Consider the following 55,429-nt stretch of genomic DNA (forward strand, 5'->3'; position numbering starts at 1 on the left):
GGGCGCCCTGCAAACCCGCGCTTTCCCCTGCCTGCCCGGCTTTTATGCCACGCCCGTCGCGGCAGCGCCTGCCACGGCTTGCCCCCCTTCCGGCCCTCGCTTATGCAGGGTCCAACCCAGGACGGAAGGCGAATTCATGCGTATTCTCATTACCAATGACGACGGGATCAACGCACCGGGTCTGAAGACGCTCCACGCCATTGCCGAGACCCTCGCGGGCCCCTCGGGCGAGGTCTGGACCGTCGCCCCCGCCTTCGAGCAATCGGGCGTGGGCCACATGATTTCCTACACCCGCCCGATGATCGTCTCGAAGATGGGCGAGCGCCGCTTCGCCGTGGAGGGCGCCCCCGCAGACTGTGTCCTCGCCGGGCTGCACGACGTGCTCAACGGCCAGCACGTGGACCTGATCCTCTCGGGGGTGAACTACGGCAACAACTCGGCCGAGAACGCGCTCTATTCCGGCACCCTCGGCGGCGCCATCGAGGGCGCGCTGCAGGGCATCCCCGCCATGGCGCTGTCGCAGTTCCTCGGGCCGGACAACTTCAACATCGACGATCCCTTCGAAGCCGCCGCCCAGCATGGCGCCGACGTGGTCCGCAAGGTGCTGGAGCACGGCCCCGCGGATGACGGTGACTACCGCCTGTTCTACAACATCAACTTCCCGCCCGTGCCCGGGGCCTCGGTCAAGGGCGTGCGCGCCTCGGCGCAGGGCTTCCGGCGCTACACCAAGTTCGGGATCGAACCCCATCTGTCGCCCTCGGGCCGCCGGTTCCTCTGGGTCAAGGGCGGCCAGCAGGGCGAGAAGACCGCGCCCGGCACGGATGCCCATGACAACCTCGAGGGCTATGTCTCGGTCACGCCGATGCGGGCGGACTTCACCGCCCATGACATGCTCGCCCCGCTGAAGGCCATCGAATGACCGACGCAACCGCCGAGCGGAAGATGCAGTTTCTCTTCGCCCTGCGCTCGCGCGGGGTCACCGACAAGCGCGTGCTCAACGCCATGGAAAAGATCGACCGCGGGGCCTTCATCCGCGGCATCTTCGCCGAGCGCGCCTACGAAGACACGCCGCTGCCGATCGCCTGCGGCCAGACCATCAGCCAGCCCTCCGTGGTGGGGCTGATGACCCAGGCGCTGGAGGTCCATCCCCGGGACAAGGTGCTGGAGGTCGGCACCGGCTCGGGCTATCAGGCGGCGATCCTCAGCCAACTGGCGCGCCGGGTCTATACCGCGGACCGTCACCCGCGGCTGGTGCGCGAGGCGCAGGGCGTCTTCGACGCGCTCTCGATCGCCAATATCACGACCTTCACCGCCGACGGCTCGCACGGGCTGCCGGACCATGCGCCCTTCGACCGCATAATCGTGACCGCCGCGGCGGAGGATCCGCCAGGGCCGCTCTTGGCCCAGCTCAAGATCGGCGGTATCATGGTGCTGCCCGTGGGCCAGTCGGACACGGTGCAAAGCCTGATCCGCGTGCGCCGCACCGAGACCGGGCTGGAATACGACGAGCTGCGCTCGGTCCGTTTCGTGCCCCTTCTCGAGGGGCTTGGCCGGGACTGAGACCGCCGGACAGGCGGCAGGGTGCGGTGAACGACGGCCGGGACAGCCCGAGGGCGCGCTCACGACGCCGCCCGGGGGCCCTCACCGGCCCGAGAGGCAGAGGCGCATCGCGCCACGGACAGGAGCAGACCCGGCCCGCGCAAGGGCCGGTATCCCCCGCAGAGCGGGGGTGGCGAGGGATCGAACATGACCATGATTGCAGGGCGTCCGAGCCCCAAGACACGGCGCCACGGCGCCCTCATGCTGGCGGGCGCGGCCCTGGCCCTGATGGCCGGCTGCACCGAGCCGCTGGACTTCGACATGCGCGGCCACCTCGGGGCCTTCAACACCTCGGAGGCGGCGCGCAACGCGACCATGTCGCGCCCGCGGCCCGACAACCGCGGGATCATCTCCTACCCGAATTACCAGGTTGCCGTCGCCCGCGACGGCGATACGGTGGCCAAGATCGCGGCCCGCGTCGGCACCTCCGGTGAGGCCCTGGCACGCTACAACGGGCTGCAGACCGGCGACACGCTGCGCGACGGCGAGATCATCGCCCTGCCGAGCCGCGTCGCCGAACCCTCGCCCGCCACCGGTGCCGTGGGCACCGGGCCGATCCGGCCGGCCTCCACGGTCGACGTGGCCTCCGTCGCGGGCCGCGCCCTCGACGAGGCGAGCGCCAGCGACGTCCAGACCTCCACCCTCGCCCCCGCCCCCACGGCAGCCCCGGCGCCGAGCGCCTCGGCCTCGCGCACCCCGGCCGCCCAGACCGGCGAGGAGCCGATCCGCCACAAGGTGCAGCGCGGCGAGACCGCCTTCACCGTCTCCCGTCTCTACAAGGTCTCGGTCCGCTCGCTGGCCGAATGGAACGGGCTCGACGAGAACTTCACGATCCGCGAGGGCCAGTACCTGCTGATCCCCCCGGTCGGCGCCCAGACTGCCCCGGTCAGCGCGGTACAGACCGAGGCCCCCGGCGTCGGTTCGCCCACGCCGGTGCCGCCGAGCTCGGCCGAACCGCTTCCGGCGGAAAAGACGGTGCCGCAAGCCGAGGCCCGCGCCCAGGCCAACCAGGTCGCCGCCGCGCCCGACCTCTCGGGCGGGCAAAGCGTCACCACGCCCCGTGCAGGGTCCGAGATGGTCTACCCGGTGAAGGGCAGCATCATCCGCACCTACACCAAGGGCAAGACCGACGGGATCGATATCGCCGCCCAGCCGGGCAGCACCGTCGTGGCCGCCAAGACGGGCTCGGTTGCGGCGATCACCTCGGACAGCGACAATGTCCACGTGATCGTGCTGCGCCACGCCGACGGGTTGCTGACGATCTATTCCAACGTGACCGGCATCGCGGTCAAGGAAGGCCAGCAGGTCTCCCAGGGCGCCAAGATCGCAGAGATCCGCCCTGGCGCTTCGCCCTACGTGCACTTCGAAGTCCGCCGCGGGATGAACAGCACCGACCCGATGCCCTTCCTGGAATGAGCGCCCTGCGGGCGCATACGATGCTTGGCCGGGCCTCCGGCCCGGCGCTGCCGGCCCTGACGGGCCGGGCCTCCGGCGGGGATATTTGAAAGCGAAAGATGTAAGGGGTTTCTTAACCCCGATCCGTCAGGCTCATCCCGCGGTACAGGCGGGGACGCCGATGACCGTAGCGAGAGATGCGCCCCTGTCGGAAACGGCAGGGGCGTTGAATTTTGGCAGGTCCATCTTTCGCTTGGAAATATCCCCGCCGGAGGCTTGAAATCCTTGCCCCGCGCCCGCCTCAGGCGGCTCAGCCTGCGGTTTTCAGCGCGACGCCATGCCGACCGGCGAGGTCGAGGAAGAACTGCCAGGCGACGCGGCCCGAGCGGGCGCCGCGGGTGGCCTGCCATTCGATCGCCTCGGCACGCAGCTTGTCGCGATCGACCGAGAGGCCGTGGGCCGCGCAGTAGCCGTCGATCATGGCGAGGTAATCGTCCTGGTTGCAGGGGTGGAACCCCAGCCAGAGGCCGAAGCGGTCGGAGAGGGAGACCTTCTCCTCCACGGCTTCCGCCGGGTTGATCGCCGAGGAGCGCTCGTTCTCGATCATGTCGCGCGGCATCAGGTGGCGGCGGTTCGAGGTCGCGTAGAAGAGCACGTTGTCGGGCCGGCCCGCGATGCCCCCGTCGAGGACGGCCTTGAGCGACTTGTAGTGCTGGTCGTCGTGGCTGAAGGAAAGGTCGTCGCAGAAGAGCAGGAAACGCTCCTCTGCCCCGCCGAGGATCGACATCAGGCGGCTGACCGTTGGCAGGTCTTCACGTTGGAGTTCGACCACCTTGAGGGCGTGGCCCTGGCGCAGCACCTCGGCGTGGACGGCCTTCACGAGGCTCGACTTGCCCATGCCACGCGCGCCCCAGAGGAGCGCGTTGTTGGCCGGCAGGCCACGGGCGAATTGCAGCGTATTGGCCAGCAGGATGTCGCGGGAGCGGTCGATGCCCACCAGCAGGCCGAGATCGACCCGGCTGACCCGCCCCACCGGGGCGAGGCGTTCCGGGGCGACCTGCCAGACGAAGGCGTCGGCCGCGGCGAAATCCGGGGCCTCCAGCGGCGCGGGCGCCATCCGCTCCAGCGCCGCCGCGATCCGGTCGAGGGGATCAGTCATCCTTCGGCTTCCCGGTCGTTTCCGCGTCGTCCTCGGGGTCATCGAACTCGCCCATCAGCGGGTCTTCGTCCGCGTCTTCCTCGTCATCGAGGAGGCCCTCTTCGCGCAGGCGCTCGAGGCGTTTCCGCTCGACCCGACGCACGAGGATGATGGAGATCTCGTAGAGCCCGTAGACCACAGTGAAGAGGATCACCTGGGTGATGATGTCGGGCGGGGTCACCAGGGCGGCCAGCACGAGGATCGCCACCACGGCGTATTTCCGCACCGAGCCGAGGCCCTCGGCGGAGACCAGGCCCGCCTTGCCCATGAGCGTCAGCAGTACGGGCAACTGGAAGCAGAGGCCGAAGGCGACGATGAACTTGATCGTCAGCGAGAGGTATTCCTGCGCCGAGCCCTGGAAGGCGATGCCGGCCACGCCCCGCTCAACCTCGCCATCGCCCAGCACGGTGCCGGGCTGCTGGAAGCCGAGGAAGAAGTCGAAGGCCATCGGCGTGACCACGTAGAAGGCGAAGGCCGCGCCGAGGAAGAACATCACCGGGGAGGCCACGAGGAACGGCAGGAAGGCGTTCTTCTCGGTCTTGTAGAGGCCCGGCGCCACGAAACGCCACATCTGAAGCGCGATATACGGGAAGGACAGGCAGAGCCCGCCGAGCAGCGAGATCGAGATCGCCACGAAGAAGCCTTCCTGAAGCTTGATCAGGATCAGGCCGCAGTCCCCGGTCTGGCCGCGTTCCGCCAGTGCCGAGCAGAGCGGCTGCGTCAGGAAGTTGAAGATCGGGTTCCAGACGGTGAAGCAGATCACCATGGCGACGATGAAGGCCACGACCGAATGGATGAGCCGCGTGCGCAGTTCCGCCAGGTGTTCGATCAGAGGGGCGGAGCTGTCGTCGATCTCGTCGGTTGGGCTCATGCGTCACCGGTCTTGGAGGAAGTCTCGGAGTTCGGCGCGGGCGCGGCCGGATCGGGCTTGGGGGCCGTAGCGGCGGCGGGCGCAGGATCCGGCTGGGGCTGCGCCGCGGCGGCGGCTTCCTCGGCCTTGCGCTGCGTCGCGCGTTCGGCGGCGGCGTTGCGGATTTTCTCCGCGGCCTCGGCCCGCTCCTTCGAGAGGTTTTCAGTATTGCTGCCGGCGGCCTTGTTCGCGGGTTTCTTCGCGGATTTCGGCGTCAGGTCCGCTGCGTCGCGCAGCTTGTCGAGGCCGAATTGTTTTGGATTCGCAGCATCACGGAGCGTCTTGGTGACGTCATCCACACCGGATTCCTTGGCCGCGTCCTCCATGGCGCGCGTGAACTCGCGCGCCATGCCACGGGCCTTGCCGACGAATTGGCCGACGTTCCGGAACAGGACCGGCAGGTCCTTGGGTCCGACGACGATCAACGCCACGATGCCGATGAGCAGCAGCTCGGACCAGCCCATATCGAACATGGCGGGTTACGCCTTGTCCTTGGTCGTTTCCGGGGTCTTCTCGGGGCTGTGCTCCGGCGTCACGTCGCGGGCGCCTTCGGCACTGGCGTCTTCGATTTCCTTCGTGCCGTCGCTCACGCCCTTCTTGAAGGCGGTGATGCCCTTGCCGACCTCGCCCATCAGGCCCGAGATCTTGCCGCGGCCGAAAAGCACCAGCACGACAACGGCGATCAGCAGAAGACCGGGCAGACCGATATTGTTCAGCATGACTTTGCTCTCCCATTTGGGGCCAACCGCGGTCGGCCCGGACTGTCCCCGGTATCTAATGGTTCGACGGAGGGGATGAAAGGTTGAAAGCGACGGGGTCACGGGCTTTTTTGCCGCGCCGCGCTATATCTGTCCGGTTCGAGCCCTGTCGCCGGGGTGCCGTCCCGTGTCCGTCTAAGCGCGTCGGGCCGGGAAGACGAAGCAGCGATCGCGCCGGATCGTGAGCCAGAGCGGCTTGCCGGGCCGTGGCAGGAAGACATTCGGCACCGTCGCCTTGAGGATCGAGCCGTCGTGATCCATGCGAAATTCCACGAGGCTCTCGTTGCCCATGAAACGGGCACGTTCCACCACGCCGCGCGCGGGCGTGCCGTCCTGGGGCGTCGGCAGCGGGCCCTGGCCGTTGCGATCGAAGTCGATCTTGAGGTGCTGGGGGCGGATCACGATCTCCACCTCCTGCCCGTCCGGCACGCCGGGCGCGAGGAACTGGCCGAAGGGCGTATCGGTCAGGGCGCCCTGCACCCTGCCCCGGATCACGTTGATATCGCTGAAGAAGGCCACGGCCTGCCGGTCGGCGGGGGCGTTGTAGATATGGTAGGGAGAGCCGCGCTGCACCACCTTGCCATCGCGCATCAGGGCGATCTCGTCGGCCATGCGCATGGCCTCTTCCGGCTCGTGGGTGACGAGGAGGACGGCGGCATCCTCTTCCTTCAGAACGGCCAGCGTCTCGTCCCGGATGTCGTCGCGCAGGCGGTTGTCGAGGCCCGAGAAGGGCTCGTCCATCAGCATGATGCGGGGCTTGGGCGCCAGGGCGCGGGCCAGGGCCACGCGCTGCTGTTCCCCACCCGACAGGTTGTGCGGCCAGGCGTCGAGGAAGCGGTGCAGATCGACCCGTTTCAGCATCTCCTCGACCCGGGCGCGTTTCTCGTCGCGGGAGCCGGAGAGGCCGAAGGCCACGTTGTCGGCCACGGAAAGATGCGGGAAGAGCGCGAAGTCCTGGAACATCAGCCCGATGGAGCGGCGCTCGGGCGGGATGCGGAACTGGGTGTCGCAGATCAGCTTGCCATCGACCCAGATCGAGCCCTCATCCTGCATCTCGACGCCCGCGATCATGCGCAGCGTGGTGGACTTGCCGCAGCCCGAGGGACCGAGCAGGCAGGTCACCTGCCCCGGCATCACGCTGAGCGACACGTCATCCACCACCGCACGCCCGTCAAAGCGGCGGATCAGGTTGCGAATCTCTAGTCTGGGTATCGTCTCCACCCTGCCCCCGCTGGCTGCGATCTTCGGCGCCTCTGGCGTGCCGAGTGATTTTGTCAGGTTCCGACCGCTCTAGCAGGCGGATCGGGGGGTGTCCACGGCCCGGCGCAGGGGCGGTGGCTGAGACTGAGACAAAGGCCGGGGGGCGCCGGGGGGACGGCTTGGGCAAGCCTGAGGGGCATCGCTTGGATCAGCAGCGGGATCGGCGCCTGTTGCAAACTGCAAAGGGGTGCTTTGCAAAGTCTTCGTCGCGGGCAGACCAAGGACTGGCGGCGACCGGGGGCGTACCGAGTTTGCAAACAGGTAGTTTGCAATTTGCAGAACGCGTGACGAGCGCGATACCGCGCAAGACTTTGGCAGGGCGTCGCGTCGAGCGCACGGAGGGCGGCGAAAGAGCGGACAGCGGACAGCGGACAGCGGACAGCGGACAGCGGACAGCGGACAGCGTACAGCGGACAGCGGACAGCGGACAGCGGACAGCGGACAGCGGACAGCGGACAGCGGACAGCGGACAGCGGACAGCGGAAAACCAGTGGTGTGGCCCGCCCCGCAAGGCAAGACGGGCCGCACGCGGATGCGGCGGCCCGACTATGCAAGGACGCAACCTGTGCAACGCTGCGATCCCGGATCGGCTGCGCGGCCCCGGGACAGCGCCCGGAGCCGCAGGCCGGCTTACATGGTGGTGTTGCCCACGCCGCCATCCAGCAGGATGTTCTGGCCGATCATGAAGCCCACGTACTGCGAGCACATGAAGGCGCAGGTGGCGCCGAACTCTTCCGCGGTGCCGATGCGACCGGTGGGATTGGCCGCGTTGCGCTTGGCGATGACCTCCTCGTAGGGGATCCCCTCCTTGGCCGAGGTGCCCTTGGCGAGCGACACGGCGCGGTCAGTCTCATGCAGACCGGGCAGCAGGTTGTTCATCACCACGCCCGAGCTGGCCACCTGCCGCGAGGTGCCGGCGACATAGCCGGTCAGACCCGCGCGGGCAGAGTTCGACAGGCCGAGGATGCCGATGGGCGATTTCACCGATTGCGAGGTGATGTTCACCACCCGGCCCCAGCCGCGCTCCATCATGCCGGGAACCAGCGCCTTGATCAGCGCGATCGGGGTCAGCATGTTGCTGTCGAGCGCCTTGATGAAATCCTCGCGCTCCCAGTCCTGCCACATGCCCGGGGGCGGGCCGCCTGCGTTGTTGACGAGGATGTCGATCTGGCCGCAGGCCTCGAGCACCTTGGCCCGGCCCTCTTCGCTGGTAATATCGGCCGCCACGGCCGTCACCTCGACGCCGGTCGCTTCGCGGATTTCGGCCGCGGTGGCCTCCAGCGCCTCGGCGCCGCGGGCGTTGATGACGAGGTTCACACCTGCCTCGGCCAACTTCATCGCGCAGCCCTTGCCCAAGCCCTTGGACGATGCGCACACAAGCGCGCGCTTGCCTTTGATCCCGAGATCCATTTACCTCTCCCTTCGGGTTTCGATGTATGCTCTTCGGGTCAACGCACTGGGTTGAAGCAACAATGACGGCAAATCATCAGGTATTTGCCTGCATCCAGCCACAATCCAGCCCTAGGCTCGCGGAGCGGTGCCCCGGAGATCCGGGACGCCCAAGACCCGAGCCTGCTGACCGGAAGTCCGAGATGATTACTGCCATTGCCAAGCCCGCAACGTCCATCCCCGTTTTTCCCGACCATGCCCTGAGCGTGGTCTCGGGCGCGAACGAGGGCGACGCGCTGTCCTTCGCCGAGGAGCTGCAGCCGGGCGATATCTATGCCCATGACGGCGCGGGCCCGGCCCGGCTCGCCTTTGCCACCGCCGAGGATGGCAGCCTGTCGGTGGCGCGCGACAGCGTGGTGGGCGTGCCCGGCCACGCGCTGCACCTCGACTGCTGTGCCACGTTCATGGACGACGACGGGCTGCCGGTGGAGGTGCTGGTGCTGGTCGAGGTGGACGACGCGGGCCATGTGGAGGCCGTCCATGCCCTGCCGCTCGCCCCGCTGGAGGAAAAGCGCGAGTACCAGCTGGTGGGCGCGGATCGCGACGGGGCCGCGCGCCGCTTCGCCGAGGTCGCCTGCGTCGCCTTCACCCGCGGCACGCGGATCACGCTGGCCACCGGGGCGCAATGCGCGATCGAGGACCTGACGGTCGGCGACCGGGTGCTGACCCGGGACGCCGGCGCACAGGAGGTGCGCTGGATCGGCCAGTCCACCGTGCGCGCCGTGGGCGAGTTCGCCCCGATCCTGATCACCGCGGGCACGCTGAACAACGAGAACGACCTGCTGGTGAGCCCGGATCACCGGCTCTTCATCTACCAGCGCTCCGACACGCTCGGCGCCGGGCGCTCCGAACTGCTGGTGAAGGCGCGCCACCTCGTGAACGGGCAGTCGGTGGTAAGCCGCCCCGGCGGTTTCGTGGAATATTTCCAGCTGCTCTTCGACCGGCACCAGATCATTTACGCGGAAGGCATCGCGGCGGAGACGCTGCTGGTGGACAGCCGCACGCGGCCCGCCCTGCCCGAGGGCCTCGACCCCACGCTGGCGGCGCGGCTCAAGCGCCATGGCGACGGGCTGCACGACCTGGAGGTGGGCGAGGCCCTGCTCGACCGGCCAGATGCGGCGGCCCTGCTGCGGGCGGCCTCGCGCGGGTGAGGCCGCGGGAGTTCTGAACCGGAACCAGGTCTGATCCAGCGGCCCGGCTGCGCCGGACGCGATGCTGGCTGCCCGGCCCGGCCGGTCAGCGGGCGCCTGACGGTGTCAGGCGCCGGGGCTCTGCCGTGGCGCGAAGGCTTGCGGGGCGGCCGGGGGCGCTGCCCCCGTCGCGTGCCGCGACTCCCCCGGAGTATTTGGGGAAAGATGAAGGCGCTTGGCCGGGGCGGACGTGGTGTGGCAGGCGGTTGGTCGGGCCTTGGTGTGCTGCCGTGAGCGGTGGCCTTCTGTCGATCGCCGTGCAGGTGGAAAGTTCCCGGCGTCCCGGCGCTGCCGCTTGCGCGGTTTTGCGGGCGGAGATATACGCGCGCCATGCTGGATACCGCCCATAACCGCCCCGCCCTGCCGCCCGAGATTGCGCGTCGTCGCACATTCGCGATCATCTCGCACCCGGATGCGGGCAAGACGACCCTGACCGAAAAGTTCCTGCTCTTCGGCGGGGCCATCCAGATGGCCGGCCAGGTCCGCGCCAAGGGCGAAGCGCGCCGCACGCGCTCGGACTTCATGCAGATGGAGAAGGACCGCGGGATCTCGGTGTCGGCCTCGGCCATGTCCTTCGATTTCAAGCACTTCCGCTTCAACCTCGTGGACACCCCCGGCCACTCGGACTTCTCCGAGGACACCTATCGCACGCTGACCGCCGTGGATGCGGCCGTGATGGTGATCGACGGGGCCAAGGGCGTGGAAAGCCAGACCCGCAAGCTCTTCGAGGTCTGCCGCCTGCGCGACCTGCCGATCCTGACCTTCTGCAACAAGATGGACCGCGAGAGCCGGGACGTCTTCGAGATCATCGACGAGATCCAGGAAAACCTCGCCATCGACGTGACCCCGGCCTCCTGGCCGATCGGCGTCGGCCGCGATTTCCTAGGCTGCTACGACATGCTGAACGACCGGCTGGAGCTGATGGACCGCGCCGACCGGAACAAGGTCGCCGAGAGTGTCAACATCCAGGGTCTCGACGATCCGAAAATGGAAGAGCATATCCCGCCCACCCTCCTGGCGCAGCTGCGCGAAGAGGTGGAGATGGCGCGCGAACTGCTGCCCGCGCTGAACCCGCAGGCGGTGCTGGAGGGGCATATGACCCCGATCTGGTTCGGCTCCGCGATCAACTCCTTCGGCGTGAAGGAACTGATGGAGGGCATCGGCGCCTACGGGCCCGAGCCGCAGGTCCAGAGCGCGCACCCGCGCCAGATCGCGCCGGACGAGGACAAGGTCGCTGGTTTCGTCTTCAAGGTGCAGGCCAACATGGACCCCAAGCACCGCGACCGGGTGGCCTTCGTCCGCCTCGCCTCGGGGCATTTCCAGCGCGGCATGAAGCTGACCCATGTGCGCAGCAAGAAGCCGATGGCCATCTCGAACCCCGTGCTCTTCCTCGCCTCCGACCGGGAACTGGCGGAAGAGGCCTGGGCCGGGGATATCATCGGCATTCCGAACCACGGCCAGCTGCGCATCGGTGACACGCTGACCGAGGGCGAGGCGCTGAAGGTGACCGGCATCCCGAGCTTCGCGCCGGAACTGCTGCAATCGGTGCGCCCGGGCGACCCGATGAAAGCCAAGCACCTCGAGAAGGCGCTGATGCAATTCGCCGAGGAAGGCGCGGCCAAGGTCTTCAAGCCCGCCATCGGCTCGGGCTTCATCGTCGGCGTCGTCGGCCAGTTGCAGTTCGAGGTCCTGGGCAGCCGGATCGAGTTGGAATACGGCCTGCCCGTGCGCTTCTCGAGCTCGCAGTTCACCTCGGCTCGCTGGGTCCACGGCCCCAAGGCGGAGGTGGAGACGTTCGTGAACACGAACAAGCAGCACATCGCCCACGACCATGACGGCGACGTGGTCTACCTGACCCGCCTGCAGTGGGACATCGACCGTGTCGAGCGCGACTACCCCGAGATCACGCTGAGCGCGACGAAGGAAATGATGGTGTGACACTGCAGAACCGCGTGCAACCCACGGGCGAGGTCCTGGCCATCCCGGCCCGGGGCACGCTCATGGGGAACCGCGGTATCCTGCATGATGATCACCAGAGGCTTGGGGTGGCGCGGTGGCGCCATCCGCACTGGATTTGCTGCGAACTCACGTTTCGCGGACGGCATCGGAAGGTGATGTCGCCCCGCGCCTACACGGAGCTCTTCTTCCTCGACGAGGTCACCGCCATGGCCGCCGGGCACAGGGTCTGTGCCGAATGCCGGCGGGTGGACTACGATGCCTTCCGCGCGGCCTGGGGCCGGGCCTTCGGTGCGCAGGTGAAAGCCGGCGAGATGGACCGCGTGCTTCACGCCGCCCGGGTGACGCGCGGACGGCAGCAGGTCCGCCATGAGGCGCCGGCGGACGGATTGCCAGCGGGCACCATGGTCTTCAGCGAGGGACGCACCCACGCGATCCGGGACGGCGCACTTCTGAAATATACACCAGAGGGTTACACGAGGAAGCTCACCCTGCCCCATGGCCCCGTGACCGTGCTCACGCCCGCGCCGCTGGTCGCGGTTCTCGCGGCGGGCTACCGGCCACGGTGGCACGAGAGCGCCACCCCGCGGGCCGACTGACCGCCCCGGCCGGATAAATCTTGCGTCGTCCCATCCGGCAGCGCATCTTCGCCCCATGACGAGCGAGCAGCGCACGACCTATGGCGGCTTCGGCCGGGTCCTGACCCGGATGGAGAGCCGTTCCGATCCCTTCCGCTATGGCGCGGGCGAGGCCCTGCCGCCCGGCGACATGGACCTGAGGCCGCTGTTGACGGAGGTCATCGGCGCGACCCCTGCCGCGCTTGCAGAGTCTAGATCAAGTTTTGCCTACAAGTGCCGGGAACTCATGGAGGAATTTCGCGGGGAGCCCGTGCTTCTCTGGCTCCACGGCCTGCTGATCGCGAACCTCCGGCGGCGCGGGCAGCCGGAACAGGCCGCCCCCTTGTTCCAACGTCTCTGGGCCGAGCATGGCGCCTTCCTGATCGACCATCTGAACAGCCGCTGGCTGGTCTCGGCCGTGACGACCTTCGGGGATCACGGCGCGACCGAGGTGCAGCGCCGGGTCGGCCTCTCGATGAACGTGCTCTTCAACACGATGAAGCTCTACGAGGCCGAGCGGCTGCATTCCGGTCGCACACCGGAGCAGCCGTTCGACCATCCCCACGAACGCCATCGCCTGCCGCTGGACATGGACGATTTCTCGCTCCGGTCCGGCGGGCTCGACGTGAACATGCTGGGGCGTCTCTGGGTCGAGGCGGAGGGTGATGCGGTGATCGCCCCGCTGGCCCATCACCTGCTGACGCTGCTCGACCGGGATGCGGGCGGGGTCTTCCGCCGGCTGCAACTCATGCGCGAGGCGAAGGGGGAGCCGGAGCCAGGAGAGGAGCGCCTGCCCCTGCCCGCAGACGCGCCGCGCGCGGACCCGCAGTTCACCTTGGCAAAGCCGAAGCTGGGCCATGTGGTGCCGGTCCCGCGCGAGGCCTCGGGCCGTCGCCGCTGGGGCGTGGTGGCGACCGTGAAGGCCCCCTTGGCGCAGATCGCCCGGTTTGCCGCCTGGCACCTGCGCACGGGCGCGGAGCGGGTGACGCTTTACCTCGACGCGCCGGAGGTGGCACAGGTGGCCTGGCTCTCTGCCCGTCCCGGGGTCGAGGTCGTGCCCTGCGATGCGGCCTACTGGGAGGGCCACGGGAAGCGGCCCAAGGCGCATCAACAGCGGCAGATGCGCAACGCCACCCATTGCTACGAAGGCACCGACCTCGACTGGCTCGCGCATATCGACGTGGACGAATTTCTGCTTGCACCAGAACCGCTTGGCGACATTCTTTCACGTATCCCCTCCGACATCGCGCTTGCCCGGCTGGCCCCGGTGGAACAGTTGGCAGGCACTGACGCGGAGGCCCTTTTCAAGACCACCGCACGCCGCGCCGGGCATGGCTCCGCGATGCTGGAGGAGGTGTATCCGACCTTCGGCATGCACCTGCGCGGCGGCTTCATCAGCCACCTGGAGGGCAAGGTCATCGCCCGCACCGGCCTGCCGCGTTGCCGTCTTGGCATCCATGCGCTGCTGTGGAAGCGGCAGGCGGCGGAGAATGCCGCTGAGCTGACCCTCTGCCACCTCGCCCATGCCCATGCGCCCGATTGGGGGAGCTTCGTGCGGCACCTCGATTTCCGGCTCGACCGGGGGTCTTATCGCAAGCAGGAAGACGCGCGGTTCCGTCTCAACGAATTGTTCAGCTATCTGCGCAAGAGTGAGGGCGAGGACGGGTTGCGGCTCTTCTTCGAGGAGGTCTGCACCGCCACCCCCGATCTTGTCGCCCGGTTGGAGGCGCGCGACATGCTGGTGCGATGGACGCTGGATCTGGATGCGGCGGTGGAAGAGGTCTTCGGCGGCCTGCCGGACGATATCCATGAGGGCAGCGCATGAGCGAGGGAGCGACCGGCACCATGGGCCGTCCTCTTAGCCGGGCGCAGGGACTGCCGGATACGCCTCCGGATATTGCGCCGGACGCAGAGGCCGGGAGGCTGAGCACCGCCGCCCCGCACGAGATCACGTGGGGTCTCGTCGCCACCGTCAAGGCGCCGCCCCCCAAGGTGCTGGACTTTGCCGCCTGGCATCTGGAGATGGGCGCCCACCGGCTCTGGCTCTACCTCGACGATCCGGAGGACCCGGTCTTCGAGGTGCTCAAAGCGCATCCCCGCATCCGGCCGACGCTCTGCGATCGCCGGCACTGGAAACGCCTTGGCCGGCGGCCGGAGAAGCACCAGCCGCGCCAGACACTGAACGCCACGCAGGCCTACGGCAAGGCGGATGTCGACTGGCTGGCCCATATCGACGTGGATGAATTCCTCATCGCGCCACAGCCCATGGCCCTGCTGCTCGCCGCCCTGCCCGACAGCTGCCACGCCGCCCGCATCCGCCCCATCGAGGCGCTTGCCCCCGGCGCGGATACGCCGGAGGGCACCGTCCGCTTCAAGGCCTGCGCACTGGACCGCAGCACCCGGCTGGCGCAATCGACGGAGATCTACCCGACCTTCGGCCGATGGCTGAACGGCGGCTTCCTGAGCCATGTGGCCGGCAAGCTCTTCGCCCGCCCGGGCCTGCCAAGGGCCGAGTTCCGCATCCACAACCTCAAGACGCCCGAAGGCGACAACCCCGGGCAGCAGGAAGTCACGCAGGTCGAACTGGCGCATTTCCACGCGCCGAACCTGGACGCCTGGCGCGCCGCCTATCGCTTCCGTCTCGAACAGGGGTCCTACCGGGCCGAGCTGAAACCGGCGCGCGCACGGGACAAGGGCGGGCTCTCGCTGCATGAGCTCTTCACCCTGATCGAAGCCGAAGAGGGCGAAGACGGGCTGCAACGCTTCTTTGCCGAGGTCGGTCAGGACAGCCCGGAGCTGCGCGGGAAACTGGCCGCCCATGGCCTGCTGAGGGAGCTCTCCCTCCCCCTCGACCGGCTGCGCGAAAAGCACTTCCCCGGGGCCCTCACGGGCAATGACGCGGCGAAACAAGCGTAATCATGCGATTTTATTGACGAAAACACAAAAATGCGTTATCTGCCCGGCGGGGGTACTTCATGCGGCGTTCAGCCGGGCCATCCGGGCTTCCCCCCTTGACAGACGCTGCGGGCCAGATGTGTCCGCAAACCACGGATACAAATGACAAAGTTCGCTGATCTGAACCTGGACCCCAAGGTCCTCAAAGCCATTGACGAAGCAGGCTACGAGTCGCCCACGCCGATTCAGGCGGGCGCGATTCCTCCCGCGCTGGAGGGCAAGGACGTCCTCGGCATCGCCCAGACGGGCACCGGCAAGACCGCCTCCTTCACCCTGCCGATGATCACCATGCTGGCCAAGGGCCGCGCCCGGGCACGGATGCCGCGCTCGCTGGTGCTGGCGCCGACGCGCGAACTGGCCGCCCAGGTGGCCGAGAACTTCGACACCTACACCAAGCACCTGAAGCTGACGAAGGCCCTGCTGATCGGCGGCGTCTCCTTCAAAGAGCAGGAACAGCTGATCGACCGCGGTGTCGACGTGCTGATCGCGACCCCCGGCCGCCTGCTCGACCATTTCGAGCGTGGCAAGCTGCTGCTGACCGGCGTGCAGATCATGGTGGTGGACGAGGCCGACCGGATGCTCGACATGGGCTTCATCCCGGACATCGAGCGGATCTTCTCGCTCACGCCCTTCACCCGTCAGACGCTCTTCTTCTCGGCCACGATGGCGCCGGAGATCGAGCGGATCACCAACACCTTCCTGTCGAACCCGACCCGGATCGAAGTGGCCCGTCAGGCCACCACGTCGGAGAACATCGAACAGGGCGTGGTCATGTTCAAGGGCTCGCGCAAGGACCGCGAAGCCTCCGAGAAACGCCGCCTGCTGCGCGATCTGATCGCCGCCGAAGGCGAGGCGCTGACCAACGCGATCATCTTCTGCAACCGCAAGACGGATGTGGATATCACCGCGAAATCGCTCAAGAAATACGGCATGGACGCGGCGCCGATCCACGGTGACCTCGACCAGTCGCAGCGTATGCGCACGCTGGATGGCTTCCGCGAAGGCACGCTGAAGCTGCTGGTGGCCTCCGATGTCGCCGCGCGCGGCCTCGACGTGCCCTCGGTCAGCCACGTGTTCAACTTCGACGTGCCCAGCCACGCCGAGGATTACGTGCACCGCATCGGCCGTACCGGCCGTGCCGGGCGCAAGGGCAAGGCCGTGATGATCTGCGTGCCGCGCGACGAGAAGAACCTCGCCGACATCGAGTCGCTGGTGGAAAAGACCATCCCGCGCATCGACGCGCCGGGCCGTCCCGCCATGGCCGAGACCGCGGAGGCCGAGGGCGCCGACGCCCCCGAGGCCAAGGACACCAAGCCGCGCCGCACCCGCACCCGGGGCCCGCGCAAGACCGAAGCCAAGTCGGACACAAAGCCGGAGGTCAAGCCCGAGGCGCAGGCGGAAGCTCCAGTCCAGGCCGCGCCCGAAGTGCAGGCCGAGGCCACCGCGCCCGAGAAGGCGCCTGAACGGGCGCCCGAGAAGTCCGATCGCAGCGGGTCTTCCCGCTCCTCCTCCCGTGGCCGTGGCCGCCGGGATGACCGCGACGACAAGAAGGTCGTCGGCATGGGCGATCACCTGCCCAGCTTCATCGCGCTGAGCTTCGAGGAACGCCGCGCCTCCTGAGGCGCATCACGGCCCGGCCCCGGTGCGTCCGGGGCCCCGGCCCTCCTTAAATCCTTTCTTCATGACCCTGCCCTAGCCTGACTCCGTCGACAGACGGGAGCGGGATCATGACGCGTGGCATTGAAGGGGACCCCATCGCGATCGCACGATCGGCGCAGAGGCCGGTCGCCGCGCCCTCCGAGAGACGGCGCCATGAACGCCTGCGCCTGCATCGGCTCTGTACGCTCATCACCCGCGATGCCCGCCTTCAGGGCTGGATCGAGGATGTCTCCCTTGGCGGGCTCCGGGTCCAGTTGCCCCTGCCGGTGGAGAGCTATCGCCTGGCCCCCGTGACGGGGGTCGACATCCCGGACCTGGGCCCGCTCACCGGCCCCGGCGCCTCCGATCCTTTCTATCCGCCCTCGGCGCACGCAGGATCGCAGACGCCCCAGGCCTGGGTCGCGGTAGAGCGGCGCTGGTCCAGCGGTCCCCAGATCGGCCTCCGCTTCACCACGCCGCACCGCGCGCGACCGGTGGCCGAGGCGCTGATCGCCCTGGCCGAGCGCGGTGGACCAATCCAGCGCTGACACCCAGGTCAGCGACAGGTCACATCCACCTTCTGCTGGGTCGGGATGAAATCCGGCAGGTAGAAGCGCAGTTCCGTCTCCTCCGTCGGCCAGATATCGAACTGCACCTCGCGGCTCTGTGTGTCCACACCACGGGTGCTGCGCAGCGCGCCGGTGACCGTGACATAGCGCGCAAGCCCCGTCCGCTCGACCCGGACCGTGACACTGTAGCCATTCCGCATGACGCCTTCGGCAAGGAACATCTGCTGGCGCGTGGTAATGTCGAGGATGCGACATCCCCCCCCGCGACCACAGGCTCCTGCCAGCGGAACAGGCCCAAGGCGGCAAGCGCCAGCACGACCAGGCCCGAAGCGCGCAGCACGATCCGCCGATAGCGTCCCGGCGCGGCCTCTCCGCAGAGCGGACAACTCCGGTCGTCATCCGGAATGACCGCATCGCAGCGCCGACAACGGACAACGGCCATGATGCCTCCTCCCGCCGCTCCCCGAGGGCGGCATGGCAAGGCTAGCGTGAAAGAATGAGGAGAGGGTTACCCGCTTCCCAGCCCTGCCGCGGATGAACGATTGCAGGGGCTGAAAACCACCATGATACGCGCCGCCCTGACGCGGCGCCGGCCGCCGCCGGGGCGCTGAAAGGTGCCTTGCCCCCTCGAGGCGACGCGGAGAGGAGGTCGCGCAGAGAGCGACCAGAGAGACCACCAAAAGAAAAGGCCGGGCCCTGCGGCCCAGCCCTTCCGCACTGACCTTCGGCCCTGCCTCAGCTGAGGCGGCTGATCACGATGGTGACCTCGGGCTTCTTGCCGATCTCGGACTGGGCCGACTGCCGCACGGTGCGGCGCAGCAGCTCGGTCAGCTTGTCGTCGTCGGTCAGGGTCTTGTCCCCCGCGCGGCCGAGCGCCTGGCTCAGGTCCTCTTCCAGCACGTCCACCAGCGGCGCATTGTTGCGGCCCATCTCGGCCAGCCCCATCACGTCGCACCACGGATCGCCGAGCGGCTCGTCCGCCTCGTCGAGGATCACCGTCACGGTCACATGGCCGTTCAGCGCCATGCGGATACGGTCACGGACGATGCCGTCCAGCGCACCGATCTGCACCGACCCGTCGAGGTAGGTGCGCCCGGTCTCGATGTATTCCGCCACGGTGGGCTGGTTGCCGGTCAGGTCGATCATCGTCCCGTTCACCGCGAGAACACCGAGGCGGCCATGCTCCTCCGCGAGCTTCGTGTGCGCGCGCAGGTGGCGGTGCTCGCCATGCATCGGCACGACGATCTGCGGGTTGGTGATCTGGTGCATCCGCTCCAGGTCGGGCCGGTTGGCGTGACCGGAGACGTGGTAGAGCCCGCCGCTGTCATCGACGACCTCGACGCCCATCTCGGAGAAGGAGTTCATGATCCGGATCACGTCCTTCTCGTTCCCCGGAATGGTCTTGGAGGAGAAGAGGAAGGTATCGCCTTCCTTCAGCGTCAGGCCCAGGTACTTGCCGCGGCTCAGCTGCGCCGTGGCCGCGCGGCGTTCCCCCTGCGAGCCGGTGACGATCAGCATCAGGTTCTCGCGCGGGATGTTCAGCGCCTCCTCGGCCGAAACGACCGTGGGGAAATCGGAGAGCACGCCGGTGGTCAGCGCGGTCTCGATCATGCGACGCATGGCGCGGCCCAGCAGGCAGACCGAGCGGCCCGCCCGGTCGGCGGCCTGCGCCAGCGTCTTCACCCGCGCCACGTTGGAGGCGAAGGTCGTCGCCACCACGAGGGCCGGTGCGCCGGCGATCAGCTTCTCGATGTCCGGACCCAGCGTGGCCTCGGACCGGCCCGGGTTGGGCGAGAAGACGTTGGTGCTGTCGCAGACCAGCGCCTTGACCCCGGGCTTGGAGACTTCGGCCCAGAGGTCCGGATCGAAGGGCTCACCCACCAGCGGCGTGCTGTCGAGCTTGAAGTCGCCGGTGTGCAGGACCCGGCCCGCGGGCGTGTCGATCACGAGCGCCGAGCTTTCGGGGATCGAGTGCGACATCGGCAGGAAGGACACCTCGAAGGGCCCCGCCTGCACGGTCTCCGGGAAGGGAGAGCAGGTGCGCACGACGTTCTCCGGCAGGCCGTACTCGGCCAGCTTGGCCCGCGCGATGGCGGCAGTGAAGGGCCGGGCATAGACCGGCGCGCCGAGGGACTCGTAGAGATGTCCCACCCCGCCCACGTGGTCCTCGTGGGCGTGCGTGATGAAGATGGCGTCCAGCCGGTCCTTGCGATCCTTCAGCCAGGTGATGTCGGCCATGATCAGATCGACCCCGGGCGCCGTATCCATGTCCGGGAAGGCCACGCCCAGATCGACGAGGATCAGACGTTCCTCGCCGGGCTTGCCATAGCCGTAGACATAGGTATTCATCCCGATCTCACCCGCGCCACCGAGGGGGAGGTAGATCAATCTGTCGGTGCTCATACGTTGTCCTGTGCTTTGTTGAATTCGAAAATTATGCGTAACCCGTGCAGGGTCAGAAATTCATCGAACGTGTTGAACAGCGTATCGCCCTGCGCGAAGAGCGGTGCAAGCCCTCCGGTCGAAATGATTTTCATCGGACGGCCATATTCGTCCTTAATTCGCTCGCAAATCCCCCGGACAAGGCCCACGTAGCCCCAGAAAACCCCCGACTGGATGCAGGCGACCGTATTGGTGCCGATCACGCGCTCCGGCCGGGTCACGTCGACGTGAGGCAGCGCGGCCGCGCCCTGGTGCAGCGCCTCGAGGCTGAGGTTCACGCCCGGCGCGATGACGCCCCCCACGTAGGCGCCGTCCTCCGCCACCACGTCGAAGTTGGTGGCGGTGCCGAAATCCACCACGACGACATCGCCGCCGTAGCGGTCAAAGGCCCCCACGGCGTTGGCCAGACGGTCCGGGCCGGGGCGCGTGCCCTCGTCCACGCGGGGCGCGACGGGCAGCAGGCATTCCGGCTTGCCCACCACCAGCGGGCGGCAGTTGAAATAGCGGTCGGCGAGGACGCGCAGGTTGAACACCACCCGCGGCACGGTCGAGGAGATGATCACCGCGTCGATGTCCATCGCGACGCCGTGGTGCTGCAAGAGCGACGCGAGCCAGACGTAATACTGGTCCGCGGTCCGGCGGGGATCGGTCGAGGCCCGGAAGGTGCAGAGGAACTCTGTCCCGTTCCAGACCGAGAAAACGATGTTCGTGTTGCCGCAGTCGATGGCCAGAAGCATGGCCCCTCCTCCTATCAGCGTGGGTCAGAAATAGATCTCGGCGGCGGCAATGGCCTGCCGCCCGGCAGCGGTCTGAAGGATCAGGTGCCCGCTGTCGTCGATGGTTTCGAAAATGCCGGTCTCCTGCCGGTTGCCCATGCGCGCGGTGATCTCGCAGCCGAGCCGCGTGGCGCGGGCCAGCCACGCCTGCCGCAGGGGGGCAAAGCCATAGGCGGCGAACTGCGCCTCGTAGCCGGCAAAGGCCGCGGCGAGCGGGGTCAGGAAGTCCTCGGGGCTGACGGCCACGGCGGTTTCCCCGGCCAGCGAGACCGGGCGCAGCGCGCCCTCCTCCACCGCGCGCCCGTCCGGCGCCATGGCGAGGTTCACGCCGATGCCGATAGCGAGGCCGGTGGGCCGCCCCTTCTGCTGGAGCGTCTCCAGCAGGATGCCCGCCAGCTTGCCGCCATTCAGCAGCACGTCGTTGGGCCATTTCAATGCGAAGGGATCGGTGCGTCCGGTCACAGCGTGCAGCGCGTCATAGAGCGCGAGCGCGGCGGTGAAACTGCGCAGCGCGGCGCGATCCGGCGGTCCGGGATCGGGCAGCACGAGGGTGGCGGCAAGGTTGCCGACCGGATGCTGCCACGCGCGGCCGCGGCGGCCACGGGCCTTGGTCTGGTTGAGGGCAAGGATCCAGCAGGGGCCGGTCAGACCGGCAAAGCGCCGAGCGGCCTCGTCGAGGGTGCTGTCGGTCTCGGCCACCACCACGCGCTCGGTGGATGCGGGCCAGCCCGCTGGGGCTGGCCCGAAGGTCACGTCAGTTGACAATCGCTGCTGCGGCGACCGCCGCTGCGCTGTCGACACCGAAGAGGTTCACGACACCCAGCACCATGATCGCGGCCGTGACGGCCAGTGCCGTGGCGAGGACGGGCGAACGGCCGGCTTCGAGCGGGGCCGCTTCTTCCTTGCCGAAGTACATGAAGTACACGATGCGCAGGTAGTAGAAGGCACCGATCACCGAGGCGATCACGCCGGACAGCGCCAGCCAGACCAGCCCGCCCTCGTAGGCGGCGGTCAGCACGTAGAGCTTGCCGAAGAAGCCGATCATCGGCGGCACACCGGCCAGCGAGAAGAGCAGCAGCAGCAGCGCAAGCGCACGGCCCGGATAGGTCGAGGCGAAGACGTTCAGCGAGGTGATGTCGGTCACCGGCTGGCCGTCACGCTCCATCGAGAGGATGAAGGCGAAGACGCCGATGTTCATGGTGACGTAGATCGCCATGTAGATCAGCATCGCCTGCACACCCAGCAGCGTGCCGGAGGCGAGGCCCATCAGCGCGAAGCCCATGTGGGTGATCGACGAATAGGCCATCAGGCGCTTGATGTTGGTCTGGCCGATCGCGGCGATGGAGCCCAGGAACATCGACAGGAGCGAGAGCAGCGCCAGGATCTGTTGCCAGTCGCCGATGACACCGCCGAAGCCCGAGTGCAGCAGCCGGGCCAGCATGGCCATGGCCGCGATCTTGGGCGCGGTGGCAAAGAAGGCCGTGATCGGGGTCGGCGCGCCTTCGTAGACGTCGGGCGTCCACATGTGGAACGGCACGGCGGAAACCTTGAAGGCCAGGCCCGAGATCATCAGCACGAGGCCGATCAGCAGGCCGAGCGGCGCATGGCCGTCGCCCACGGCGGCGATCACGCCCGAGAAGAGCGTCGTGCCGGCGAAACCGTAGGTCAGCGAGGCACCGTAGAGCAGCAGGCCCGACGACAGCGCGCCAAGCACGAAGTACTTGAGGCCCGCCTCGGTGGACTTCGCGCTGTCACGGCGCAGCGAGGCCACGACGTAGAGCGCCAGCGACTGCAGTTCGAGGCCCATGTAGAGCACGATCAGGTCGCCTGCGGAGACCATGACCATCATGCCGACCACCGCCAGGGTGACGAGGATCGGATATTCGAACCGCAGGATCTGGCGGCGCAGCATGTACTCCTGCCCCATCGCCAGAACGGCGGCGGCAGAGAGCAGGATCGCAACCTTGGTGAAGGTCGAGAAGGCGTCGGACCGGAAGGAACCGCCGAAGGCCTCGACAGCGTCGCCGCGGCCCCAGATCATGAGGGCCACCAGCACCATCACCGCCACGGTCACCCATGTCAGGGGGCCGGACAGCTTGTCCTTGCCGGTATAGGCCACCACCACGAGCGCGAGCATCGCGTAGAGTGCCAGCACGATCTCCGGCAGGATGACGTTCAGATCAGCCTGAAGCATTGTTGTGTGACCTCCAGATCAGTGCGATGCGGCCGTCGAGACGGCAGCGGCGGCGCCGCGGCCCGCTTCCACGAGGGCGGCATGGTGATTTTCAACCAGCACCTCGACGGTCGGGCCGACGATGTCGGTGATGAAGCTCGGGTAGACGCCGAACAGAAGGGTCAGGGCGATCAGCGGCGCGAAGATCCACTTCTCGCGCGTCTCGAGGTCCTGGATGGTTTTCAGGCTTTCCTTGATCAGGTCGCCCATGACCACCCGACGGAACAGGAACAGCGCATAGGCCGCCGAGAGGATGACACCGGTCGCGGCGAAGGTCGCGATCCACGTGTTCACCTGGAAGACGCCCATGAGGGTCAGGAATTCACCGATGAAGCCCGAGGTGCCCGGCAGGCCCACGTTCGCCATGGTGAAGAACATGAAGACGAGCGCATAGGCCGGCATCCGGTTCACGAGGCCACCATAGGCGGAGATCTCGCGGGTGTGCATCCGGTCGTAGATCACGCCGACCACGAGAAAGAGACCGGCCGAGATGAACCCGTGCGAGATCATCTGGAACATGGCCCCGTCGATCCCCTGCTGGTTCGCGGCGAAGATACCCATGGTGACGTAGCCCATGTGGGCGACCGAGGAATAGGCGATCAGCTTCTTCATGTCCGTCTGCACGAAGGCGACGAGCGAGGTGTAGACGATCGCGATGACCGAGAGCCAGAGCACGAAGGGCGTCAGAACGTCGGCCCCCACGGGGAACATCGGGAAGGAGAAGCGTAGGAAGCCGTAGCCGCCCATCTTCAGCAGGATCGCCGCAAGGTCGACCGAGCCTGCGGTCGGCGCCTGCACGTGCGCATCCGGCAGCCAGGTGTGCACTGGCCACATCGGGGTCTTCACCGCGAAGCTGATGAAGAAGCCAAGGAACAGCAGGGTCTGGAAGCCGCCCGGGATGGTCCAGCCGAAGAGCTCGATCGGATCGGACGAGAAGTCGTAGGCCAGCAGCGCCTGGATGTCGGTGGTGTGGGCGTGGTGGTAGATGGCGACCATGGAGATCAGCATCATCACCGAGCCGAGGAAGGTGTAGAGGAAGAACTTGAAGGCCGCGTAGATCCGGTTCGGACCGCCCCAGATGCCGATGATCAGGAACATCGGGATCAGGCCCGCCTCGAAGAAGACGTAGAACAGGATCATGTCCAGCGCCATGAACACGCCCAGCATGAGCGTTTCGAGCAGCAGGAAGGCGATCATGTATTCCTTCACGCGCTTCGTGACTTTCCACGAGCAGGCGATGGTGATCGGCATCATCAGCGTGGTCAGCATCACGAAGAAGATCGAGATACCGTCGACGCCCATCTTGTAGCGCAGGCCGAGGAGCCACTCGCGGTCCTCGATCATCTGCAGACCGGGGTTCGACGGGTCGAAGCCGAAGAGGATGAAGAGCGACACGAGGAAGGTCAGCGAGGTGGCGATCAGGGCCACCCATCGCGCGTTGCGCTGTGCCGCCTTGTCCTCACCCCGCAGGAACACCGCCAGGATCACCGCCGCAATGGTCGGCATGAAAGTGACGATGGAGAGAAGGTTGTTCATTATTCTGCCCCTGCGTTCAGCTCAGCGTCATCCATGTGATCAGGAGAATGATCCCGATCACCATGGCGAAGGCGTAGGTGAAGATGTACCCGCTCTGCGCCCGGCCAGCGAGCCGGGTGAAGTAGGGGATGAGGCCCATGGCGATGCCATTGATCGACCCGTCGATCGCCTGCCCGTCGCCACGCTTCCAGAAGAAGGTGCCGATCGCGCCGGCGGAGCGGACGAAGAGGAAGTCGTAGGCCTCGTCGAAGTACCACTTGTTCAGCAGGAACAGGTAGAGCGGGCGGAAGGTCTCGGCCGTGCGCTTGGGCAGGTCCTTGGACTGGATGTAGAAGATCCAGGCCGTGACGAAGCCGATCAGCATGGCGACGAAGGGGCTCACCTTGACCCAGACCGGGGCATGGTGCGCATCGTCCATCACGGTGTTCTCCGCGCCGAGGTAGATCGCGCCGATCTCGCCCAGGCCGGCGGTTTCGCCGTGACCTTCAGGTGCAGCCTGCGTCTCCGCCGCTGCGGTTTCGGTGGTACCATGGCTCTCCGTGGTGGTGGTGCCATGGGCCTCGGCCGTCGCGCCGTGGTCGCCCTCGGCGGCTTCCGCGTGGTGCGGCATGCCGAAGAAGGAGGAGACCTTGTCGTGGTCGCCGAAGAAGCTGTTGTACCAGACCATCCCCGAGAAGACCGCGCCGAGCGCCAGCACGCCGAGCGGGATCAGCATGACCTTCGGGCTCTCATGGGCGTGGTCGTGGGTGTGCTTGTCGCCCCGCGCCTCGCCGTAGAAGGTCAGGAAGATCAGCCGCCAGGAGTAGAAGGAGGTAAAGAGCGCCGCGATGACCAGCATCCAGAAGGCGTAGCCGCCCGCGGTGCCTGCCCATGCGCTCTCGATGATCGCATCCTTCGACAGGAAGCCGGCAAAGCCGATGTGGGTCAGCGGGATGCCGACGCCGGTGATGGCCAGCGTGCCGATCATCATCGCCCAGAAGGTATAGGGGATCTTCTTCCGCAGGCCGCCGTAGTTCCGCATGTCCTGCTCATGGTGCATCGCGTGGATGACCGAGCCGGCGCCGAGGAAGAGCATGGCCTTGAAGAAGGCGTGCGTCAGCAGGTGGAACATGGCCGGGCCATAGGCGCCCACGCCTGCCGCCACGAACATGTAGCCGAGCTGCGAACAGGTCGAATAGGCGATGACGCGCTTGATGTCGTTCTGCACCAGGCCGACGGTCGCGGCGAAGAATGCCGTGGTCGCGCCGAGGAAGGTGATGAAGGCGGTGGCGTCGGGGGCGAATTCCATCAGCGGCGACATGCGGCAGACGAGGAAGACACCCGCGGTGACCATCGTGGCCGCGTGGATCAGCGCCGACACCGGGGTCGGGCCTTCCATCGCGTCCGGCAGCCAGGTGTGCAGCAGCAGCTGCGCCGACTTGCCCATGGCGCCCACGAAGAGCAGGAAGGCCAGCAGGTTCGCCGCGTTCCATTCGGTCCACAGGAAGCTGAGCTGGGTTTCGGCGATCATCGGCACGCTGTCGAAGATCACGTCGAAATCGACCGAGTCCGTCAGGAAGTAGAGACCGAGGATGCCGAGCAGGAAGCCGAAGTCCCCCACCCGGTTGACCACGAAGGCCTTCATGGCCGCGGCGCCGGCCGAGGGCTTCTTGTAGTAGAAGCCGATCAGAAGGTAGGAGGCCAGACCCACGCCTTCCCAGCCGAAGAACATCTGGACCAGGTTGTCCGAGGTCACCAGCATCAGCATCGCGAAGGTGAAGAAGGAGAGGTAGGCGAAGAAGCGCGCCTTGTAGTGCTCGCCTTCCTTGAAGTTCTCGTCATGCGCCATGTAGCCGAAGCTGTAGAGGTGCACGAGCGCCGAGACCGAGGTGATCACGATCAGCATGATCGCCGTCAGCCGGTCGAGGCGGATGCCCCACTCGGTCGAGAGCGAGCCGCTCTCGATCCAGCGGAAGATCGTGACATGCTCGGCATGACCGTCGAAGCCGAGGAAGGTCACCCAGCTGAGGAAGCAGGCGAGGAACAGCAGCCCGGTGGTGACCCACTGGGCGCCGCGCTCGCTGATCACGCGCCAGCCGAACCCAGCGATCAGCGCGCCGACCAGCGGGGCGAAGAGAATGATCGATACCATGGGATCAGCCTTTCATCACGTTGACGTCTTCCACGGCGATGGTGCCGCGGTTGCGGAAGAAGCAGACCAGGATGGCAAGGCCGATGGCGGCCTCGGCCGCAGCGACGGTCAGCACCAGCAGCGTGAAGACCTGCCCCGCGAGATCGCCGAGGAAGGAGGAGAAGGCGACGAAGTTGATGTTCACCGCCAGCAGGATCAGCTCGATCGACATCAGCAGGATGATGACGTTCTTCCGGTTCAGGAAGATGCCGAAGATCCCGATGACGAACAGCACGGACGCCACCGTCAGGTAATGTTCCAGTCCGATCGTCATGCGTCCACTCCTCTTCGCTTGCGGCTCTGGCCGAGCCCCACCACGACGGGGACGATCAGGCCCCCGCAAAAGATGGCTATCCAGCTGGCTATGCTCATCGCTGTCCCTTTTTCCCCCTGTCTGTCGCGGGGGTCCTAACCTTGTCTTCAGGTGCGCGCCCGGGGCGCGCGCCGTCTACCTATCTCCGTCCCGGCGGTGCGGGACCCGCCCCTCAGGGCCGGCAGTGGCTCAGAGCCCCTGCCCCGGTTTCACGTCCTTCAGCTCCATCGCCTTGGCCGGGTCGCGCCACATCTGCTGCAGGACATCCTGCCGCTTGACGTTGGTGCGGTGGCGCAGGGTCAGGACGATGGCGCCGATCATGGCGACCAGCAGGACCAGACCCGCAAGCTGGAACACGAGGAAGTAATCGTCGTAGATCAGCAGGCCGAGCGCCCGGGTGTTGTCCACGCCCTCGGGCGTGACGGCGACCCGCGCGGCCTCGGCCGTGGCGGAGGCTTCCCAGACGCCGAAGGCCATGCCGAGCTGCATCAGCAGCACGAGGCCGATCAGAAGCGCCAGCGGCATGTAGCGCGCCATCTCTGCCTTCAGTTCGGCAAAGTCGACGTCGAGCATCATGACCACGAAGAGGAAGAGCACCGCGACCGCGCCCACGTAGACGATGACCAGAAGCATGGCCACGAATTCCGCCCCCAACAGGACGAAGAGCCCCGCCGCCGAGAGGAAGGCCAGGATCAGCCACAGCACCGAGTGCACGGGGTTGCGGGCAAGGACCGTGAAGAGCCCGCCCACGATCACCGAGATCGCGAAGAGATAGAAGGCCAGCGCCGCGAAGGTCATGTCTCGTCATCCTCTTGTTCGTCCATGACCTCCTTGGCGAGCTGCGCGGCCCGGGTCATGGCGGGTATGCCTGCGAACATCGACATCTGGGCGATGGCCTCGGCAATCTCCTGTTTCGTGGCCCCTGCTTCCAGCAGGTGCCTTACCGTGACGCGCAGTTGCGTATCTGCCTGCGCGCCTTGCATTGTCAGTCCTGCGAGGGTCAGGAACAGCCGTGTCTTGCTGTCCAGACCCTCCTTGTTGAAGGCCTTCCCGAAGGCGACCTCCATCCATTCCTTGGGCATCGTGGGCCAGAGCGCCTCGAACCCTTTCGGGGTGAAGCTTTCCAGCGCAGGGTTCATGGATTTCACCATCTCCTGCGCCTGCTGGATCATCTGTTCGAACGGGTTCTTGCTGTCAGCCATGCGCCCCTCCGGATGCCATATGCCCAAGTGAATGGTTCATCTGTAAGGCGCGTCCAGCTCGAGGTTCCGCGCGATCTCGGCTTCCCAGCGGGCGCCGTTGTCGAGGAGCTTTTCCTTGTCGTAGAACAGCTCTTCGCGGGTCTCGGTGGCGAACTCGAAGTTCGGGCCCTCGACGATGGCGTCCACCGGGCAGGCTTCCTGGCAGAAGCCGCAGTAGATGCATTTCGTCATGTCGATGTCGTAGCGCGTGGTCCGGCGGGAGCCGTCCTCACGCGGTTCCGCGTCGATGGTGATCGCCTGCGCCGGGCAGATCGCCTCGCAGAGCTTGCAGGCGATGCAGCGCTCTTCCCCGTTGGGGTAGCGGCGCAGGGCGTGCTCGCCGCGGAAACGCGGCGAGAGCGGGCCCTTCTCGTGCGGGTAGTTCACCGTGGCCTTGGGGGCCACCAGGTATTTGAACCCCAGCTTGAAGCCTTTGTAGACGTCTTGCAGCAGGAAGTATTTCGCGGCCCGGCCGTAGTCGATGTTCGCCATGGATCAGCCTCCAATCGCCCAGCGGGCATAGGCACCGCCGAAGAGTTCGAATTTCGCAAGGAATGCCACCAGCACGACCCAGATCAGGGACATGGGCAGGAAGACCTTCCAGCCGATCCGCATCAGCTGGTCGTAGCGGTAGCGCGGGGTAATCGCCTTCACCATCGCGAAGAGGAAGAAGACCAGAAGCATCTTGCCGACCATCCAGAGCACGCCATCGGGCAGGCCAGGGATCGGGGACAGCCAGCCGCCGAGGAAGAGCAGCGAGACCAGCGCGCACATCAGCACGATCGCCACGTACTCGCCGATCATGAACAGCAGGAACGGGGTCGAGCTGTATTCCACCTGATAGCCGGCCACGAGTTCGGATTCCGCTTCCGGAAGGTCGAACGGCGGGCGGTTCGTCTCGGCCAGGGCCGAGATGAAGAACAGGAAGACCATCGGGAAGTGCGGCAGCCAGTACCAGGAGAAGAGCCCGTACTTGCCATCCTGCGCCGCGACGATGTCACCGAAGTTCATCGAGCCGGTCGAGATGATCACGCCGATGATGATCAGCCCCAGCGAGACCTCGTAGGAGATCATCTGCGCCGCCGAGCGGAGCGAGCCGAGGAAGGGATATTTCGAGTTCGAGGCCCAGCCCCCCATGATCACGCCGTAAACCTCGAGAGAGGAGACCGCGAAGACATAGAGGATGGCCACGTTGATGTCCGAGAGCACCCAGCCGTCGTTGAAGGGGATCACCGCCCAGGCGATCATGGCCAGCACGAAGCTGAGCATGGGCGCCAGCAGGAAGACGAACTTGTCAGCCCCTGCGGGGATCACCACTTCCTTGGTGATGTACTTCAGGAAGTCCGCAAAGCTCTGCATCAGGCCAAAGACGCCGACCACGTTGGGCCCGCGGCGCAGCTGGACGGCTGCCCAGATCTTGCGGTCCGCGTAAAGCAGGAAGGCCAGAGCAACCAGCAGCGGCAGGACGATCAGAAGCACCTGTCCGATGATGAGGAGCGCAATGCCAAGCGGGTGGGATTGAAAGAAGTCTGCCATAGGTCCTCACACCATCGGTATTCCGTTTTCCGCGCAGCTGGCGGCGACGACTTCGGCGTCGATTGTACTCAGGCCGCGGGGCAGGCTCGCCGAGATGGTATAAACCGCATCCGCCTGCCAGAGACCAGTGTTTTCGGCCACATTCGTCCGCACGTGACGTGCGAAACCGTAGCCCCGGATCAGCGCGTATTGCGCTGCCGCGCATTCGGCGTAGCGCGACACGTCGGTCTCGCTGCGCGCGCCGCGCATTTTCACGTGGAAGGAGACGAGGTCCCCGTCCAGAAGCCGGGTCTCGATCCCCTCGTAGGAGGCCGAGACCGCCGGCGTGGCGGCACGCGCCACCTCCGCGCCCGTGTCGGGCGCGGTGCAGGCAGCCAGCGCTGCCGTGGATATCAGGGCTGCGCGCAGCACCCTTATTCCGCCGCCATCGGCGATGCGGCGCGCGCCGCGGCCTGCGCCGCAAGCTCGCCCATCACCTGGCTGGCACGCGCGATGGGGTTCGTCAGGTAGAAGTCCCCCAGCACGTTCTTGAAGGTCGCATCGCCCAGGCTGTCGATCTCGACCGCGGTCCAGTCGTTTTCCGGCAAGGTGTCGATCGCGGCGAGGTGCGGCACCTCGGCCACCAGCGCCTGGCGCAGCTGCGCGAGGCTGTCGAAGGGCAGCTTGGCCCCGGCCTCGGCAGAGAGCGCCCGCAGGATGGCCCAGTTCTCCTTCGCCTCGCCGGGGGCGAAACCGGCGCGCAGCGCCAGCTGCGGACGGCCCTCGGTGTTGACGAAGAGACCGTTCTCCTCCGTGTAGGCTGCCCCCGGCAGGATCACGTCGGCACGGTGTGCGCCGCGGTCCCCGTGGGAGCCCTGGTAGATCACGAACGCCCCTTCGCCGATCTCAACCTCGTCCGCGCCAAGGTTGTAGATCACCTCTGCGCCGTCCAGCGCGGCGGTCAGCCCGCCTTCGGTCACGGCGCCGATGTCCATCGCGCCTACGCGGCTGGCCGCAGTGTGCAGGATCATCAGCTTGGAATTCGACTTCTCCGCCAGCTTCATGGCATGGGCCAGCACCGCGAGGCCATCGGCCTCGCGCAGGGCGCCCTGCCCCACGATGACGATGGAGTTCTTGTCCTTGGTCTCGCCGATCTCTTTCGAAGACAGGCTTTCCAGCGCGGCGCGGTCGGTGCCGACGTGGGTATAATCGTAGGTCAGGTCCGCGGCTTCGCCGACGAGGCCGATGGTGGCGCCGTTCAGCCAGGCCTTGCGGATGCGGGCGTTCAGCACCGGGGCCTCGACCCGCGGGTTGGTCCCGATCAGCTGGATCATCTCGGCGCTGTCGATGTCCTCGATGCTCGCGGTGCCGACATAGCCGGAGCGGTTGCCCGCCGGCAGGCGGGCGCCATCGGTGCGGCATTCGACGGACCCACCGAGCCCCTCGACGAGCTGCTTGAGCGCGAAGGCCGCTTCGACCGGCGCAAGGTCACCGACGAGGCCGAGGACCTTCTTGCCCTTCATGGCGGTGGCGGCGGCCGAGAGCGCCTCGCCCCAGGTGGCGGGCTTCAGCTTGCCGTCGACGCGGACATAGGGGCGATCCAGACGCTGGCGGCGCAGGCCGTCCCAGACGAAGCGGGTCTTGTCCGAGATCCACTCCTCGTTCACGCCGTCATGGTTGCGCGGCAGGATGCGCATGACTTCGCGGCCCTTGGTATCGACCCGGATGTTCGAGCCGAGCGCGTCCATGACGTCGATCGTCTCGGTCTTGGTCAGTTCCCAGGGGCGGGCGGTGAAGGCGTAGGGCTTCGACACGAGCGCGCCCACCGGGCAGAGGTCGATGATGTTGCCCTGCAGGTTCGAATCCAGCGTCTCGTTCAGGTAGGAGGTGATCTCCGCATCCTCGCCACGGCCGGTCTGGCCCATGGTGTGCAGGCCCGCGACCTCGGTCGTGAAACGCACGCAGCGGGTGCAGGAGATGCAGCGCGTCATGTGGGTCTCGACCAGCGGGCCGAGGTTCAGGTCATCGGAGGCGCGCTTGGGCTCGCGGTAACGCGAGAAGTCCACGCCATAGGCCATCGCCTGGTCCTGCAGGTCGCATTCGCCGCCCTGGTCGCAGATCGGGCAGTCGAGCGGGTGGTTGATGAGCAGGAACTCCATCACCCCCTCGCGGGCCTTCTTCACCATGGGCGAGTTGGTCTTGACCACCGGCGGCTGGCCTTCCGGCCCGGGGCGCAGGTCACGCACCTGCATCGCGCAGGAGGCGGCGGGCTTGGGCGGGCCGCCGACGACCTCCACAAGGCACATCCGGCAGTTGCCCGCGATCGACAGCCGTTCGTGGTAGCAGAAACGCGGCACCTCGATCCCGGCCTGCTCGCAGGCCTGGATGAGCGTCAGACGCGGATCGACCTCGATTTCCTGGTCGTCGATGATGATCTTGCGAAGGTCAGACATGGTGGCTCACTTTGCTTTCAGAAGGACGCCGATCTGGCTGTTCCGGGCGATTTCCTGCTCACCCAGAGTGCACAGATCCGCCGTGACGGCGGGGTCCAATCCACGAGATTTCATGTAGTTTTCGCCGAGGGCGCGGATCCGGTCCTCTTCCTCGTCGCTCTTGATGTAGGCCTTGATCTCGGCATCGGAGTAGCCGAGCTCGCGGGCCTGCGAGCGCAGGTCGTAGAGGAAGGCGAGACCCTTGAGCGTGCGGGCGTCGATGGTCGGGCAATTGTCGCTGATCTCGATCGCGATACCGACCCAGAGCATGTTCTTGTCGATCTTCTCGACCGTGCGCAGCGGCGGCAGATCTGCCGCGGCGGCTGTGGCCGTCAGCGCGGCAAGACCCAGAACGGCGGGGCGGATCAGGTTGGTCAGGCGCATGTCTTAACTCCCTTCATGCAGCACGACGGGGCCGCGAAACGGCAGCCCCCATCCGTGCAACAGATGGGGCGGTGGGCGTCTGCTATCCAATAGCAGCGCGCTTTCGCCCGGGATATGCGACGGAACCCGCTCATCAGCCGAGCGTCCCCCGGTGCGGATATGCCATGTTCATTGCCATCCGACGCAGGTCCCGCTGAGGATCAGGTCATCGCCCGGCTGCAGCTGCGCCGTCTCGGGGCCCGCCTGCCAGGTCTTGTCGGAATTGCCGAACTGGCGGATGCAGTACCGGGTGGCCTCCCACTCGCCCGCTTCGCGCGCGCCGGCAAGGTTCTGCGACGCCTTCGACACCACGGCGGTGAACACCGCCGGGTCTTCGTCCGCGGGCGTGACCTTGGCCGGGTAGAAATTGCCCTGGAAATAGGTGCGGTTGCTGTTCGACATGAACTTGGACGAACGGTTGCCGCAGCCTGCAAGCAGGGCCAGCAGCGCAACGCCGATCAGGGTGGCAAGGGTGAACTTCATGGTACCTTTCCGCACGGCCTCGCCCCGGCCCACGCGCAGCGCCGGCCCCGAGGGGCCGCCGTGCAGATGGGTATCGGCGAGCGGTTGCGACATCCTTATTCCGCCGCCATAACGGTGGCGCCACGCCCGGTGCGCTTGGCCTTGATCCGGTCCTCGATCTCGTCGCGGAAGTGACGGATCAGGCCCTGGATCGGCCAGGCGGCCGCGTCGCCGAGGGCGCAGATGGTGTGGCCCTCGACCTGCTTGGTGACCGAGAGCAGCATGTCGATTTCCTCGACCTCCGCCTCGCCGGTGACCAGGCGGTCCATGACGCGCATCATCCAGCCGGTGCCTTCCCGGCAGGGCGTGCACTGGCCGCAGCTCTCGTGCTTGAAGAACTTCGACAGGCGCCAGACGGCCTTCACCACGTCGACCGAGTTGTCCATGACGATCATGCAGCCGGTCCCGAAGGAGGACTGGTTCTGCCGCATCCAGTCGAAGTCGAAGATCGCGTCTTCCAGCTTCTCCTTGGGCAGCACCGGGCAGGAGGCCCCACCGGGGATGATGGCCTTGAGGTTGTCCCAGCCGCCGCGGATGCCGCCGCCGTGCTTCTCGATGATCTCGCGGACGGAGAGCGACATCTCCTCCTCGAAGACGCAGGGCGTGTTCACGTGGCCGGTCAGCGCCATCAGCTTGGTGCCGGCGTTGTTCGGACGTCCGAAGGAGCTGAACCATTCCGGGCCGCGGCGCAGGATGGTCGGCACGACGGAGATGGATTCGACGTTGTTCACCGTGGTCGGGCAGCCATAGAGGCCGGCACCGGCGGGGAACGGCGGCTTCATCCGGGGCATGCCCTTCTTGCCTTCGAGGCTCTCGATCAGGGCGGTTTCCTCGCCGCAGATGTAGGCCCCTGCCCCGTGGTGCAGGTAGACGTCGAAGGAGTAGCCGGACTTGCAGGCATCCTTGCCGAGGAAGCCCGCGTCATAGGCCTCGTCGATGGCGGCCTGCAGGGCCTCCTTCTCGCGGATGTATTCGCCGCGGATATAGATGTAGGCCGCAACGGCGTTCATCGCGAAACCGGCGATCAGCGCACCTTCGACCAGCGTGTGCGGGTCGTGGCGCATGATCTCGCGGTCCTTGCAGGTCGCGGGTTCGGATTCGTCGGCGTTGATCACCAGGTAGGCCGGGCGACCGTCGCTTTCCTTGGGCATGAAGGACCACTTCAGCCCGGTCGGGAAGCCTGCGCCCCCGCGGCCGCGCAGGCCGGAGTCCTTGACCTGCTGGATGATCCAGTCGCGGCCATTGCCAAGGATCTTGGCGGTGCCGTCCCAGTGGCCACGCGCCTGAGCGCCCTTCAGGCTGCGATCGTGCATCCCGTAGAGGTTCGTGAAAATCCGGTCCTGATCCTTCAGCATCAAGCGTCCCCTAGTTGTCGCGGCGCGCGCGCCAGATTTGCATGGCGACCACGATCGCCCAAATGAGCGCGGCGATCGCCGCAAAGTCGAACAGGAAGGCATAGCGCCCCGGCAGGCCCAGAGCCGGGCCCAGCCATTGCGCCGCGATCCACAGAAGCATCGTGACCGCAATCACGATGGACACCACGCGCCCCTTGCGCGCCAGTGCCGCTTCCTGTGCCTCGTCCTGCGTTCCCATCATCCCTCAGTCCACAGTGCCGCAAGCGGCACGTCACGTCTCTGTCCCGGTCTCCCCCGCGGCCAGTTCCCCGGCCTGGGTGATCCAGTCGTCCCGGCTGACCCGGCCCCGGAACCCGACGAGGTGCTCGTCGGCCCAGGCCACGTCGGCCGCGTTCCATCCGGCGATCTGATCGAAATGGTAAATCCCCAGATCGTTCAGCATCCCCTGCAGCTTCGGACCCACGCCCCTGATCCGCGTCAGGTCGTCCGCTCCGCCCTCTCGCGGGGCCGACAGCACGACGGGCCCGTCAGCCGCCTTCTCCGCAACCGCATCGGTCGCAGCCTGTGCCAGAGCCACCCGGGCCCCTGCGGCGGGGGCCACCGGTGCCGGCTGGGCGGCGGGCGCCTCTGCCAGCGCCGGGCTCTCCGGCATCCCTGCCCCGCGCGCCGGACCGTGGTCCCGGAGTGCGCCGGAGCAGACCGTCTCGAGACCGGCCCAGACCACCAGCGCGCCAAGCGCGATGGCCACGATCAGGGCCAGCCAGCCGGTGCCGAAGATGGCGAGGAAGATCAGCGCAACCAGCACACCCAGGGCCGCAAAGACCGCCTGGCAGATACCTTCGTTGAGCTTGGTCCGATCCGTCACACCTCAGGCCCTTTCCCGGCCGTTACTCTTCGTCGTAGACGCCGCCCTTTTTCACGCGCGACGCGAAGTCCGTCATCTCGCCCTTGGCCAGCTGGCGGGCCTGGACAACCCAGTTGTCACGGCTGACCCGGCCCTTGAAGCCAACGAGGTTCTGGTCGACCCATGCCACCTCTTCCGGACCCCAGGTCGCGATCTGGTCGAAGTGGAACACGCCGAGGTCGTGCAGCAGGTCCTCGAGCTTCGGACCGACGCCCTTGATCATCTTCAGATCGTCGGGGCCCCCCTCGCGGGCGGCCTCCATCACCTCGGGCTTCTTGCCCTCGCCTTCGGCGGCCAGAACCGGCGCCTCGACCTCGTCCGGCTTGGCCGCGGAGGTGGCCTTGGCCTCCTGCTCGGTCACGCCGGTCTCGTCCGCGGGCTTGCCCTTTGCGGGACGGGGCTCTTCGGCTTTCTCCTTCTTCGCCTTGCCCGACTTGGGGGCATCGGTGCCCTGCCACGGCGCGGTCAGCGGCACTTCCGTGCCGTCGATGCGCTTGACCGTGTCGCCGATGTCCACGGCCAGCTGGACCGAGGCATTGTACTGGGTGCGGCCACTTTCCCATTCGGTCAGCGCCACGAGACCCTTCTCGGGCTCGGAGGAGTAGCGACCGTTCTGGGGACCGGGCACCGGCACCTCGCCCTTGGCGAGTTCGTCGATGATCTCTCCCAGCCGCTTGGCGGTGAGGTCCTCGTAGTAGTCCTTGCCGATCTGGGCCATGGGCGCGTTGGCGCAGGCCCCGAGGCATTCGACCTCTTCCCAGCTGAACTTGCCGTCGGCCGACAGGGTGTGCGGCTTCTCGGCGATCTTTTCCTTGCAGACGCCGATCAGGTCCTCGGCGCCGCAGATCATGCAGGTCGTGGTGCCGCAGATCTGGATGTTCGCAACGGAACCAACGGGTTGCAGCTGGAACATGAAGTAGAACGTCGCCACTTCGAGCGCGCGGATGTAGGCCATGCCCAGCATGTCCGCGACATATTCGATGGCGGGCTTGGTCAGCCAGCCTTCCTGTTCCTGCGCCCGCCACAGCAGCGGAATGATCGCCGAGGCCTGACGACCTTCGGGATACTTGGTGATCTGCGCCTCCGCCCAGGCCATGTTGGCGGGCGTGTATGCGAAGCTGGCAGGTTGTTCGGGGTGAAGACGGCGCAGCATCAGGCACAGGCTCCGGTTGTCAGTTTCACGCCGCCGCCCTCGAGGGGCACGGCTTCGTCACGGGACATCAGGTACTGCCCCATCGCAATGGTCTGCTCGCGGGTCATGCCGGTCTGCAGCTCGACGGGAAGGTAATCCCGCTCCGTCTTCATCTCGCAGCCGATCGAGGCGACGGCAGCCTTGTAGCTCTCCGCATCCTCGGGGGTGACACCCTCGGGGATCGTCTCGCAGGCGGCGAGGACCAGCGGAAGGGCCAGCAGGCCCCCCGCCACGCGTTTGGAAAACAGGCCCATCAGCGGTCCACCTCGCCGAACACGATATCGAGCGTACCGATGATCGCCGCCACGTCGGCCAGCTGGTGGCCCTTGCAAACATAGTCCATCGACTGCAGGTGCAGGTACCCCGGCGCGCGGATCTTGGCGCGGTAGGGTTTGTTGCTGCCGTCCGACTTCAGGTAGACGCCGAATTCGCCCTTGGGCGCCTCGACGGCGGCATAGACCTCGCCGGCCGGCACGTGGAAGCCTTCGGTGTAGAGCTTGAAGTGGTGGATCAGGCTCTCCATCGAGGTCTTCATGTCCGAGCGTTTCGGCGGCGTCAGCTTGCCGCGGGCCAGAACGTCGCCGGTGGCTTCGCGCAGCTTCACGATGGCCTGACGGATGATCTTGGTCGACTCGCGCATCTCGGCCATGCGGACAAGGTAGCGGTCGTAGCAATCGCCGTTCTTGCCGACGGGGATCTGGAAGTCGAACTCGTCGTAGCACTCATAGGGCTGCGCGCGCCGCAGGTCCCACGCCAGGCCCGAGCCCCGGACCATCACGCCCGAATAGCCCCAGTTCTGGATGTCTTCCTCGGTGATCACACCGATGTCGACGTTGCGCTGCTTGAAGATCCGGTTCTCCGTCAGCAGCCCGTCGATGTCGTCCAGCCTGTTGGGGAAACGGATCGCCCATTCCTCGATATCGTCGAGCAGCTTGTCGCTGATATCCTGGTGCACCCCGCCCGGGCGGAAGTAGGCCGCGTGCAGACGCGCGCCACAGGCCCGCTCGTAGAAGATCATCAGGTCTTCACGTTCCTCGAAGCCCCAGAGCGGCGGCGTCAGAGCGCCCACGTCCATGGCCTGCGTGGTGACGTTCAGCAGGTGGTTCAGCACCCGGCCGATTTCCGAGTAGAGCACGCGGATCAGCGAGGCGCGGCGCGGCACGACGGTGCCGGTCAGCTTCTCGATCGCCAGGCACCAGGCATGTTCCTGGTTCATCGGCGCCACGTAGTCCAGCCGGTCGAAATACGGCAGGTTCTGGAGATAGGTCCGGCTCTCCATCAGCTTCTCGGTGCCACGGTGCAGCAGGCCGATATGCGGATCGCAGCGTTCCACGATCTCGCCGTCCAGCTCCAGCACGAGGCGCAGCACACCGTGCGCTGCCGGGTGCTGCGGGCCGAAGTTGATGTTGAAGTTGCGGATCTTCTGTTCGCCGGTCAGGGCGTCTTCGAAACCTTTCGAGCCGTCCATCACTTCGCCTCCGCCTTGTCGTCGCCGGGCAGGATGTATTCGGCACCCTCCCACGGGGACATGAAATCGAACTGCCGGTATTCCTGCACCAGTTTCACCGGCTCGTAGACCACCCGTTTCTGGACCTCGTCATAGCGCACCTCGGTGTAGCCCGTGGTGGGGAAGTCCTTGCGCAGCGGGTGGCCCGTGAAACCGTAGTCGGTCAGCAGGCGCCGCAGGTCGGGGTGACCGGTGAAGAGGATGCCGAACATGTCGTAGACCTCCCGTTCGAACCAGTTGGCCGAGGGGTGGACGCCGGTGATCGAGGGCACCATCTCGTCCTCGCGGATCGAGACCCGCAGGCGGATGCGCTGGTTCTGGTACATGGACAGGAAGTGGTACACCACGTCGAACCGCTTGGCGCGGTCGGGGTGGTCCACGGCGGTCACGTCCACCAGCGAGGAAAACTTGCAGTTGCTGTCGGTGCGCAGGAACTCCACGAGCCCGGCGATGTTCGCCGGGGCCACGTCGACGTTCAGCTCGCCGTAGGAGACATCCCACGACAGGACGCAATCGGGGCGCTTGGCCTCGATCAGCGTGCCGAGTTCGGAGAGGGCTGCGGTCTGTGCGTCGCTCATGCCTTACCTCGTGATCGTGCCGGTGCGGCGAATTTTCCGCGCCAGTTGCAGGATGCCGTAGAGCAGCGCCTCGGCGGTCGGGGGGCAGCCGGGGACATAGATGTCCACGGGCACGACCCGGTCACAGCCGCGCACGACGGAATAGCTGTAGTGGTAGTAGCCGCCGCCGTTCGCGCAGGAGCCCATCGAGATCACGTAACGCGGCTCGGGCATCTGGTCGTAGACCTTGCGCAGCGCGGGGGCCATCTTGTTGGTCAGCGTGCCGGCGACGATCATTACGTCGGACTGGCGCGGGGAGGCCCGGGGCGCGACGCCGAAGCGTTCGGCGTCGTAGCGCGGCATCGAGGTGTGCATCATCTCGACGGCGCAGCAGGCCAGACCGAAGGTCATCCAGTGCAGCGAGCCGGTGCGCGCCCAGTTGATCAGATCCTCGGTCGAGGTCAGCAGGAAGCCCTTGTCCTGCAGCTCGCGGTTGAGCGCCTGCGTAGCGACCTCGCGGTCGCCGCCGGCGGTGTTGGCTCCGGTCATCACTCCCATTCCAGAGCCCCCTTCTTCCATTCGTAGGCAAAGCCGATGGTCAGCACGGCAAGGAAGACCATCATCGACCAGAACGCCGCCATCGAGATTTCACCGAAGGACACGGCCCAGGGGAACAGGAAGGCGATCTCGAGGTCGAAGATGATGAACAGGATCGACACGAGGTAGAACCGGACATCGAATTTCATCCGCGCATCGTCGAAGGCGTTGAAGCCGCATTCGTAGGCGCTGACCTTTTCGGGGTCGGGGTTGCGGACGGCAACGATCAAGGCGGCGAGGATCAGAACAAGCCCCAGCCCGATCGCGACGGCCAGAAAGACGAGAATGGGAAGATATTCCCGCAACATCTCTTCCACAGGTGGCTCCTTTCATGCGCGGTGCGCTGCCGGACGAGACCGGCACTGGCTGGGTCCGGGTTTACTCTCGCCCCCCCTCAGCGTCAACCTGACGGGCGCAGATTCCGCAGCGCAGAAAGGCGGAAACGTCACGCAGCACGCAACGGTATTCTTTAGTACGCAAAGACAGGGGTTCCCCGCCCCCCGTCGGGGCGAATTTGCAAGCCGCATCAGCGATAAGCGCAGAGCCTTTAACGCGGCGTTAATCAGGGTTTCCTGAACGCATGGCGCGAAACCCGTGCGACGAATCGAAGCGCTGCCGAAGTGGACAGGCACTCCGGTTGTGCGGTGACGTGGCGCCTCGCCCGACCCCGGATTTCAGCGCGCCGCACCTCGCCGCAGCGCAGAAATACGGGAAGCTTGATCTGGTCGACCGGCGCGAAAACGGACAGCGGGTGTTCGGCGCGTCGCGCCACCACGATCGCCGCGCGCAGCGCAGGCGACGTCTCGCAGTTGTGAGGGAAGCCGGCAGGCCGGGGCCCGGACGGCGGGCGTTCAGGCCCGACACAGGGCCTGAACCGACAACAGCGCCCCCGGCGCAACGGGCGGGCGGAGCCGCTTCCCCGCCCCGGTTCACCCCCGTTCAGGCCCCCTTCAGCGCCGGGCCGGTCGCTCCACGCAGCCCCGATCCGGGCTCAGCCGTCGCCGCCACCCTGCCAGCCCGGTTTGCGCTTGTCGAAGAAGGCGGCGATGCCCTCGGGCGCCTCCGTCCCCTCCCAGCAGGCCACCAGTTCGGCCACCGAATGGGCGATGTCCTCCTCCGAGATCGACGGCCCGAGGCGGCGCAGCAGCGCCTTGGCGCGGGCCACCGCCTGCGGGGCGCAATCGAGGTAGGGCGCGATCTCCTCCTCGATGGCGGGGTCCAGCATGTCGTCCTTCACCACCTTCGCCAGCAGCCCCAGCCGCTCCGCCTCGGCCGCATCGAAGCGGCGGCCCGACATGAAGACCCGGCGCGCGTTGCCCTCGCCTATGCGGGCCGCGACATAGGGGCCGATGGTGGCCGGGATCAGGCCGAGACGCGTTTCGGTCAGGGCCATGGTCACGTCGGGCACCGCCACGGCCACGTCGCAGACCGAGACCATGCCGATCCCGCCGCCAAAGCAATTGCCCTGCACCCGTCCGATCAACGGCTTGGGCAGGGTGTTGAGCGCCTGCAGCATCCGCGCCAGCGCCCCGGCCTCCCGCGCCCGGGTGGCCGGGGCCGCGTTGAACTGGTCGCGCATCCAGCCGAGGTCGCCCCCCGCGCAGAAGCTGCGCCCCCGGGCCGCCAGAACCACCACGCGCACCGAGCGGTCCGCGCCGAGGATGCGGGCCGCCTCGTGCAGCTCCGCGATCATCTGGGCCGATAGCGCATTGTGCTTCTCCGCCCGGTCCAGCCAGAGCCAGGCGACGCCGCGCCCATCGTGCTCGATCGAGATCGTCTCCATGCTCACCTCCCCGGTGCCCACACCGTCCTGCACCCAAGAATTTTAGAAAATTCTTGGGAAAATTCTTCGAAGAATTTTCGCGCCAGCCGCGGCCGACACGCGAAACCCTTCCCGATCCGGGGCCCTCGCACAACCTGCGCATCGCCCCTCCGTGCTGCCCGGAATTTTCAAAAATTCCGGTCCGTTTTCTTCGAAGAAAACGGGCTATCCGCTGCGCAGGGCCCGCGCCATGGCCGCCGCCTCGTCCAGCACCCCGCGGTCGAGCCCGGTGTCCCCCCCCAGTTCCGCCATCCGCGCCGCAACGGCCTCCGTCGCCACGTTGCCCGCGGCCCCCGGTGCATAGGGGCAGCCCCCCAGCCCCCCGACCGCCGCGTCGAAAACCGCCAGCCCGAGCGCCATGGAGGCCTCTATGTTCTCCAGCGCCCGGCCGGCCGTATCGTGGTAATGCCCCGCCAGCCGCGCCGCCGGAACCTCTGCCAGCACCGCCTCCAGCATGGCGCGGATCGTCTGCGGCGTGCCCTGCCCGATGGTGTCGCCGAGGCTGATCTCGTAGCACCCCATGTCCCGCAGCGCCGCCGCGACACGGGCGACGGAGGCCGGGGCCACCGGCCCGTCGTAGGGGCAATCGGTCACGCAGGAGATATAGCCCCGCAGCGGCACGCCCCGGGCCTGCGCCGCCTCCGCCACCGGGGCGAACCGGGCGAGGCTCTCGTCGATGGAGGCATTGATATTGGCCCGGCTGAACCCCTCCGAGGCGGCGCCGAAGATCGCCACCTCGTCCGCCCCCGCGGCCACCGCCTCCTCGAAGCCGCGCATGTTGGGGGTCAGTGCCGCGTAGGACACGCCCGGCGCCCGTGCGATCCCTGCCAGCACCTCGGCCGAGCCCGCCATCTGCGGCACCCACTTGGGGCTGACGAAGCTGGCGCATTCGATCCGGCGGAACCCGGCACGGGACAGGCAGTTCACCAGCGCGACCTTCTCGGCCACGGGGATGTACTGCTTTTCGTTCTGCAGCCCGTCGCGCGGGCCGACCTCGAAGATCTCGATCCTGTCCATCAGCCCTCCGGCACCGGGTAGAACTCACGGACGAAGAGGCCCTGCCCCGGCTCGGGCAGCGAGGCCTGGAAGGCGGGCCGCTCGGTGATGCGGGCGTACCAGGCCGCCGTTTCGGGGAAGTCGTCCAGCTTTGCATAGTGCCGCGCCATGTAGACCGCCTGCCCCACGGCGATATCCGCGGCGGAGAAGCCGCTGGTCAGCAGGTGATCGCGGTTCTCCACCGGGGTCGAGAGCCGGGCCTCGATGGCGGCATAGCATTTCTTCAGCCGCGCGGCCTCCAGCTTCATCACGATGGGAGAGCGCATGTGGTCCTCGTAGAGTGCCACGTGCTGCTGGGTCAGCGCCGCGCAATGCTGGCTGACGGTCTCGGCGAAATGCACCCATTGCAGCCAGTCGACCCGGTCGAGCGCACCGGGCAGCCGCCCCAGCCCGACCTCGGGGAAGCGTTCGCAGAGGTATTCCAGCATCGCCCCGCTCTCGAACATGGTCTCGCCGTCGATCTCCAACCCCGGCACCCGTCCGGCAGGCGAGATCGTCAGGTATTCGGGATTGCGCAGCGTCTTGTCGAAGGGGTGCACCACCAACTGATAGGGCACGCCCAGTTCATTGAGCAGCCAGAGCACCCGCATGGAGCGGCTCTGCGGTACGTGATGCAGGGTGATCATTGCGTCCTTTCCCCGGGCCGGGCCCGGTGCAGCGGCAGGCCGCCCGTCGGGGGCCGGTGTCACGCTGTCCATGTTTCCTCGCTCCTCCATCTGGCGCAAGCGCCCTGCGGGTCCAGTGCCGCGGACCGGCTGAGGCCCGCGCCGCACCCTGCGCCCCTCGCGGCCGCCCATGCGGCGGCCGTCTCAGGCAGCGGCCTCCTCCTCCACCGCCTCCAGCCGGATCAGCGCGGCCCCGGCCTCGACCTGCGTGCCTGCGCTGACCATGACCTCGGCCAGCACCCCGTCGCGCGGCGCCAGCAGGGCGTGTTCCATCTTCATCGCCTCCAGCACGGCAAGGCGCTGTCCCTCGGTAACGGTCTCGCCGGCCTCGGCAAAGACCGCCTTCACCAGCCCCGGCATCGGCGCCTCGATCACGTCGGCGCCCGCCCCGGCGGCCGCCGCGCGGGCCAGCGGATCGACGATGGAGAGGCTCAGCCCATGGGCGCGGAAGAGCGTGATGCGCGCGCCATCCCGATGCGCCGCGACCGCTGGCTGCCCGCCGATGCGCCAGAGGGTGCCGTGACGCGTGCACGTCACCTCCTCCCCCGCGACATCGGCACGGATGTGATCCGGCCCGCTGACCCGCAGCGTCACCACGTGATCCTCGCCATGGGCCGTGAGCCCCACCTGCCGCGCAAGCGGCTGCCAGAGGGTGAAGCCTGCAAGCGGCCCCGAAGCGCCATCGAGCCCCGTGGCGACAAGCGCCGCCTGCGCAAGGTCCGCCGCCGTCACCTCGGGCACCACGGTCAACCGGTCGAGGTCCCGCGCGATCAGCCCCGTGTCGACCTCGCCCCGCGCAAAGCCCTCGTGCGCCGCAAGCGCCCCGAGGAAGGCAAGGTTGGTCACCGTCCCCGCCACCTCGCAGCCCTTCAGCGCGGCGCGCAGGCGCGACAGCGCGATCTCCCGCGTGGGGCCGTGGGTGATGACCTTGGCGATCATCGGATCGTAGAACGGGCTGATCGTGTCGCCGCTGCGCACGCCGGTATCGGCGCGGCAGCCTGCCGGGAACGCCAGATGCGCCAGCGTCCCGGTGGCGGGCAGGAAGCCCGCGGGCACGTCCTCGGCATAGAGCCGCGCCTCGAAGGCGTGGCCGGTGATCGTCAGCGCCTCCTGCGCCACGGGCAGCGGTTCGCCGGAGGCCACGCGGATCTGCCACTCCACCAGATCGACACCGGTGATCGCCTCGGTCACCGGATGTTCCACCTGCAGGCGGGTGTTCATCTCCATGAACCAGAAGCCGTCGGGGCGCAGCCCATCGCTGCCGTCCACGATGAACTCCACCGTGCCCGCGCCACTATATCCTATGGCCTCTGCCGCACGGACGGCGGCCGCGCCCATGGCGGCGCGCATCTCCTGCGTCATGCCCGGCGCGGGGGCCTCCTCGATCACCTTCTGGTGGCGGCGCTGGAGCGAGCAGTCCCGCTCGAAGAGATGTACGGCGCGCGTGCCATCGCCGAAGACCTGCACTTCTATATGGCGCGGCTTCTGGATGTATTTCTCAACCAGCACATCGGGGTTGCCGAAGGCGGTGCGGGCCTCGCTGCGGGCACTCTCCAGCGCCTCGGCGAAATCGGCGGCGCGCTCCACCAGACGCATCCCCTTGCCGCCACCGCCCGCGACGGCCTTGATCAGCACCGGGTAGCCGATCTCCTCCGCCGCGCGGCTGAGGGTATCCCCGGACTGGTCCGCGCCGTGGTAGCCGGGCACGACGGGCACGCCCGCCTCCTCCATCAGCGCCTTGGCGGCGTCCTTCAGCCCCATGGCGCGGATCGCCCTGGCCGAAGGACCGATGAAGGTCAGCCCCGCCGCCTCCACGGCCGCGACGAAATCGGGGTTCTCGGAGAGGAAGCCATAGCCCGGATGCACAGCCTGCGCGCCGGTGGCCTGCGCCGCGGCGATGATCGCCTCCCCGCGCAGGTAGCTCTCCGCCGGGGCAGCCCCGCCGATATGCACTGCGGCATCGGCCATCTGCACATGGCGTGCCCCGGCGTCGGCGTCGGAATAGACCGCGACGCAGCGCAGCCCCATGGCGCGGGCGGTCTCGATGACCCGGCAGGCGATCTCGCCCCGGTTGGCGATCAGCAACGTATGAAACATGGCACGGCGCCCTCCCTTCTTCTCTTTCCATTTACCTCGGGCCAACTACCCCCGGGGGGGTGCCGAAGGCGGGGGCAGCGCCCCAACAGCCTCACCGCCCCGCCAGGTCCTCGACAAGCTCGAACCGTTCCATCAGCATAGGCGCATCAGGCGAATATCGCCCCGCCCGTGTCAGATACGCTTCGTACCCCTGCCGCCAATGCGCGAGGTCGCGAAACTCTCCCTGCTCCGCCACCCGCGCTTCGGTCATCTCGTCAAAGCGCAGCCACACAAGCTCCAAGGTCCTCAGCGCCAACGCCGGTCTCCCGGCCCAGTCGAGCGCAAGATCGACCCGCCCCACTTCGGGCAGCGCCTCGCCGGTCTCGGCAAAATAGGCGACCGCCTCGCAACTGGCCGTCTTGCGCCCCGAGCGCATCAAGCCGAGGATCTCCGCATTCAGCGCCGCGCTGTCACCGGGCCGGTAGGTCTGCGCCCCCGGCCAGCGCTCCGACGCCCCGCTCACATCCGGAACACGCCGAAGCGTGTCTCCTCGATCGGGGCGTTCAGCGCGGCCGAGAGGCTCAGCGCCAGCACGTCGCGGGTCTTGCGGGGGTCCACGATGCCGTCATCCCAGAGCCGGGCCGAGGCATAGAGCGGGTGCGACTGTTCCTCGAACATGTCGATGGTGGGCTGCTTGAAGGCGGCCTCCTCCTCGGCGCTCCACGTCCCGCCCGCGCGTTCGATGGCATCGCGCTTCACCGTCGCCAGCACGCCCGCCGCCTGCGGCCCGCCCATGACGGAGATCCGGCTGATCGGCCAGGACCACATGAAGCGCGGCTGATAAGCCCTTCCGGCCATGCCATAATTTCCCGCCCCGAAGGAACCTCCCACCACCATGGTGATCTTGGGAACCGAGGTCGTGGCCACCGCCGTCACCATCTTGGCACCATGCCGGGCGATGCCCTCGTTCTCGTACTTGCGGCCCACCATGAAGCCGGTGATGTTCTGCAGGAAGACCAGCGGGACATTGCGTTGCGAACAGAGCTCGACGAAATGCGCGCCCTTTTGCGCGGCCTCGGAAAAGAGCACGCCGTTGTTGGCGACGATCCCCACCGGGCAGCCCCGGATATGGGCAAAGCCCGTGACCAGCGTCTCGCCATAGCGCGGCTTGAACTCGTCAAAGCGCGAGCCGTCGACCGTGCGGGCGATCACCTCGCGGATGTCATAGGGCGTGCGCAGGTCGGGGGGCACGACACCCAACAGTTCCTCCGGGTCATAGGCGGGCTCTTCCACGCTCTCCCATTTCACCGTCGCGGGCTTCTCGCGGTTCAGCGCCCCCACGGCCCGGCGGGCGAGCGCAAGCGCATGGGCGTCATCCTCGGCAAGGTAATCCGCCACGCCGGACAGCCGCGTGTGCACGTCACCGCCGCCGAGGTCCTCGGCGCTCACCACCTCGCCGGTCGCGGCCTTCACCAGCGGCGGCCCGGCGAGGAAGATCGTCCCCTGCTCCCGCACGATGATCGTCACGTCCGACATGGCGGGCACATAGGCCCCGCCCGCCGTGCAGGAGCCCATCACCACGGCGATCTGCGCGATGCCCTTCGCACTCATCCGCGCCTGATTGTAGAAGATGCGCCCGAAATGGTCGCGGTCCGGGAAGACCTCATCCTGTTTGGGCAGGTTCGCGCCCCCGCTGTCCACGAGGTAGAGACAGGGCAGATGGTTCTCCTCGGCGATCTCCTGCGCGCGCAGGTGCTTCTTGACCGAGATCGGGTAATAGGTGCCGCCCTTCACGGTGGCGTCGTTGCAGACCACCATGACCTCCTGCCCCATGACCTTTCCGACGCCCGCGATCAGCCCGCCGCAGGGGTCGGCGTCCCCGTACATCCCGTAACCGGCGGTGGCGCCGATTTCCAGAAACGGCGTGCCGGGGTCGAGCAGGTTGGCCACGCGGTCGCGCGGCAGCATCTTGCCCCGGCTCACGTGACGGTCCCGGGCCCGCGCGCCGCCCCCGGCCGCCGCTGCCTCGGCCGCCGCACGGACAAGATCGAGCGCCTCCAGATGGCCCGCGCGGTTGGCGCGGAAGGCCTCGCTTGTGGTCAGTGCTGCGCTGGAAAGCTTCATGCCGCCTCCTCCCCTGCCTCCTGCCCGGCCCGCGCAAAAGGCGCAGCCGAGATACATATTTTCCGTTTATTCCCAAAGGGTAAGCGCGTCACGAATTCGTCGCGAACTTGATCTGGATCAGGGAGGCGACTCACGTAGAGGCGCATAAGGCCCCCATCAAATCGACCAAAGGGACACTCCCCATGAAGACGCTCATTTCCGCCCTCGCCCTGACGGCTGCCGCAGCCGCTTTCGCGACGCCTGCCGCCGCGCAGTCGAAGGGTGATTTCACGCTGGGTATCGGCATCGCCAACGTGAACCCGAAAGACAACAACGGCACGCTCGCCGGCGCCCGGGCCACGATCAACGACGACACCCAGCTGTCGCTGACTGGCGAATACTTCGTGATGGACAACGTCGGCATCGAGCTGCTGGCCGCCACGCCCTTCAGTCATGACATCAAGCTGGGCGGCACCTACGCCGGCAAGACCAAGCACCTGCCGCCGACGCTCTCCCTGAACTACCACTTCCCGACCGCGTCGAACTTCAAGCCGTTCCTCGGCATCGGCGTGAACTACACCACCTTCTTCGACGAGGAGAGCCCGCTCGGCAAACTGCGTCTCGACGACAGCTGGGGCGTGGCCTTCAACGCAGGCGCAGACTGGATGGTCTCGGACGCCGGCGCGATCCGCTTTGACGTGCGTTACATGAAGATCAGCACCGATGCCAAGCTCGACGGCGCCAAGATCGGCACCGCGGACATCGACCCGGTCGTGGTGGGCCTGGGCTACGTACACCGCTTCTGATCCTTCCTCTCGGTTTCTCGACCTTCCCGGGGCCGGGCGGCTGCACCACCGCCCGGTTTCGCGGGACAACGGGCGTCTCCTGCTCTGGCAGGGGGCGCCCGTCTTGCGTTTCGGGCCGTGCGTCACATGCTGTTCATCAGCTCGCGGCCGACCAGCATCCGCCGGATCTCCGATGTGCCCGCACCGATCTCCATCAGCTTGGCATCGCGGAAGATCCGCGCCACCGGCGCGTCCGCAAGGAAGCCCGCCCCGCCCATCGCCTGCACCGCCTGGTGGGCGACCTTCATCGCCTCCTCGCTGGCATAGAGCACGCAGGCCGCCGCATCCTGCCGGGTCACCTGACCCCGGTCACAGGCCTTGGCCACCTCGTAGACATAGGCCCGGGCCGAGTTCATCGCCGTGTACATGTCGGCGATCTTGCCCTGCATCAGCTGGAAATGCCCGATCGACTGGCCGAACTGCTTGCGCTCGACCATGTAGGGCATGACCTCGTCGAGGCAGGCCGCCATGATCCCGGTCCCGATGCCCGAGAGCACGACCCGCTCGTAGTCGAGCCCGGACATGAGCACACGCACGCCCTTGCCCTCCTCGCCGAGCACGTTCTCGAAGGGCACCTCGACATCCTCGAAGATCAGCTCCGCCGTGTTCGAGCCGCGCATCCCCAGCTTGTCGAAATGCGGGCTGGTGGAGAAGCCGGCCATCTCCTTCTCGATCAGGAAGGCCGTGATCCCCTTGGAGCCCGCCTCCGGATCGGTCTTGGCATAGACCACCAGCGTGTCCGCATCCGGGCCGTTGGTGATCCAGTACTTGTTGCCGTTCAGGATGTAGCGGTCGTTCTTCTTCTCGGCCCGCAGCTTCATCGAGACGACGTCCGATCCCGCACCCGGCTCCGACATGGCCAGCGCGCCCACATGTTCGCCCGAGACGAGACCCGGCAGGTATTTGAGCTTTTGTTCTTCGGTGCCGTTCAGCTTGATCTGGTTCACGCAGAGGTTGGAATGCGCGCCATAGGACAGCGAGACGCTGGCCGAGGCCCGCGCGATCTCCTCCACCGCGACCGTATGGGCGAGATAGCTCATCCCCGCCCCGCCGTATTCCTCCGGCACGGTGACGCCCAGCAGGCCCATCTCGCCCATCTCGCGCCACAGCGCGGCGGGGAATTCGTTGCTCCGGTCGATCTCTGCCGCAAGCGGTTTCACACGCTCCTGCGCCCAGCGATGCACCGCATCGCGCAGCCCATTCACGTCCTCCCCCAGATCGAAACGCATCGAGGCGGTGAACATCGCGCCCCTCCCCCCATTAATGAACGCTTGTTCACAGATTAACCGCCTCGTGCCCCGTCCGTCAACAGGCTTCCCGCCCGCGGGACGGCGACGGAACAGGCAGCGCCCGGCTGCGTTGGGTCCCCGACAGGATGCAAAGACAGAGACGAAAGGAGCCTCTCATGAGCCGCGACCTGAAAAGTGATTTCTGGAAAGGACTTGACGACACCCGCGCCGGCCTGCTGGCCGCCGGGGGCGAACACCCCGTGCCCATGGCCCCCCATGCCGATGCCGAGGCGGGAGTGATCTGGTTCATCACCGCTCAGGGCACCGCTGCCGATCGCGCCGCCCGTGCGTCGGGCGCCGCCAGCTTCCACGTCGCCGATTCCCGCGCCAACCTCTACGCCAATGTCCGCGGCCGGCTGGAGGTCTCCGACGACCCGAAGAAACTCGACGAGATCTGGAGCGCCGTGGCTTCCGCCTGGTTCGAGAACGGGCGCAAGGACAGTGCCGTGCGCCTGCTGCGCATGACGCCCGAGGAGGCGGAGGTCTGGTCCGGTGACGGCGGCGCCAGCTTCCTCTATGAGATCGCCAAGGCCAAGATGACCGGTGACACGCCCGACGTGGGTGACCATGGCCGGCTGATCTTCTGAGGCCCACCCTACTGTGGCCCACCGAGTGGGGCCTGCCTGCTCAGGCCTGCCAACTGGGGCCCGCCCTGCCAGGGCCGGCCTCATCCGCGCGTTCCGCCCGGGCCCCATCGGCCCGGGTCTTTTCCGTGAAGGACATCGCCCATGCTCAAGACCACCGCTCTCAAGACGGCCCGCAGCGCCCTGCTCTGCCTGCTGCCCCTCCTGCCGCTCGCCCTGCCCCTCCACGCCGAACAGGTCGGCGAAGTGGGCGTCGACTGGGTCGGCAATGACATCGTGATCGAGGCGGTGGCCGATCCCAAGGTCGAAGGCGTGACCTGCCACATCGCCTATTTCGAACGCGGCCTGATCGACCGGCTCTCCAAGGGCAACTGGTTCGAAGACCCGTCGAATGCCTCCATCGCCTGCCGCCAGACCGGCCCGATCACCATCGGCGATATCGACCGCGACGAGGACGGCGAGGATGTCTTCAGCACCTCGCGCTCGATCATCCTCAAATCCCTGCGGGTGAAGCGGATCTACGACGAGGGCAACCAGACCCTGATCTACCTCGCCCATGCCGCGGAACTCGCCGACGGCTCTGCCAAGCTGGCGGTCTCGACCGTGCCGCTCTACGGCACCGAGGTGACCTGGAAAGACTGACGGGACAGCGCCTGCGGCGGGCGGATCGAGGGGGCGCTGCCCCCTCTTGGCCTGCGGCCAATTCACCCCCGGAGGATTTGCGGAAAGATGAGGGCAGGCCCCTCCATTTTCGTTTCCGAAATATCCCCGCCGGAGGCTTCAAATCTCCTGCGGGGCCCCCTCGGCCTGCCACACCGCCGCCACTTCCGCGCGGATGATCCGCGCGATCAGGGCACAATCCTCGACGCTGAAGGTCAGCGGCAGCCGCATGTCCATGATCCCCTTCAGGATCCGGTCCGTCGCGGGCATCGGCTCCACCGGGGCATAGCGCCAGCTGTCGTAGCGCGAGGTGAAGGCCACCGGCTCCGCGCCGCCAAACCACTTCAACTCGACCCCGCGGGCCGCGCAGCGCTCCAGCACCGCGCCGATGGCGCGCTCCGGCCAGTCGAGCAGCAGGAACTGGATCGAGGAGCCGACGTAATGTTCCGCCTCGGGGCGCTCGATCACCGTCAGGCCGGGCGTGTCGCGCAGGCCGTCTTCCACCACCTTGTAGCGTGCGTTCCAGGCCTCGCATTGCTGCGCAAGGGCTTTCACCTGCGGGCGCAGGATTGCGGCGCGCAGGTTGTCCATCCGGGCCGAGACGTTGGGCGTGGTGTATTTCACCCGCTCGAAGACCTCGGCCGGCGGCGCGGCAAGGTGCCGACCGTAGAGCATGTAGCTGCCCGAGAGGATGATCGCCCGGGCCATGGCCTCGTCGTCGTCCGAGATCAGCAGCCCGCCCTCGCCGGAATTCATATGCTTGTAGGTCTGGGTGGAATAGCAGCCGAAGACCCCGTGCCGGCCCGAGAGCGTCCCCTTCCAGCGCGCGCCCATGGTGTGGGCGCAATCCTCGATCACCTTCACCCCCGCCGCATCGCAGATCGCCATCAGCCGGTCCATGTCGCAGATATGGCCGCGCATGTGGCTCAGCAGCAGGACACGCACCGACGGGTCGCCGACCTTCACCTCGAGATCGTCGAGGTTGATGGTCAGGGCCTCGGTCACGCCGACATAGGCCGGCACCGCGCCGAGGGAGGCAATCGCGCCCGGCACGGGCGCCAGCGTGAAGGCATTGGTCAGCACCTTCTCGCCCGGCTTCACCTCCAGCGCGCGCAGCGCCGTGGCCAGCGTCTGCCCGCCCGAGGCCATGGCGAGGCAGTAGTCCGCCCCCATGGCCTGTGCGAATTCCTGCTCCAGCAGGGCGGTCTCGGCGATCTCGCCGGGGGCCGTGTTGTAGCGGTGCAGGCGCCCGTGGCGCAGGACGGTCAGCGCGGCCTCGATCCCCGCCTCGGGGATCGGCTCCTGCTGGGTGAAATTGCCGGTGAAACGCTCGCTCATGGGCGCATCCTTGGCCCCTGCGGCAGGCTGCGTCAATGCGATTGCGCCCCGGTGCGTGCGGCGGTTGGCTGTCCCGGCGCGCAGCGCGCAGCGGGGGCGCCGCGGGGCGCGTGCGGATCAGGCCAGAAGCCGCGCCACCGTGCCGGGAAGCTCGTCGAAGTGACCGATCAGCGCCTCGGGGTCCAAGGCCTGCATCCGTTCGCCCTGCCCCTCCGGCCCGAAGGTGACGAGGATCGAGGGCACACCCGCCGCCCGCGCGGTGTTGCGGTCAGTGTCGCTGTCGCCCACGAGGCAGGTCATGCGCGGGTCTCCGCCGGCGCGGCGCGCGGCCTCGAAGAGCGGCTCGGGGTCGGGCTTCTTCACCGTCAGCGTGTCCGCCCCCACAAGCGAGGCGAAGGCATCGCGCACGCCCAGCCGGGTCAGCAGTTCCTCGGCCAGATACTCGGGCTTGTTGGTGCAGATGCCGACGCGGTAATTCGCCATCAAGAGCGCCTCCACCGCCTCCATCGCGCCGGGATAGAGCACGGTGTGGGTGTCGATATCGCGGGCGTAATGGGACAGCAGCTGGGGATAGAGCACGTCGATCCCGGGATCGTCCTCGGCCCGGCCCGCGCGGGAGAAGCCCAGGCGCAGCATCGCCCGGCCGCCGCGCACCGCGACCCATTCGTCGCCCGCGCCCAGCAGATCGCCCATGCCGATGCCGCGGAAGCAGGCATTGGCCGCCGCCAGCAGGTCGCCGCTGGTGTCCGCCAGTGTCCCGTCCAGATCGAAGATCACGCTTTTCATCTGCCCTGCCTCCTGCGGGGCCCCTCGACACATTCCGCAATGGAAGGTGAAGGGGGTCGCCCTTGCGCCTGTTTCCCATCCCGATAAAACGGATGCCGACAAGGCGCAAAGCAAAAAGGGCAGTCATGACGGAGAAGGCGCTGGTGATCCTCGCCGCGGGCAAGGGCACGCGAATGAACTCGGATCTGCCGAAGGTTCTGCATCCGGTGGCGGGCGCCCCGCTGCTGGTCCACGCAATGAAATCCGGCGCCATGCTGGAGCCCGCCCGCACGGTGATCGTCACCGGCCACGGGGCCGCAGCGGTGGCGCAGGCCGCCTCCGACTGGGACGAGGAGGCGGTGAGCGTCCTGCAAGAGGAGCAGCTCGGCACGGCCCATGCGGTGGCGCAGGCGCGCCCCGCGCTGGAGGGCTTCGAGGGCGATGTCTTCGTGCTCTACGGCGACACCCCCTTCATCCGCCCGGAAACGCTGGAGGCGATGGCCGAGGCGCGACTGCGCCACGACGTGGTGGTCCTGGGCTTCGAGGCCGCCGATCCGGGCCGCTACGGCCGGCTGCTGATGCAGGGCGAGGTGCTGGAGAAGATCGTCGAATTCAAGGACGCCTCGGAAGAGGAACGCGCCATAACGCTGTGCAATTCCGGCGTGATCGCGGCGGATGCCAGGGTGCTCTTCGATCTCATCGACGCGGTCGGCTGCGAGAATGCGGCCGGTGAATATTACCTGACCGACGTGGTCGGGCTGGCGCGAGACCGCGGGCTGTCGGCCACCGCCGTGGCCTGCCCGGAAGAAGAGACCATGGGCATCAACTCCCGCGCCGAGCTGGCGCAGGCCGAAGCCGCCTTCCAGACCCGCGCCCGCGCGCAGGCGATGGAGGACGGCGTGACCCTGACCGCGCCCGAAACCGTCTTCTTCGCCCATGACACCGTCGTGGGCCGCGACACGGTGATCGAGCCGAACGTGGTCTTCGGCCTCGATGTCACCGTCGAGAGCGAGGCGCATATCCGCGCCTTCTCGCACCTCGAGGGCTGCCATGTCAGCCGCGGCGGGGTCATCGGCCCCTATGCCCGCCTGCGCCCCGGCGCGGAGCTGGCCGAGGACGTGAAGGTCGGCAACTTCGTCGAGATCAAGGCGGCCCGGATCGACCGCGGCGCCAAGGTGAACCACCTCAGCTACATCGGCGACGCCGAGATCGGCGAGGAGACCAATGTCGGCGCGGGCACGATCACCTGCAACTACGACGGCGTGTTCAAGCACCAGACGCGGATCGGTGCGCGGGCCTTCATCGGCTCCAACACCATGCTGGTGGCGCCGGTCTCGGTCGGGGATGACGCGATGACCGGCTCCGGCTCGGTCATCACGCAGGACGTGGAGCCGGGCGCCCTTGCGCTTGGCCGGGCCAAGCAGGTGAACAAGCCGGGCTTTGCGCGGAAATTGTTCGAAATGTTGAAGGCACGGAAGGCGAAAGCCGCCAAGGAGGCGCAATAATGTGCGGAATTATCGGGTACCTCGGAAATCACGAAGCCGCCCCCTTCCTGCTCGACGCGCTCCGTCGGCTGGAATACCGCGGCTATGACAGCGCCGGCATCGCCACGCTGAACCATGGCAAGCTGGACCGCCGCCGCGCGGTCGGCAAGCTGGTGAACCTCGCGGACCTGCTGGTGCATGAGCCGCTGCCGGGCAAGGCCGGGATCGGCCACACCCGCTGGGCCACCCATGGGGCGCCCACGGTGCCCAACGCCCACCCGCATCAGGCGGGCCGCGTGGCCGTCGTGCACAACGGGATCATCGAGAACTTCCGCGAGCTGCGCGCCGAACTGGCCGAGGCCGGCGTGCCCTTCCAGACCGAAACAGATACCGAAACCGTCGCCCTGCTGGCCAACCACCTGATGGAGGGCGGCATGGGCCCGGTCGAGACCGTGACCGAGGTGCTGCACCGGATCGAGGGGGCCTATGGGCTGCTCTTCCTCTTCGACGGCGAAGAGGACCTGATGATCGCCGCGCGCAAGGGCTCCCCCCTCGCCGTGGGCTATGGCACGGGCGAGAACTTCGTAGGCTCCGACGCCATCGCGCTCGCGCCCCTGACGGACCGGATCACCTACCTCGAAGAGGGCGACATGGCAGTGGTCACCCGCAATTCGGTCGAGATCCGCGATGCCTCGGGCCAGCTGGCCAACCGCGAGATCAAGACGATCCGCATAGACAGCGCCCGCGTCGACAAGGCCGGGCACAAGCACTTCATGGCCAAGGAAATCGCCGAACAGCCCAAGGTCATCGGCGACGCCCTGCGCCACTACCTGACCCCTGACAGCGCAGCGATCACCCTGCCCGGCGAGGGCGTCGACTTCGCCAAGGTGAACCGCCTGCTGCTGGTGGCCTGCGGCACGGCCTACTACGCCTGCCTGACCGCGAAATACTGGTTCGAGCAGATCGCGCAGCTGCCGGTCGAGGTCGATATCGCCTCGGAGTTCCGCTACCGCGAGCCGCCGATCACCGAAGGCACGCTGGCGCTCTTCGTCTCGCAATCGGGCGAGACGGCGGACACGCTGGCCGCGCTGCGCTATTGCCAGGGCAAGGCGGCGCGCATCCTCTCGGTGGTGAACGTGGCCGAAAGCTCGATCGCGCGGGAAAGCGACCTCGCCCTGCCGATCCTCGCGGGCGCCGAGATCGGGGTGGCCTCCACCAAGGCCTTCTCCTGCCAGCTGACCGTGCTGATGATCCTCGCGCTGGAGGCCGCGCAGCAGCGCGGCGCGATCAGCGCCGAGAAGCTGGCCGAGCTGCTGGGGGCGCTTCAGGGCCTGCCCGGGCTCTTCAACGCCGCCATGGACAGCAACGCCCTGACCGAGAGCATCTCGGCCGACCTGTCGGAAGTGTCCGACGTGCTCTTCCTCGGGCGCGGGCGGATGTATCCGCTGGCGCTGGAAGGCGCGCTGAAGATGA

At 67.3% G+C, this 55,429-nt stretch carries 55 protein-coding genes (1 of these 55 running past the window's edge); 15 read left to right on the forward strand and 40 right to left on the reverse strand.

The window, feature by feature from the left end:
- Positions 1-136 precede the first annotated feature (136 nt).
- From surE to ACX9MO_RS00280, 3 genes are all read left to right on the forward strand, one after another.
- Positions 137-919: a 5'/3'-nucleotidase SurE gene (gene surE, locus ACX9MO_RS00270; RefSeq protein ID WP_222490316.1), complete on the forward strand. Its 783-nt coding sequence runs from the start codon at positions 137-139 to the stop codon at positions 917-919.
- Positions 916-1,560, forward strand: a complete 645-nt coding sequence (locus ACX9MO_RS00275) for a protein-L-isoaspartate(D-aspartate) O-methyltransferase (RefSeq protein WP_222490317.1) — start codon at positions 916-918, stop codon at positions 1,558-1,560. Before surE ends, ACX9MO_RS00275 begins: the two co-directional genes overlap by 4 nt.
- A gap of 192 nt (positions 1,561-1,752) precedes the next feature.
- Positions 1,753-3,015: a peptidoglycan DD-metalloendopeptidase family protein gene (locus tag ACX9MO_RS00280; protein WP_462214487.1), complete on the forward strand. Its 1,263-nt coding sequence runs from the start codon at positions 1,753-1,755 to the stop codon at positions 3,013-3,015.
- A gap of 289 nt (positions 3,016-3,304) precedes the next feature.
- Here ACX9MO_RS00280 and ACX9MO_RS00285 read toward each other — a convergent pair whose 3' ends face one another.
- From ACX9MO_RS00285 to ACX9MO_RS00310, 6 genes are all read right to left on the reverse strand, one after another.
- Positions 3,305-4,153, reverse strand: a complete 849-nt coding sequence (locus ACX9MO_RS00285; protein ID WP_462213136.1) for an ATP-binding protein — start codon at positions 4,151-4,153, stop codon at positions 3,305-3,307.
- Positions 4,146-5,063 (reverse strand): twin-arginine translocase subunit TatC, encoded by a 918-nt coding sequence (gene tatC, locus ACX9MO_RS00290; RefSeq protein WP_462213137.1) that lies wholly within the window; start codon positions 5,061-5,063, stop codon positions 4,146-4,148. Before tatC ends, ACX9MO_RS00285 begins: the two co-directional genes overlap by 8 nt.
- Positions 5,060-5,575 carry a Sec-independent protein translocase protein TatB gene (gene tatB, locus ACX9MO_RS00295; RefSeq protein ID WP_222490320.1) on the reverse strand — a complete coding sequence of 172 codons (516 nt, stop codon included), beginning with the start codon at positions 5,573-5,575 and terminating at the stop codon, positions 5,060-5,062. The genes tatC and tatB overlap by 4 nt, the downstream gene beginning before the upstream one ends.
- Before the next feature lie 6 nt (positions 5,576-5,581).
- The gene (locus ACX9MO_RS00300; RefSeq protein ID WP_222490321.1) at positions 5,582-5,821 is read right to left on the reverse strand and encodes a twin-arginine translocase TatA/TatE family subunit; all 240 of its coding nucleotides are present in this window, start codon (positions 5,819-5,821) and stop codon (positions 5,582-5,584) included.
- Positions 5,822-5,995: 174 nt separating this feature from the next.
- Complete coding sequence (locus ACX9MO_RS00305; protein WP_222490322.1) at positions 5,996-7,081, reverse strand: ABC transporter ATP-binding protein; 1,086 nt, start codon at positions 7,079-7,081, stop codon at positions 5,996-5,998.
- A 669-nt stretch (positions 7,082-7,750) separates the two neighbouring features.
- A complete protein-coding gene (locus ACX9MO_RS00310; RefSeq protein ID WP_224821256.1) occupies positions 7,751-8,530 on the reverse strand; it encodes an SDR family oxidoreductase in 780 nt (259 codons plus the stop codon).
- Between the two features lie 182 nt (positions 8,531-8,712).
- Between ACX9MO_RS00310 and ACX9MO_RS00315 the strand changes: the two genes are divergently transcribed.
- The 7 genes from ACX9MO_RS00315 to ACX9MO_RS00345 all read left to right on the forward strand — a co-directional run bounded on the left by ACX9MO_RS00315 (position 8,713) and on the right by ACX9MO_RS00345 (position 17,473).
- Positions 8,713-9,720: a Hint domain-containing protein gene (locus ACX9MO_RS00315; RefSeq protein ID WP_462213138.1), complete on the forward strand. Its 1,008-nt coding sequence runs from the start codon at positions 8,713-8,715 to the stop codon at positions 9,718-9,720.
- Between the two features lie 369 nt (positions 9,721-10,089).
- Positions 10,090-11,697 (forward strand): peptide chain release factor 3, encoded by a 1,608-nt coding sequence (locus ACX9MO_RS00320; protein WP_462213139.1) that lies wholly within the window; start codon positions 10,090-10,092, stop codon positions 11,695-11,697.
- On the forward strand, positions 11,694-12,314 hold the full coding sequence (locus ACX9MO_RS00325; protein WP_462213140.1) for a hypothetical protein: 621 nt from the start codon (positions 11,694-11,696) through the stop codon (positions 12,312-12,314). The genes ACX9MO_RS00320 and ACX9MO_RS00325 overlap by 4 nt, the downstream gene beginning before the upstream one ends.
- Positions 12,315-12,369: 55 nt before the next feature.
- Positions 12,370-14,157 carry a glycosyltransferase family 2 protein gene (locus tag ACX9MO_RS00330; RefSeq protein WP_462213141.1) on the forward strand — a complete coding sequence of 596 codons (1,788 nt, stop codon included), beginning with the start codon at positions 12,370-12,372 and terminating at the stop codon, positions 14,155-14,157.
- Positions 14,154-15,248, forward strand: coding sequence for a glycosyltransferase family 2 protein (locus tag ACX9MO_RS00335; RefSeq protein ID WP_462213142.1), 1,095 nt, complete (start codon positions 14,154-14,156; stop codon positions 15,246-15,248). The genes ACX9MO_RS00330 and ACX9MO_RS00335 overlap by 4 nt, the downstream gene beginning before the upstream one ends.
- A 141-nt stretch (positions 15,249-15,389) precedes the next feature.
- Complete coding sequence (locus ACX9MO_RS00340; RefSeq protein WP_462213143.1) at positions 15,390-16,907, forward strand: DEAD/DEAH box helicase; 1,518 nt, start codon at positions 15,390-15,392, stop codon at positions 16,905-16,907.
- Between the two features lie 107 nt (positions 16,908-17,014).
- The gene (locus ACX9MO_RS00345) at positions 17,015-17,473 is read left to right on the forward strand and encodes a PilZ domain-containing protein (protein ID WP_462213144.1); all 459 of its coding nucleotides are present in this window, start codon (positions 17,015-17,017) and stop codon (positions 17,471-17,473) included.
- An 8-nt stretch (positions 17,474-17,481) separates the two neighbouring features.
- Here ACX9MO_RS00345 and ACX9MO_RS00350 read toward each other — a convergent pair whose 3' ends face one another.
- The 31 genes from ACX9MO_RS00350 to ACX9MO_RS00500 all read right to left on the reverse strand — a co-directional run bounded on the left by ACX9MO_RS00350 (position 17,482) and on the right by ACX9MO_RS00500 (position 47,012).
- Positions 17,482-17,715, reverse strand: coding sequence for a hypothetical protein (locus tag ACX9MO_RS00350; RefSeq protein ID WP_462213145.1), 234 nt, complete (start codon positions 17,713-17,715; stop codon positions 17,482-17,484).
- 514 nt (positions 17,716-18,229) lie between these two features.
- Positions 18,230-19,897, reverse strand: coding sequence for a ribonuclease J (locus tag ACX9MO_RS00355; protein ID WP_462213146.1), 1,668 nt, complete (start codon positions 19,895-19,897; stop codon positions 18,230-18,232).
- Complete coding sequence (locus ACX9MO_RS00360) at positions 19,894-20,673, reverse strand: type III pantothenate kinase (RefSeq protein WP_222490332.1); 780 nt, start codon at positions 20,671-20,673, stop codon at positions 19,894-19,896. Before ACX9MO_RS00360 ends, ACX9MO_RS00355 begins: the two co-directional genes overlap by 4 nt.
- A 24-nt stretch (positions 20,674-20,697) precedes the next feature.
- Entirely contained in the window at positions 20,698-21,465 is a 768-nt protein-coding gene (locus tag ACX9MO_RS00365; protein ID WP_462213147.1) for a biotin--[acetyl-CoA-carboxylase] ligase, read from the reverse strand.
- A gap of 1 nt (position 21,466) precedes the next feature.
- Entirely contained in the window at positions 21,467-22,906 is a 1,440-nt protein-coding gene (gene nuoN / locus ACX9MO_RS00370; protein WP_222490334.1) for an NADH-quinone oxidoreductase subunit NuoN, read from the reverse strand.
- Between the two features lie 18 nt (positions 22,907-22,924).
- Positions 22,925-24,481: an NADH-quinone oxidoreductase subunit M gene (locus tag ACX9MO_RS00375; RefSeq protein WP_222490335.1), complete on the reverse strand. Its 1,557-nt coding sequence runs from the start codon at positions 24,479-24,481 to the stop codon at positions 22,925-22,927.
- A 16-nt stretch (positions 24,482-24,497) separates the two neighbouring features.
- Positions 24,498-26,612: an NADH-quinone oxidoreductase subunit L gene (gene nuoL / locus ACX9MO_RS00380; protein ID WP_462213148.1), complete on the reverse strand. Its 2,115-nt coding sequence runs from the start codon at positions 26,610-26,612 to the stop codon at positions 24,498-24,500.
- Positions 26,613-26,616: 4 nt separating this feature from the next.
- The gene (nuoK, locus tag ACX9MO_RS00385; protein ID WP_222490337.1) at positions 26,617-26,925 is read right to left on the reverse strand and encodes an NADH-quinone oxidoreductase subunit NuoK; all 309 of its coding nucleotides are present in this window, start codon (positions 26,923-26,925) and stop codon (positions 26,617-26,619) included.
- Between the two features lie 228 nt (positions 26,926-27,153).
- Complete coding sequence (locus ACX9MO_RS00390) at positions 27,154-27,762, reverse strand: NADH-quinone oxidoreductase subunit J (RefSeq protein ID WP_222490338.1); 609 nt, start codon at positions 27,760-27,762, stop codon at positions 27,154-27,156.
- Entirely contained in the window at positions 27,759-28,166 is a 408-nt protein-coding gene (locus ACX9MO_RS00395; RefSeq protein WP_222490339.1) for a carboxymuconolactone decarboxylase family protein, read from the reverse strand. The genes ACX9MO_RS00390 and ACX9MO_RS00395 overlap by 4 nt, the downstream gene beginning before the upstream one ends.
- 36 nt (positions 28,167-28,202) lie before the next feature.
- The gene (gene nuoI, locus ACX9MO_RS00400; RefSeq protein WP_222490340.1) at positions 28,203-28,697 is read right to left on the reverse strand and encodes an NADH-quinone oxidoreductase subunit NuoI; all 495 of its coding nucleotides are present in this window, start codon (positions 28,695-28,697) and stop codon (positions 28,203-28,205) included.
- Positions 28,698-28,700: 3 nt separating this feature from the next.
- Positions 28,701-29,741 (reverse strand): NADH-quinone oxidoreductase subunit NuoH, encoded by a 1,041-nt coding sequence (gene nuoH, locus ACX9MO_RS00405; RefSeq protein WP_222490341.1) that lies wholly within the window; start codon positions 29,739-29,741, stop codon positions 28,701-28,703.
- A gap of 6 nt (positions 29,742-29,747) precedes the next feature.
- Entirely contained in the window at positions 29,748-30,149 is a 402-nt protein-coding gene (locus tag ACX9MO_RS00410) for a hypothetical protein (protein WP_261397947.1), read from the reverse strand.
- Between the two features lie 5 nt (positions 30,150-30,154).
- The gene (nuoG, locus tag ACX9MO_RS00415; RefSeq protein ID WP_462213149.1) at positions 30,155-32,173 is read right to left on the reverse strand and encodes an NADH-quinone oxidoreductase subunit NuoG; all 2,019 of its coding nucleotides are present in this window, start codon (positions 32,171-32,173) and stop codon (positions 30,155-30,157) included.
- 6 nt (positions 32,174-32,179) lie between these two features.
- The gene (locus ACX9MO_RS00420) at positions 32,180-32,596 is read right to left on the reverse strand and encodes a DUF5333 domain-containing protein (RefSeq protein WP_222490344.1); all 417 of its coding nucleotides are present in this window, start codon (positions 32,594-32,596) and stop codon (positions 32,180-32,182) included.
- 168 nt (positions 32,597-32,764) lie between these two features.
- Positions 32,765-33,211: a hypothetical protein gene (locus tag ACX9MO_RS00425; RefSeq protein WP_462213150.1), complete on the reverse strand. Its 447-nt coding sequence runs from the start codon at positions 33,209-33,211 to the stop codon at positions 32,765-32,767.
- A gap of 2 nt (positions 33,212-33,213) precedes the next feature.
- Entirely contained in the window at positions 33,214-34,512 is a 1,299-nt protein-coding gene (nuoF, locus tag ACX9MO_RS00430; protein WP_462213151.1) for an NADH-quinone oxidoreductase subunit NuoF, read from the reverse strand.
- A gap of 10 nt (positions 34,513-34,522) precedes the next feature.
- Positions 34,523-34,753 (reverse strand): DUF5337 domain-containing protein, encoded by a 231-nt coding sequence (locus tag ACX9MO_RS00435; protein ID WP_409996965.1) that lies wholly within the window; start codon positions 34,751-34,753, stop codon positions 34,523-34,525.
- A gap of 30 nt (positions 34,754-34,783) precedes the next feature.
- Positions 34,784-35,377, reverse strand: coding sequence for an NADH:ubiquinone oxidoreductase (locus ACX9MO_RS00440; RefSeq protein ID WP_462213152.1), 594 nt, complete (start codon positions 35,375-35,377; stop codon positions 34,784-34,786).
- A 22-nt stretch (positions 35,378-35,399) separates the two neighbouring features.
- A complete protein-coding gene (locus tag ACX9MO_RS00445; protein ID WP_462213153.1) occupies positions 35,400-36,569 on the reverse strand; it encodes an NADH-quinone oxidoreductase subunit E in 1,170 nt (389 codons plus the stop codon).
- A complete protein-coding gene (locus ACX9MO_RS00450) occupies positions 36,569-36,862 on the reverse strand; it encodes a hypothetical protein (RefSeq protein ID WP_462213154.1) in 294 nt (97 codons plus the stop codon). Before ACX9MO_RS00450 ends, ACX9MO_RS00445 begins: the two co-directional genes overlap by 1 nt.
- Complete coding sequence (locus tag ACX9MO_RS00455) at positions 36,862-38,076, reverse strand: NADH-quinone oxidoreductase subunit D (protein WP_462213155.1); 1,215 nt, start codon at positions 38,074-38,076, stop codon at positions 36,862-36,864. The genes ACX9MO_RS00450 and ACX9MO_RS00455 overlap by 1 nt, the downstream gene beginning before the upstream one ends.
- Positions 38,076-38,693 (reverse strand): NADH-quinone oxidoreductase subunit C, encoded by a 618-nt coding sequence (locus ACX9MO_RS00460; RefSeq protein WP_222490351.1) that lies wholly within the window; start codon positions 38,691-38,693, stop codon positions 38,076-38,078. Before ACX9MO_RS00460 ends, ACX9MO_RS00455 begins: the two co-directional genes overlap by 1 nt.
- Before the next feature lie 3 nt (positions 38,694-38,696).
- On the reverse strand, positions 38,697-39,221 hold the full coding sequence (locus ACX9MO_RS00465) for a NuoB/complex I 20 kDa subunit family protein (protein ID WP_222490352.1): 525 nt from the start codon (positions 39,219-39,221) through the stop codon (positions 38,697-38,699).
- A complete protein-coding gene (locus ACX9MO_RS00470; protein ID WP_222490353.1) occupies positions 39,221-39,586 on the reverse strand; it encodes an NADH-quinone oxidoreductase subunit A in 366 nt (121 codons plus the stop codon). The genes ACX9MO_RS00465 and ACX9MO_RS00470 overlap by 1 nt, the downstream gene beginning before the upstream one ends.
- A gap of 674 nt (positions 39,587-40,260) precedes the next feature.
- The gene (locus ACX9MO_RS00475) at positions 40,261-41,052 is read right to left on the reverse strand and encodes a crotonase/enoyl-CoA hydratase family protein (protein WP_462213156.1); all 792 of its coding nucleotides are present in this window, start codon (positions 41,050-41,052) and stop codon (positions 40,261-40,263) included.
- A gap of 204 nt (positions 41,053-41,256) precedes the next feature.
- Positions 41,257-42,108, reverse strand: coding sequence for a hydroxymethylglutaryl-CoA lyase (locus ACX9MO_RS00480; protein WP_462213157.1), 852 nt, complete (start codon positions 42,106-42,108; stop codon positions 41,257-41,259).
- The gene (locus tag ACX9MO_RS00485; protein ID WP_222490356.1) at positions 42,108-42,773 is read right to left on the reverse strand and encodes a glutathione S-transferase family protein; all 666 of its coding nucleotides are present in this window, start codon (positions 42,771-42,773) and stop codon (positions 42,108-42,110) included. Before ACX9MO_RS00485 ends, ACX9MO_RS00480 begins: the two co-directional genes overlap by 1 nt.
- Positions 42,774-42,956: 183 nt before the next feature.
- Positions 42,957-44,909: an acetyl/propionyl/methylcrotonyl-CoA carboxylase subunit alpha gene (locus tag ACX9MO_RS00490; protein ID WP_462213158.1), complete on the reverse strand. Its 1,953-nt coding sequence runs from the start codon at positions 44,907-44,909 to the stop codon at positions 42,957-42,959.
- A gap of 91 nt (positions 44,910-45,000) precedes the next feature.
- Positions 45,001-45,411: an ASCH domain-containing protein gene (locus ACX9MO_RS00495; protein ID WP_462213159.1), complete on the reverse strand. Its 411-nt coding sequence runs from the start codon at positions 45,409-45,411 to the stop codon at positions 45,001-45,003.
- Positions 45,408-47,012 carry a carboxyl transferase domain-containing protein gene (locus ACX9MO_RS00500; protein WP_462213160.1) on the reverse strand — a complete coding sequence of 535 codons (1,605 nt, stop codon included), beginning with the start codon at positions 47,010-47,012 and terminating at the stop codon, positions 45,408-45,410. Before ACX9MO_RS00500 ends, ACX9MO_RS00495 begins: the two co-directional genes overlap by 4 nt.
- Before the next feature lie 182 nt (positions 47,013-47,194).
- Between ACX9MO_RS00500 and ACX9MO_RS00505 the strand changes: the two genes are divergently transcribed.
- Positions 47,195-47,797: an OmpW/AlkL family protein gene (locus tag ACX9MO_RS00505; RefSeq protein ID WP_222490359.1), complete on the forward strand. Its 603-nt coding sequence runs from the start codon at positions 47,195-47,197 to the stop codon at positions 47,795-47,797.
- Positions 47,798-47,919: 122 nt separating this feature from the next.
- On the opposite strand, the gene ACX9MO_RS00510 is transcribed toward ACX9MO_RS00505, so the two are convergent.
- The gene (locus ACX9MO_RS00510) at positions 47,920-49,080 is read right to left on the reverse strand and encodes an isovaleryl-CoA dehydrogenase (protein ID WP_462213161.1); all 1,161 of its coding nucleotides are present in this window, start codon (positions 49,078-49,080) and stop codon (positions 47,920-47,922) included.
- Between the two features lie 161 nt (positions 49,081-49,241).
- Here ACX9MO_RS00510 and ACX9MO_RS00515 point away from each other — a divergent pair, with 161 nt between their 5' ends.
- Both ACX9MO_RS00515 and ACX9MO_RS00520 read left to right on the forward strand, forming a co-directional pair.
- Positions 49,242-49,712 carry a pyridoxamine 5'-phosphate oxidase family protein gene (locus ACX9MO_RS00515; protein ID WP_462213162.1) on the forward strand — a complete coding sequence of 157 codons (471 nt, stop codon included), beginning with the start codon at positions 49,242-49,244 and terminating at the stop codon, positions 49,710-49,712.
- Positions 49,713-49,853: 141 nt separating this feature from the next.
- Entirely contained in the window at positions 49,854-50,351 is a 498-nt protein-coding gene (locus ACX9MO_RS00520; protein WP_462213163.1) for a CreA family protein, read from the forward strand.
- Between the two features lie 138 nt (positions 50,352-50,489).
- Here the strand turns inward: ACX9MO_RS00520 and ACX9MO_RS00525 are convergent, their stop codons facing one another.
- Both ACX9MO_RS00525 and ACX9MO_RS00530 read right to left on the reverse strand, forming a co-directional pair.
- Entirely contained in the window at positions 50,490-51,707 is a 1,218-nt protein-coding gene (locus ACX9MO_RS00525) for a DegT/DnrJ/EryC1/StrS family aminotransferase (RefSeq protein ID WP_462213164.1), read from the reverse strand.
- A gap of 117 nt (positions 51,708-51,824) precedes the next feature.
- Entirely contained in the window at positions 51,825-52,493 is a 669-nt protein-coding gene (locus tag ACX9MO_RS00530) for an HAD-IA family hydrolase (protein ID WP_462213165.1), read from the reverse strand.
- A gap of 125 nt (positions 52,494-52,618) precedes the next feature.
- On the opposite strand from ACX9MO_RS00530, the gene glmU reads away from it, so the two are divergent.
- Both glmU and glmS read left to right on the forward strand, forming a co-directional pair.
- Positions 52,619-53,977: a bifunctional UDP-N-acetylglucosamine diphosphorylase/glucosamine-1-phosphate N-acetyltransferase GlmU gene (gene glmU, locus ACX9MO_RS00535; protein WP_462213166.1), complete on the forward strand. Its 1,359-nt coding sequence runs from the start codon at positions 52,619-52,621 to the stop codon at positions 53,975-53,977.
- Positions 53,977-55,429, forward strand: the 5' portion of a protein-coding gene (gene glmS, locus ACX9MO_RS00540; RefSeq protein ID WP_462213167.1) for a glutamine--fructose-6-phosphate transaminase (isomerizing). 371 nt of this gene lie beyond the right edge of the window; only the first 1,453 of its 1,824 coding nucleotides appear in the window; the start codon lies at positions 53,977-53,979; its stop codon lies beyond the right edge, outside the window. The genes glmU and glmS overlap by 1 nt, the downstream gene beginning before the upstream one ends.

It is taken from the genome of Pseudooceanicola profundus (genome assembly GCF_054919315.1).

Excerpts from the sequence above, each read along its gene's own strand:
- ACX9MO_RS00480 (WP_462213157.1), bottom strand. The coding sequence starts at position 42,108 with ATGGACAGGATCGAGATCTTCGAGGTCGGCCCGCGCGACGGGCTGCAG.
- ACX9MO_RS00345 (WP_462213144.1), top strand. The coding sequence starts at position 17,015 with ATGACGCGTGGCATTGAAGGGGACCCCATCGCGATCGCACGATCGGCG.
- ACX9MO_RS00490 (WP_462213158.1), bottom strand. The coding sequence starts at position 44,909 with ATGTTTCATACGTTGCTGATCGCCAACCGGGGCGAGATCGCCTGCCGG.
- ACX9MO_RS00515 (WP_462213162.1), top strand. The coding sequence starts at position 49,242 with ATGAGCCGCGACCTGAAAAGTGATTTCTGGAAAGGACTTGACGACACC.
- nuoF (WP_462213151.1), bottom strand. The coding sequence starts at position 34,512 with ATGCTGAAGGATCAGGACCGGATTTTCACGAACCTCTACGGGATGCAC.
- ACX9MO_RS00395 (WP_222490339.1), bottom strand. The coding sequence starts at position 28,166 with ATGGCTGACAGCAAGAACCCGTTCGAACAGATGATCCAGCAGGCGCAG.
- ACX9MO_RS00310 (WP_224821256.1), bottom strand. The coding sequence starts at position 8,530 with ATGGATCTCGGGATCAAAGGCAAGCGCGCGCTTGTGTGCGCATCGTCC.
- ACX9MO_RS00445 (WP_462213153.1), bottom strand. The coding sequence starts at position 36,569 with ATGCTGCGCCGTCTTCACCCCGAACAACCTGCCAGCTTCGCATACACG.
- nuoL (WP_462213148.1), bottom strand. The coding sequence starts at position 26,612 with ATGGTATCGATCATTCTCTTCGCCCCGCTGGTCGGCGCGCTGATCGCT.
- ACX9MO_RS00315 (WP_462213138.1), top strand. The coding sequence starts at position 8,713 with ATGATTACTGCCATTGCCAAGCCCGCAACGTCCATCCCCGTTTTTCCC.
- ACX9MO_RS00420 (WP_222490344.1), bottom strand. The coding sequence starts at position 32,596 with ATGCGCCTGACCAACCTGATCCGCCCCGCCGTTCTGGGTCTTGCCGCG.
- ACX9MO_RS00530 (WP_462213165.1), bottom strand. The coding sequence starts at position 52,493 with ATGAAAAGCGTGATCTTCGATCTGGACGGGACACTGGCGGACACCAGC.
- ACX9MO_RS00475 (WP_462213156.1), bottom strand. The coding sequence starts at position 41,052 with ATGGAGACGATCTCGATCGAGCACGATGGGCGCGGCGTCGCCTGGCTC.
- ACX9MO_RS00450 (WP_462213154.1), bottom strand. The coding sequence starts at position 36,862 with ATGGGCCTGTTTTCCAAACGCGTGGCGGGGGGCCTGCTGGCCCTTCCG.
- ACX9MO_RS00525 (WP_462213164.1), bottom strand. The coding sequence starts at position 51,707 with ATGAGCGAGCGTTTCACCGGCAATTTCACCCAGCAGGAGCCGATCCCC.
- ACX9MO_RS00300 (WP_222490321.1), bottom strand. The coding sequence starts at position 5,821 with ATGCTGAACAATATCGGTCTGCCCGGTCTTCTGCTGATCGCCGTTGTC.
- ACX9MO_RS00435 (WP_409996965.1), bottom strand. The coding sequence starts at position 34,753 with ATGATGGGAACGCAGGACGAGGCACAGGAAGCGGCACTGGCGCGCAAG.
- ACX9MO_RS00350 (WP_462213145.1), bottom strand. The coding sequence starts at position 17,715 with ATGTTCCTTGCCGAAGGCGTCATGCGGAATGGCTACAGTGTCACGGTC.
- ACX9MO_RS00465 (WP_222490352.1), bottom strand. The coding sequence starts at position 39,221 with ATGACCGGAGCCAACACCGCCGGCGGCGACCGCGAGGTCGCTACGCAG.
- ACX9MO_RS00355 (WP_462213146.1), bottom strand. The coding sequence starts at position 19,897 with ATGAGCACCGACAGATTGATCTACCTCCCCCTCGGTGGCGCGGGTGAG.
- nuoK (WP_222490337.1), bottom strand. The coding sequence starts at position 26,925 with ATGACGATCGGACTGGAACATTACCTGACGGTGGCGTCCGTGCTGTTC.
- nuoG (WP_462213149.1), bottom strand. The coding sequence starts at position 32,173 with ATGTCTGACCTTCGCAAGATCATCATCGACGACCAGGAAATCGAGGTC.
- ACX9MO_RS00375 (WP_222490335.1), bottom strand. The coding sequence starts at position 24,481 with ATGAACAACCTTCTCTCCATCGTCACTTTCATGCCGACCATTGCGGCG.
- ACX9MO_RS00425 (WP_462213150.1), bottom strand. The coding sequence starts at position 33,211 with ATGTCGCAACCGCTCGCCGATACCCATCTGCACGGCGGCCCCTCGGGG.
- ACX9MO_RS00280 (WP_462214487.1), top strand. The coding sequence starts at position 1,753 with ATGATTGCAGGGCGTCCGAGCCCCAAGACACGGCGCCACGGCGCCCTC.
- tatB (WP_222490320.1), bottom strand. The coding sequence starts at position 5,575 with ATGTTCGATATGGGCTGGTCCGAGCTGCTGCTCATCGGCATCGTGGCG.
- ACX9MO_RS00510 (WP_462213161.1), bottom strand. The coding sequence starts at position 49,080 with ATGTTCACCGCCTCGATGCGTTTCGATCTGGGGGAGGACGTGAATGGG.
- ACX9MO_RS00320 (WP_462213139.1), top strand. The coding sequence starts at position 10,090 with ATGCTGGATACCGCCCATAACCGCCCCGCCCTGCCGCCCGAGATTGCG.
- nuoH (WP_222490341.1), bottom strand. The coding sequence starts at position 29,741 with ATGGCAGACTTCTTTCAATCCCACCCGCTTGGCATTGCGCTCCTCATC.
- ACX9MO_RS00500 (WP_462213160.1), bottom strand. The coding sequence starts at position 47,012 with ATGAAGCTTTCCAGCGCAGCACTGACCACAAGCGAGGCCTTCCGCGCC.
- ACX9MO_RS00505 (WP_222490359.1), top strand. The coding sequence starts at position 47,195 with ATGAAGACGCTCATTTCCGCCCTCGCCCTGACGGCTGCCGCAGCCGCT.
- ACX9MO_RS00285 (WP_462213136.1), bottom strand. The coding sequence starts at position 4,153 with ATGACTGATCCCCTCGACCGGATCGCGGCGGCGCTGGAGCGGATGGCG.
- ACX9MO_RS00460 (WP_222490351.1), bottom strand. The coding sequence starts at position 38,693 with ATGAGCGACGCACAGACCGCAGCCCTCTCCGAACTCGGCACGCTGATC.
- ACX9MO_RS00485 (WP_222490356.1), bottom strand. The coding sequence starts at position 42,773 with ATGATCACCCTGCATCACGTACCGCAGAGCCGCTCCATGCGGGTGCTC.
- ACX9MO_RS00360 (WP_222490332.1), bottom strand. The coding sequence starts at position 20,673 with ATGCTTCTGGCCATCGACTGCGGCAACACGAACATCGTTTTCTCGGTC.
- ACX9MO_RS00330 (WP_462213141.1), top strand. The coding sequence starts at position 12,370 with ATGACGAGCGAGCAGCGCACGACCTATGGCGGCTTCGGCCGGGTCCTG.
- ACX9MO_RS00335 (WP_462213142.1), top strand. The coding sequence starts at position 14,154 with ATGAGCGAGGGAGCGACCGGCACCATGGGCCGTCCTCTTAGCCGGGCG.
- ACX9MO_RS00520 (WP_462213163.1), top strand. The coding sequence starts at position 49,854 with ATGCTCAAGACCACCGCTCTCAAGACGGCCCGCAGCGCCCTGCTCTGC.
- tatC (WP_462213137.1), bottom strand. The coding sequence starts at position 5,063 with ATGAGCCCAACCGACGAGATCGACGACAGCTCCGCCCCTCTGATCGAA.
- surE (WP_222490316.1), top strand. The coding sequence starts at position 137 with ATGCGTATTCTCATTACCAATGACGACGGGATCAACGCACCGGGTCTG.
- ACX9MO_RS00390 (WP_222490338.1), bottom strand. The coding sequence starts at position 27,762 with ATGACCTTCGCGGCGCTGGCCTTCTATCTCTTCGCGATCTCGGTGATC.
- ACX9MO_RS00340 (WP_462213143.1), top strand. The coding sequence starts at position 15,390 with ATGACAAAGTTCGCTGATCTGAACCTGGACCCCAAGGTCCTCAAAGCC.
- nuoN (WP_222490334.1), bottom strand. The coding sequence starts at position 22,906 with ATGCTTCAGGCTGATCTGAACGTCATCCTGCCGGAGATCGTGCTGGCA.
- nuoI (WP_222490340.1), bottom strand. The coding sequence starts at position 28,697 with ATGGCGAACATCGACTACGGCCGGGCCGCGAAATACTTCCTGCTGCAA.
- ACX9MO_RS00455 (WP_462213155.1), bottom strand. The coding sequence starts at position 38,076 with ATGGACGGCTCGAAAGGTTTCGAAGACGCCCTGACCGGCGAACAGAAG.
- glmU (WP_462213166.1), top strand. The coding sequence starts at position 52,619 with ATGACGGAGAAGGCGCTGGTGATCCTCGCCGCGGGCAAGGGCACGCGA.
- ACX9MO_RS00275 (WP_222490317.1), top strand. The coding sequence starts at position 916 with ATGACCGACGCAACCGCCGAGCGGAAGATGCAGTTTCTCTTCGCCCTG.